Source organism: Vibrio sp. 1874, from assembly GCF_033344395.1.
GTDB lineage: Bacteria > Pseudomonadota > Gammaproteobacteria > Enterobacterales > Vibrionaceae > Vibrio > Vibrio alginolyticus.
On record NZ_JAWPOR010000025.1, the window covers coordinates 1 to 47,562 of the forward strand.

Below are 47,562 nucleotides of genomic sequence, written 5' to 3' on the forward strand. Positions count from 1 at the left end.
CGGTAAAGGCTCAGAAGCCGTCGTCGCCCAACTTCAACAGATGCAGACGGAAATCGCATTCGGTGGACCACTGAAGAGGCTGTACTTGGAGAACCACCGACTTTTCCAGTTTCATCCTTGGTATAAAGGTTTTCCAATAAATAGTCTCGATATCTCACGATTGGACTTTCCTCTACCTTCTCGGTGCAGTCATATATTGTTAACGGAGGTTTTTCATCAACCAGAAGGCCAGTCCTTGGGTGTGTATGTTCGGGGATTTCCGTGCTCAACCACCGATAGAAGCTCAATAACGCAACTGCATGGGATTGAATCGTCTTATCGGAGGATATATCTGGATCTGCCAACAAAGAGTGAAGATATAGATTCACTGGCACCACATTGATACCATCGGGGTCTATTAAAATTGGAAGTTTATGAGCAAATGGTTTTGAGTTGTCCCTAACGTCATGGATGATCTCGCCACTGTCAGGGTGTGGCCTACTTATAAATGAGGGATATTTCTCCGTACTAATCCACATAAGACAATAGTCAAAGCCGAAGTCATCTGGAAACGACCTATTTTGTTCAATCACATTAACACCTAAATCATCCGTTATTCACACTGCTAAGCCTTCCCCCAGGGGGTTACGCGTTCATACATCTACTTTTTCAAGATATTTCTTAACCAATAGTAAAAATTGTAACCACCCCTCATCTCGACGTCTAATTTATACAACCTGAAACATTACAACATGTGATGTCTAAAGTATTTCCCAACTGTAAGCGCATAGTTAGAGGAGAATGCCAAAATGCCATGGCGCTGCATTTCGGCTTTGATCTGAAAGACGGGTACGCCCATTTTAATACCGAGTAACTTAGCTTCACGCGAGCGTGCAACCACGCAGCCGTCATTGTTGGACAGCACCACAACCGGCGTATCTTTTAAATCAGGACGAAACAGCTTCTCACAACTGGCGTAAAAGTTGTTGCAGTCCACCAAGGCAAATACAGGCATGGGACAGTCACGACTTACGGCGCATGTTTCGCACCACATTGGTGACCACACCAAATATCTCTAACTCTGCCCCTTCAGGAATATGAATGGGCTCATACGCCTGGTTTCTTGGGATCAGCTTGACGCACGGCCTTAGTTGAAGCTCCTTTACCGTGAGTTCTCCATGGATGCCAGCGATGACAATGTCACCGTGTTCTGCTTGAACAGAACGATCAACCACCAAAATATCATCTGGGTGAATCCCAGCATCAATCATTGAATCACCTTCAACACGCACAAAGAACGTTGCAGCCGGTCGCTTGATGCACAGCTCGTTGAGGTCGAGCGTTTGCTCAACATAATCCTGCGCTGGTGAGGGAAAACCAGCAGAAACACGTTCCATGAACAATGGAATACGAAGGCGCTTGGCTTTGATGAAGGCAAGTGCGCCGCTACGGCCTATCAGCGAGACACTCATGACGAACCTCGAAAAAATAGAATTAATACTGTTTGTTTATACAGTATCTGATGCTATGCTGATTTCTACAAGTAAAATTGTAGGTAAAACTGTAGTTGTTCGAGTAAGACGTTGTGTCGTGGGTGATTTCTTTTTTGTGTTGAAAAGCTTGATGTGGGGATTGCTCGCCCTCGTCAAAGCCTGCAAGGCTTGGACAATACTGCTTCTGCCTACTGCTCTTGTTTCTGTTACTGATCCTGTTACTGCTACTGGTTAACGCATGGGTCAAGTAACCGTCAGACAAGGCTTGTTGAACCCTTTGCAAAGGGTTTAAAAACAGTTAGTAAAATTCTGCTTCGTATTGAATTTACTGGCTTAAAGCGAAGTTAGGAGCACCATTAAAGTGCTCAGTCGAACTCAGTTCAAGCCTTTTGCAACCGTTTGAAAAGGGGTTGGCTAAGCCATACGTAAAGGGTATCGGTAAGGGTTACCTAAAGGGTTTAGCTAAGGCTTTCTGAAAGGCTTAGCCAAAGCCTTCATACATGGGTTCACCCAGTAGAAAGATTAAAAAAACGCTGAGGTATCCAAGGTGCATTTAGAAAAACCTGTGGCACAGTGAAATCACCTAAAGCGAACAATAGAATTGAAGAGGAACCATCAATGACAAGAGCCCCTGCGCCATTTCCGCTAGAGCGCCTCGCGGATATCCCAGAAAGACCAGAAGATTTTAGATTGCTGGAGCGTATTCCATTAACGCGTGAGCCGCAGTCCTGGCCACTTGAACTTTCTCCTATGGTCGGTGATGAACAGCCAATGGTGCTGCTCGATACAGAGACAACCGGACTGTCTGCCGATGATGAGTCCATTATTGAGCTTGGTATGGTTAAGGTGCTTTACAGCCCCTCTGCTCAGCGAATTGTGTCGATTGTTGATGTGATCAGCTTGTATGAAGATCCCGGCAAGCCAATCCCCGAGCTGATTACCGAGTTAACCGGTATCACCGATGAGATGGTGCAAGGCCAGCACATTGATGATTCACTGGTAACGAGTTGGTTATCCGATGATCCGCTGGTGGTTGCACACAATTCGCAGTTTGATCGTCCTTTCTTTGAAAAGCGGTTTGCTGCATTAGGCCATCTATCTTGGGCCTGTTCAGCCAGTGGCATAGATTGGAAGGCGCTGGGTTTTGAAAGTCGAAAGCTTGAGTACCTGCTGCTTCGCTTAGGTTGGTTCTATGAAGGACACCGAGCTGCAACCGATTGTTTGGCGATGGCCTGGTTGTTTCATTTGTTGCCCGAGTCCGTTGCAAACTTGTTGTCTGAAGCAGACAGGCGAACTGTGTTAGTTCGTGCGTTTGGTGCGCCGTTTGACGTAAAGGACTATTTAAAAGAGCGTGGTTACCGCTGGCATGACGGTGTTAAAGGTGCCAACAAACATTGGTGGCGCGAAATCAGCGAAGACGAGTTGCCGCTGGAGCAAACTTACCTAGATGATTTGTACCATCGTGGCTCAGAACATGCCCACTATGACTACAAAGATGCCCGCAATCGATTTAAAGCTTTGTAGCTATAAGGTAAGCCTTGCATATTTTAAAACCTCTGGAAAATGGAAAGTGAACTCATGGTTTAACCAATAAGAGGAATCTTTCCATGTACCAAGACACCTACATTGAATACTGGGGCGAAATCTTCGTCTCTGCCCGCATCATTGAATTTGGCATCACGTTCGAGCGCTTTCTTAAAGATCCATGGAAGCATTTGATGTCCTGTGGCCAAGAGTCTGCCCCAGACGCGATTGCTGAAGGGATGCTGCCATTGCTACCAGCCCAGGCAGAAGTTGCCAGGCGCATTCGGGAGAGTGAGCAACGAGCCCTGATGTCTACAGAGTCGGATAAAGGGGTATCTCATCGCGGTAACATCGTGGTGCCACTGGTTCGGGTAGCGCATTGATAGCGGCTATCAGCATTGGCACAAAACAAGGTCTTCACGCTCATGACTCAGCGGCAATTGTAATCCAGATCAAAAAGTTGCCGCTTAGTCTTCCCTACAAAACAATTTGTGATAGGATGATACCTAATAAAATTAATTAGGTTGAAGCCTATTCAGTGTTTTATGGCCATCTGTTCAGCTTCAACCGGTAGAGATTGATTAGCCATTGCGGATGAATAGCAGCTTTATGCCATGCCGTTCAATGTGATTACGCGATGTTTGACCGTACTTTATAAACAGAGTTTTAAGAATCTGGTTGAATTGGATAAACAAGACGCATGACAAATGATGGTCTGAAACAAACAGTAGTGGCGAAGTCAGATCGGCTTTCGCAGATAGCGCAGTTGCCACAAGCAACAAGGGATCGCATTGCCCATATCGATTTCACCTTATTGTTTAAGGGCGAAGCGGTACGGGCGGATTTAGTCGATCGCTTCAGCATAGCCGCTGCACAAGCAACGAAAGACTTCACAATGTACCGAGAGCTTGCACCAAGCAACATTGAGTATGACCAAAAGCTCAAGTTGCATAAGCGTGGTGAAGCATTCGAATCCTTGTTCGACTACGACGTTGTGAGAACACTGGCAACCATTAGCCAAGGGTACGGTGATGGCTTTACTGGAAAGGTAAAACCACCCCTTGCTTGTGAAGCGCCTTATCACCTCAACAAGCCGAGTTTATCGATAGTGGCGAAAGTCACCGAGGCCATTCACAAAGGCAAAGCCTTGAGTATCACCTATGTGTCGTTATCGAGTGGTGAATCCAAGCGTGAAATAGTTCCGCATACGCTGGTGGACAATGGCCTGCGTTGGCACGTTCGTGGTTTTGACCGCAAGCATGGTGAGTTCCGTGACTTTGTGCTGACCCGCATTAAAGCAGCGGTTGTGCTTGAAGATTCAAGGTTATCTGAAGCTGAACTAGAAACCCAGGACCGGCAATGGAACCGATTTGTAGAGCTAGAGTTAGTGCCACACCCACGTATTGAGCATAGCGAAGCGATTGAGCTGGATTATGGTATGACGGGTGGTGTTCTAAAGGTTGAGATTAGGGCTGCAACCGCTGGGTATTTGCTTCGCCAATGGCATGTGGATTGTTCTACGGAACACTCATTAATGGGCTTTGAGTATCAGCTTTGGTTGCGTAACAGCCAAGCACTTTATGGTGTCACAAACTTAAGAATTGCGCCGGGCAGAACAAGTTAATCGAACGATGTAGCGGCCATTGAGGCGTTACAGAAAGAACAGAATTTTAAATTTATAGTGAAGCCGTTGCAGCAACCTAGTGGGATGCAACCAACACTGAACAGGAAAAGAAAATGGATCATAGTGTACATAACAAGCTCATCTCATTTATTTGGAACATTGCCGACGACTGTTTACGTGATGTGTACGTTCGCGGTAAGTACCGCGATGTGATTTTACCTATGGTGGTATTACGACGTTTAGATACGTTACTAGAACCTACCAAAGAAGCCGTGCTTGAAGAGGTAAAGTTCCAAAAAGAAGAGATGCAAGCCACAGAGCTTGATGATGAACCGTTGAAGGCGGCCAGTGGTTATGTTTTTTACAATACATCTAAATGGACGCTGAAATCCCTGTTCAACACCGCGACTAATAACCAACAGATATTACTCGCCAACTTTGAAGAGTACCTGCTTGGCTTTAGCGATAATGTCAAAGAGATCATTGAGTGCTTTAACCTCAAATCGCAAATTCGTCATATGGCCTCCAAGCAAGTCCTTCTTGATGTCGTCGAGAAGTTTGTTTCCCCCTATATCAACCTAACTCATGAAACGGTCGAAGACCCAGATGGCAACAAGATGCCAGCCCTTACCAACCTGGGTATGGGTTACGTGTTCGAAGAGTTGATCCGCAAGTTCAACGAAGAAAACAACGAAGAAGCAGGCGAACACTTTACGCCACGTGAAGTGATTGAACTGATGACGCACCTGGTGTTTGACCCAGTGAAAGACCAGTTGCCGCTTACCATGACAGTGTATGACCCTGCGTGTGGTAGCGGTGGTATGTTGACTGAATCTCAAAACTTCATTGAAGAGAAATATCCAAACGATAGCCGAGATGTTTATCTTTACGGCAAAGAGATCAACGACGAGACCTACGCGATTTGTAAATCGGACATGATGATCAAAGGCAACAACCCTGAGAACATCAAAGTAGGCTCAACCTTGTCTACCGACGAGTTTGCGGCTTCTCGCTTTGACTTTATGTTGTCTAACCCGCCATATGGTAAGAGTTGGGCGTCTGAACAGAAGCACATTAAAGACGGCAGTGATGTGATTGACCCACGTTTTAAGGTTACCCTGAAAGACTATTGGGGGAATCTCGAAGTGGTAGATGCCACGCCACGTTCAAGTGATGGCCAGCTACTCTTCTTAATGGAAATGGTCAACAAGATGAAAGATCCGAGTGTAAGCCCATTAGGCAGCCGGATTGCTTCTGTTCATAACGGCTCATCGCTCTTTACCGGTGATGCGGGCGGTGGCGAAAGTAACATTCGTCGCTTCATCATTGAAAACGACATGCTAGATGCCATCGTTCAGTTACCAAATAACCTGTTCTACAACACCGGTATTACCACTTACATTTGGGTGTTGAACAACAATAAACCTGAGGCACGCAAAGGTAAGGTGCAGCTGATTGATGCCAGCTTGCTATACCGTAAGTTGCGTAAGAACTTGGGTAACAAAAACTGCGAATTTGCGCCTGAGCACATCACGGAAATTACCGATACTTACCTCGCGTGTGTGGACGTTGAAAGAGCACTTGATGCAAACAATGATCCTATCGGTATCGCCAGTAAGGTGTTCAGCAATGACGATTTTGGCTACTACAAAGTCACTATCGAGCGCCCAGATCGCCGCAGAGCCAAGTTCACTCAAGACGCAATAGCTCCACTGCGCTTTGATAAGCAGCTTAGTGAAGTGATGGAGTACGTGTACGCAGAGCAAGGCGAACGTGTTTACGAAAAAACTGGCTATGGTACTGAAAAGAAAAAGAGCTTCTTGAAATCCATTGAGAAAGACATTCTTTCTTGGTGTGAAGAGAACGAAATCAGTCTCAATGCCAAAGCTAAGGCAAAACTGCTCGATGTGAAACATTGGCTGGCGCTTAAAGCATTGCTTGAAACGGCAGAAACGCTGATGGCTGACATAGGTAGTATTGAATTTGATGACTTCAATAGTTTTAAAACCCAAGTTGATAAATCGCTAAAAGCCCATGCTATTAAGCTTTCAGCACCTGAGAAAAATGCCATCCTGAACGCGGTGAGCTGGTATGACGAAACCGCCAAGAAAGTGGTGAAAAAGATCGTTAAATTAACGGGCGACAAATTAAACGACCTGCTGGAGCGCTATGAGTGTGAAGTCGCTGACCTGCCAGATTTTGGTTATTACCCCGTTCCTACAAAAGAAGGCGGCAAAAAAGGCGAGTTCATTACTTACGAGACCAACACAGACCTGCGTGACACAGAATCTGTCCCACTGAAGCAAAGCATTTATCAGTACTTCCTAGACGAAGTAAAGCCTCATGTTGATGAAGCATGGATAAACCTAGATACGGTGAAAATTGGTTATGAAATCAGCTTCAATAAGTATTTCTACCGTCATAAACCGCTGCGTAGTTTAGAAGAGGTCGCAACCGACATCATCAACCTAGAACAAAAAGCCGAAGGTCTTATTGCGCAGATATTGGGTGTGAACGTGGCGGAAGTTCAGGGAGAAGCGTAATGGAACGTTTAGCATTGATGCCGAAATATGACGATTATGTAGATTCTGGGGTTGAATGGTTGGGACGAGTACCTGCCTCTTGGGAATTAACACGATTAGGCACTCGCTTTAATGAGCGTAGATCTAAAGTTTCAGACATTGACTACCCCGCACTCTCCGTAACAAAAAAAGGCGTTCTACCTCAATTGGATAATGCGGCCAAAACAAAAGATGGCGATAACAGAAAGCTAGTAAAAGAGGGTGACTTTGTTATAAATAGCCGCTCTGATCGTAAGGGTTCTAGTGGAGTATCAGACAGAGATGGATCAGTATCGCTTATAAATATAGTGCTTAAACCAAAAGGGATTCATCCAAAGTTTTCTGAGCACCTTTTGAAAAGTCATGCATTTATTGAGGAATACTATCGTGTTGGACGTGGAATTGTCGCAGATTTGTGGACTACTCGATACGATGAAATGCGGACGATTGCTATATCTGTTCCTTCACTAGAAGAACAAACCCGTATCGCCAACTTTCTAGACAAGAAAACCGCGCAAATCGACGAAGCGATTGCTATCAAAGAGCAGCAAATTAGCCTGCTGAAAGAGCGTAAGCAGATCATCATACAACAGGCGGTGACCCAAGGGCTTGATTCTAATGTGCCAATGAAAGACTCCGGTGTGGATTGGATTGGTAAGATTCCAGCGCATTGGGAAGTCCGTCGTAGCAAGTTTGTATTTACTCAAAGAAAAGAGCGGGCTTGGAAAGATGACGTACAGCTTTCTGCAACTCAAGCTTATGGTGTTATTCCGCAAGACCAGTATGAGGAGTTAACAGGTAAACGCGTTGTCAAAATTCAGCTTCATTTAGATAAAAGGAAGCACGTCGAAAGGGACGACTTTGTAATCAGTATGAGAAGTTTCCAAGGCGGCTTAGAGCGTGCCTGGTCGCAAGGATGTATCCGGTCCTCCTATGTAGTCCTGAGAGCATTAGATGAAATTGATCCTTCATTCTATGGGTATTTATTAAAACTACCCTCTTACATCGCAGCTTTGCAGCAGACAGCAAGTTTCATTAGAGATGGTCAAGACCTAAATTTTGACAACTTTTCAAAGGTTGACTTGTTTATTCCGCCCATTGAAGAGCAAAAAGAAATAGCTAACTACGTCAGCGCTTTCATGAAGTCTTCTGATGAAGGCATTGAGTTGCTATTAGCACAAATCGAAAAGCTCAAAGAATACAAAACTTCCCTGATCAACAGCGCCGTGACTGGAAAAATAAAAATCACCCCAGAAATGGTTGAGCAATAGGACGCGAATATGTTCACGGTAAATCATCAGACCAACAGGATTAGTCCTGTTAGGACAAAGAAGTTCAGTGAGTTGGGCTTTACTGAGCGCAAGCATCTTCAGGAATGGTTGGCACACGAGCCTTCCGCATTGGGTGAAGAGCTACTGATTATTCAAAAGGAGTTTGATGGCTTTGATGATACCCGTGAACGTTTAGATTTACTGGCACTGGATAAAGATGGCAACTTGGTCATTATTGAAAACAAGCTGGACGACAGTGGCCGAGATGTGGTGTGGCAGGCGCTTAAATATGCCTCTTACTGTGCCAGTTTAACCAAAGCGCAAATCGTTGAAATTTACCAGCAGTACTTAGACCGCTATGAGCCTGTAACAGGAGAGGTTGACCTGTTAAATGCCCCTGCAAGTGCCTCTGCTAGAATATGTGAGTTTTTGGATGCGCCCGATCTGGATGAGTTAAAGCTCAACCTGGGTAACAGCCAGCGCATTATGTTAGTTGCGGCAAACTTTCGCAAAGAAGTGACCAGCACCGCGCTGTGGTTATTGGGTCAAGGCATTAGCATTGCCTGCTTCAAAATCACGCCTTATTCACTGGGTGAACAGCTACTGATTAATATTGACCAGATCATTCCAACGCCAGAAGCGAAAGAGTTGATGATCGGCATTAATGCCAAGGAAGCGGAAGAAAAAACCACCGAAGTGGTACTAAAAAACCGCCATACGGTGCGGCGCGAGTACTGGGAGCGTGCCTTAGAGGCTTTTCAGAAAAGCGCTTGCCAACTCTATAACAACATTAGCCCAAGTAAAGATCATTGGTTATCAGCAGGCTCAGGGCTAAGTGGATGTCCGTATAACCTGATATTTCTGCAAAAAGAGCTTCGAGTAGAGCTTTGGATCAGCCGTGGGGTTACCGAAGAGAATAAATACCTTTTTGACTTGTTGAGTCAGTCCAAACAGGACATTGAACATACTTTTGGTGCAGAACTTGAGTGGATGAGGCTGGATGAAAAGAAATCTTGCCGTATTCAGTTTTCGACCAAAGCTGATGGGTTTAATAAAGAGACTTGGCCCCAAGCGGTTGCGTGGCACTTAGAGCAGATGACAAAGTTAGAAAAAGCCTTGAAAGGACCGCTGCAAAAAGCGGCTGAGGCAATGAAACAGAAGAATTTTGATTAAGGGAACTTACAATTATGGTCAGTCAAACCAATGAACAAGCATTAGAGTCGGCCATTGAGAAATGTCTGGCTGGGATCAGTACTGAAGAGCTCAAAGAGGGGCTGAGTCAGCAGTCACTGGGTGCTGGATACTTCATTGGTGCTGCTAGTGACTTTAATATGCAATATGCCATTGATGAACGTTTTTTCTGGCAATTTCTACAAAAGACACAAGAAGTAGAGTTGGCCAAGCTGCAAAAGAACAACCCCTCAGATTGGCAGCGTAAGTTACTTGAACGATTTGACCGACTGATTAAGAAGCATGGCATTCTTCATTTACTTAAGAAAGGGCTAAGCGTAGACGATGCTCACTTCAATTTGCTCTATCCAGCCCCTTTGGCGAGCAGTAGTGAGAAGGTAAAGCAAAACTTTGCAGATAACGTGTTTAGTTGTACTCGCCAAGTGCGCTATTCCATGGCAAATCCCCTACAAGAAATCGACATGGTATTGTTTATCAACGGAATACCATTGATAACGCTGGAGTTGAAGAACGCATGGACCGGGCAAACAGCACGTTACCACGGCCAAAAGCAGTATCGAGATGATCGAGATGCAACTCAGCCATTGCTGACCTTTGGCCGCTGCCTAGTGCATATGGCGGTCGATACCGACGAAGTGTATATGACCACCAAGTTATCAGGTGGCAGTACCTTCTTCTTGCCGTTCAATAAAGGACACAATCTTGGACAGGGTAATCCACCGAACCCAACTGGCCATAAAACGGCATACCTATGGCAAGAAGTATTCACCAAAGAAAGCTTGGCGAATATTATTCAGCATTTTGTGCGTCTGGATGGGTCAAGCAAAGATCCATTACCAAAGCGAACTCTGTTCTTTCCTCGATACCATCAATTGGATGTGGTGAGAAAATTAGTAGACCATGCTGCCCAGCACGGTGTCGGTCAGACTTATTTAATTCAACACTCGGCCGGTTCAGGTAAGTCTAATTCGATTACCTGGGCTGCTTATCAGTTAATTGAAACCTATCCTGCATCGTCTGATGTGGCAGGCGGAAAAAGCTTGGAGCAGCCATTGTTTGACTCTGTGATTGTGGTCACCGATAGACGCCTATTGGACAAGCAGCTGCGGGATAACATTAAAGAGTTTTCTGAAGTAAAGAACATTATTGCCCCGGCGAACAAGTCATCTGAGCTTAAGCAGGCGCTCGAAAATGGCAAAAAGATCATCATAACGACGATTCAGAAATTTCCGTTCATTATTGATGGTATCGCCGATCTTAGTGACAAGCGCTTTGCGGTGATCATCGATGAAGCACACAGCTCACAGTCTGGTTCGGCGCATGACAATATGAACCGAGCGATGGGCAAGTCTGAAGTCGAAGAGGCAGAAGATGCTCAGGATAAAATCCTTCAGGCGATGAAATCGCGCAAGATGCGCGGGAATGCGTCGTACCTGGCATTTACAGCGACACCAAAAAACAGCACTTTGGAGAAATTTGGTCAACGCCAAGAAGATGGCTCTTTCAAGCCGTTTCACTTGTATTCGATGAAACAAGCCATTGAAGAAGGCTTCATCTTGGATGTCCTGGCAAATTATACGACGTACAAAAGTTATTATGAGATTGAGAAATCAATCGCTGATAACCCTGAGTTTGATACCAAAAAGGCACAGAAAAAACTCAGAGCTTATGTAGAGCGAAGCCAGCAAACAATTGATACCAAGGCAGAGATTATGCTGGAGCATTTTGTTCCACATGTCGTGAATGCGAAAAAGCTCAAAGGTAAAGGTAAGGGAATGGTGGTCACTCAAAATATTGAGACGGCCATTCGATACTACAAAGCGATTAAGCGGATACTTGAGGAGCAAGGAAACCCGTTTAAAGTTGCCATTGCTTTTTCAGGAACCAAAGAAGTTGACGGTATTGAATATACCGAAGCAGATATTAATGGTTTTGCCGAGTCAGATACCAAAGATATGTTTGATACCGATGAGTATCGACTTTTAGTGGTTGCTAACAAGTATCTGACTGGGTTTGACCAGCCTAAGCTTTGCGCCATGTATGTGGACAAGAAGCTCGCCAGTGTCTTGTGTGTACAGACATTGTCTCGTCTCAATCGAAGTGCGCCTAAATGGGGTAAAAAAACAGAAGACCTGTTTGTTTTAGACTTTTTCAACTCGGTTGAAGATATTCAGTCAGCATTCGATCCTTTCTACACAGCAACGTCGTTGTCCCAGGCTACAGATATAAACGTGCTGCACGAGTTGAAAGATGAAATGGACGATGTCGGTGTGTACGAGTGGTATGAGGTTGAAGACTTTGTTGAGCGTTATTTCAAGAATGAAGACGCCCAGACACTCAGCCCAATCATTGATGTTGCAGCAGCCCGGTTTGACCATGAGCTGGAGCTTGAAGCTGAAGCTAAAGTGGACTTTAAGATTAAAGCCAAGCAGTTCGTGAAAATCTATGGGCAGATGGCGTCTATCATGCCTTATGAAATGGTCAGCTGGGAAAAACTGTTTTGGTTCCTGAAGTTTTTAATACCGAAATTGAAAGTTGAAGATCCCGATGCAGATGCTATTGATGAGCTTCTCGATTCTGTCGATCTGAGTTCATACGGTTTGCAACGTGTGAAGCTTAACCACAGTATTAAGCTTAGTGACCAAGAAGCGGAGCTTGATCCTCAAAATCCGAACCCACGTGGGGCGCATGGCGGTGAAAAAGAAACTGACCCGCTGGATGAAATCATTCGCACATTTAATGAACGATGGTTCCAAGGCTGGAGTGCCACACCTGAAGAGCAAAAGGTTAAGTTCGTGAACATCGCTGAGAGTATCCGCAATCACCCAGATTTTGAATCTAAATACAAAAACAACCCAGATCCTCATAATCGAGATTTGGCCTTCGAAAAAATGCTCAAGGAAATTATGCTGCAACGCCGTAAAGATGAACTTGAGCTCTACAAGTTGTTCGCAGGAGATTCAGCATTTAAAGCGTCGTGGACGCAAAGTATGCAACGAATGGTAGGTATGTAGGTAGGTAGAAAGGAGTGATGGTTTGCTGAAGGCAGTCTCAGAATTGTTAGATGGGTCACCAGGCCTGAAAGGACGTCAAATTGCCAGGGAGCTGGGACTTGATAAGTCCCAAGTGAACTCGTTTCTTCACAAAAACCAGGATACGTTTGTGAAAAACTCAAATCATGAATGGAGCATGATACGGGCTCATCATGTGGAAATTGATTTCGCTACAGGTTGGATTGATGAGAAAGCCTTTGAGAGTGCTATCGGTAAGCTTGCGTACCAAAAAGATGCCACAAAGGTAACATTTAAATTCGGCATCGATTGTAAGTTTTTGCTGATAGCATTGGCCCGTTTTCTTGCTCTGGCGAATCAGCTTACTGCTAATGGGAAGGATGTGGTGATGGATACTACAGCATGTCCTAATACTCACAGTTTTTTCAGCAGAAATGGCTTCTTTGATTATCTTAATCAAAGTGTCACTTGTCTTCCTGAAAGGCCCGTTTTGTCAGCTGCTAAAACTTATCGGGATAATAGCGATACCTTGGTCGAACTAGGAGAAATTGCACAGCCAACCCAAAACAAGGAGCTTGTAATTCGTTTGGGCGACAGGTTTGTAGAGCATTCTTCAGCTAGCTATTTCTTAGCGGCTAAGACTGTTTTTTCAGAGCTTGTAGGCAACGTTACTGATCACAGTGAATCCAAAATACCTGGACTAGCAGGTCTGCAAGTGTATCGACCGTATAATAAACCAAAGCATATTCAAACAGTCATATCCGACTCTGGTTTAGGTATTGCCGCTACCTTGAGAACAACGTTACAAAGTGAACATCCGAAGTTGTACGCACAGTTTTCAGCGGAAACTGTTGAGAATGACATTGCGCTCGTTCAAAAAGCATTTACATCTGGTGAGGTTAGTCGCTTTGGTAAAGGCCGGGGGCTAGGCTTTAAGAGTAGTCGAGAGCACGCTAGCAAAGAGAAAGTTATCATTGTTATTAGGCAGCTAACTTTCTCATTGGCTTTGGAATATGCGAAGGGTCAACTCATCAATGTTTCTGAAGATAGAGGGTTGGTCCCTATCACAGGAACCCATATCTGTTTTGACTTCTATGTTGACAATTTCTGATAAATAGTGTCAACTTAAGCAGATGAAACAGTTAACTCATAAAATTCTTCTTTCAGAAGTCGTAGGTTCTGACCATGCCTTTGGTAACGATGAAGGTAGTGAAGCCTATGTGAAGATTAAAAAGATCGTTGATGGTCACCCATCATGCGATATTTTTGCTATTAGCTTGGAAGGGATTCGATTCACTGATGCTTCATTTCCTCGTGAAAGTGTAATCTCGTTGGCTAAAGCATTAAAAGGTGAAAAAGGTTTCTACCTTTCTAATGTTCCGAGTCGGGACCTTCTGGACAATTGGTCTTATGGCGCTACAGCCAAGGATCAACCTCTTCTAGTCAAGAACGATAGCGGTTACGAAGTGCTTGGTGTAAAACTCAGTGCGACTGTCAAAGAGCTTCTAGATTTTGTTATTGCAAAAAAGACAGTGACTTCGTCACATGTATCTAAGCACTTTGACATTTCAGCACAGAATGCCAGTGGTCGATTGAAGAAGCTTCATGCGACAGGTCTTGTGTTAGGTCAAAAAGAAGTGGCAGAGTCAGGTGGACTGGAATTTGTCTACCGATCAATTTTGTAGTTTTTTTTTTGATTTTCTGGTTAATCTGCTTGTGTTAATCAGAGTGAGGGTTTATTATTTGATCAGATCCTTTGGATCTTTTTTATTAATATCTGATAAATGTGATTAAGTTAAGCAGAATAGGAGGCTTTATGGCTACAAATCCCCCATCAGGTGACGGACACAGAAACGGTGCCGTTAAAGGTAGATCTCAGACTCAGACGCCAAGCGGACATTGGGTAAAGCGAGATGCTGATACTGGTCGATTCATGGATGTAAAGACATCCGACAAAACACCTTTTAAAGGTGTCAGGAAGGAGAAATAGTTTGGCTAATGGTAAAACCCATTTGGTCGTCGGGGCTGCGGTTGGTTTAACCGTTGCCCTGGCGGACAACAAAAAACAAGCTGTCAGTCACCATCCTGTAACTGCCATTACGATTGGCTCTCTATTTGGCAAGCTTCCAGATATTTTGGAACCCTCTTTGGGTAACCCTCACCATCGCCAGTTTTGCCACAGTCTATTGGTGTTAACTGCACTAGGTGTTGGTCTCAAACATTTGTATGAGTGGCAACCGGAGGAGGCAATTGATAAGTGTCTTCGCGGGCTGGGACTAATTGCCGGATGTGCTTATGTAAGCCATTTGCTCTGTGATGCGACAACACCGCGCTCACTTCCGTTAATTGGCAAACTATAGGAGTTTTGAATGGTCGCTAAAGTCACAAGACCCATAGACCGTAAAGTTGAGCGAGAACTTTGGGCTCGTGCCGCTGCTCGTTGTCAGTTTAGCGGGTGTAATAAGTTGCTATACAAATCAGCGGTGACCCAGGAATCGGTCAATGTCTCTCAAAATGCTCATATTTACGCATTTTCTGAGAATGGGCCTCGTGGTTGGGGACTCTTTAAAACTAAGCCAACCAGCTTGAATGACGTCAGCAACCTCATGTTGATGTGCTATGACTGTCACAAAAAAATTGATCAGAAAGGCAGCGAGGATAGGTATCCAGCCGATCTCTTGATTAGTTGGAAAATGCAGCATGAGCAACGTATAGAAATACTCACAGGCATTGATCCTGATCGCAAATCAAATGTTGTTTTATATGGTGCCAATATTGGAACTGAAAGATCACCGATTAATTATCACGGTTGTGTTGAGGCAATGTTTCCGAATTGGTATCCGGCAACTGAAAAGCCAGTGACCCTATCCATGGTATCAGAGCTGAAGGATCACTCTGAACAATATTGGCAAGCAGAGTCGCAACACCTAACGAAGCGTTTTCAAAGTAAAATTTCATCGATTATCGAAGAGGATTCTTGTAAGCATTTTTCATTGTTCGCGTTAGCTCCTCAACCATTGTTAATAAAACTTGGCGCTTTGCTCACCGACAAAATTGACGTCGAGACTTATCAGCTGCATCGAGAGCCTAAAGGCTGGTTTTGGCAAGACTGTTCAGATGATTTTGAGTACATCATCAACAGACCTCAAAATATGGAGGGAAAGCCAGCCCTGGTACTTTCTTTGAGTGACCATGTGTCGCATGAGCGAATTACTCGGGTTATAGGGCCAGATACATCGATTTGGGAAGTGACTATCAAGCAGCCTCATAATGATTTCATGCAGTCAAAGCAGCAGCTCTCCTTGTTCAGAAAGTGCATAAGAAAGCTGATTGTTGAAATAAAAAATACACACGGGGATGCGACGCCACTGCAAATTTTTCCTGTGATGCCAGTATCGTGTGCCGTCGAATTAGGACGGGCCAGAATGCCTAAGGCTGATATGCCATGGCTTATTTATGACCACGACATAAAAACACAACAATTTGTAATGGCAATCGAGCTTCGAGGAGATCTATATGAGTAATAGCAAAAGTAACGATGTTCTAAACACAATTCTCGAAAAAATTGAGCTACCTGACAGTGCTTATGAAAAGGCTGAAAAACGCTATAAGGATCTAGGCGATTGGTTACATCGCCCAGAGTCAACATGCGTGAATTTTGATCCCCACGTGTTTTCTCAAGGTTCCTTTCGTCTAGGTACTGCGATTAGGCCCGATTCAGAAGAACAGTATGACCTAGACATGGGGTGCAATCTTCGGCGTGGCCTGGATAAAACGTCTATCACTCAAAAGCAACTAAAGCACCTAGTCGGTCATGAATTAGAGCTTTATCGAAACGCCAGAGGCATTAAGGAAGGGCTAGCCGAGAAGAAACGCTGTTGGCGCTTAGAGTATGCCGATGGGCTTAGCTTTCACATGGACATAGTTCCGTGTGTGCCAGAGAGTGATACAGGAAGAGGCCTGTTGAAAAAGCGGATGGTCGAAAACTCTAAGTTTGATGAAAACTTGGCTCAAAACGTGTCTCAGCTTGCAGTTTCGATTACCGACAACACAGATTTCACTTATGCAGTTGTGAATGAAAACTGGCGTATCAGCAATCCTGAAGGATATGCTCGATGGTTTGAAACGCGCATGAAGACGGCACGGTTAGTAATAAACGAACGTGAAATGCGATTTAAAGCCAGTATAGATAGTCTGCCATATTATCAATGGAAGACACCCTTACAGCAGGTTATCCAATTATTGAAGCGTCATCGTGACACTATGTTTAAAAACAATGAGGATAGTAAGCCAATATCGGTAATCATCACTACATTGGCTGCTAAATCATATAAAGGTGAAAGTGATTTGGCTTCAGCGTTGAATACGGTGCTCTCCGAGATGGATGACCATATTTCTGCACAAGCGCCAATGATTCCGAACCCAGTCAACCCGGCCGAAGACTTTGCAGACAAGTGGTATGACGAAAAATCTGCTCAATACCGATTACAAGAAAACTTTTATAAATGGCTGTATCAAGCTAGAGCTGATTTTAGTGCTCTTTGCTCAAGTGATGATACGCAACGAATAGTAAATGCGGCGCAAAATGGTTTGGATTTGAAGCTTGATTCAAGTTCGGTAGCACGTCTCTTGGGTATTCCGGCGGTGACAGCAAAACCAACTTTCGCAATTCAATCATCTGATCCAAAGCCATGGTTTAAGCAATAGATGAAGCATTGGAAGGCTGTAGGCCTAGAGGCTTTTCTCTCGGCCTATCCGAACATTAGATTAGTAGACGTCCATGCAGATAAGGTTGAGTTGCAGGGAGAGTATCAGCTAAAAGCACAGCTAGCAGGAAGTCGGTTTATAGAGCGAACATTTTCTCTAAGGATTGTATGCCCAAGTGATTATCCTAGGGCTTTACCAGTGGTGTTTGATACCGCTGGTTACTTTCCTCGTAATCAGGACTTCCATACTTACTCTGATGGATCATTTTGTCTTGGCTCAGACCTGAAAATTAAGTCAATTTTGAAAGCCGACTCGTCATTGACAACCTTTTTCGAAAAGATTGTTGTCAGGTTTCTTTATTCGGTGTCCCATAGGGTTGAATTTGGCAACTTTCCCTATGGCGAACTGGACCATGGTGAGAAAGGCCTGATTGATGATTATTCTCAGTTGTTCAATATTAATGGTAAAGCATCAGTTCTACGGGCACTGAAAGCGTTAGGTTTGCGCAAGCGTGAGGCAAATAAATTACCTTGTCCATGTGGTTGTGGTGATCGTCTTGGCTCGTGTGACTATCGGTTTGTCTTGAACGAGTTTCGTCAAGTTGAGCGCCGCCGATGGTTTCGCCATCACCTACAAGAAGCTTTTACACCGATTGAAAAACCCAAAAGGAGAGTTGGGAAAAAAACTAAAAGTCCAAGTAGAAATACGCCTTAGCTTAATAAGCTCCCTCGGGAATTTATGGCATATGTGTTAATACATATCGGATTTTTGAGTCTAATCAACCGGCAACGCCAGATTGAACCTTCACACTATCGTGTCGGAGGTTCACTATGTTCAAAAACCTATTTTTTCAAACAAAAGCACTACCAGAGCTGTCATCGCAACTGGATGCAGAAATCCCACGCTATCCGCCATTCCTGAAGGGGTTGCCAGCAGCGTCACCCGAGGATTTGCAGTCCACACAAGACGAGCTAATTGCCAAACTGCGCCAGATACTTGGCTTTAACCTGCGTGATTTTCAAAGGCTAATTCAGCCCTGCATTGATCATCTGGCTGCTTATGTTCATTTGTTGCCAGCTTCTGAGCATCATCATCACAGTGGCGCTGGTGGTTTATTACGTCATTCGTTGGAAGTTGCTTTCTGGGCTGCACAAGCTGCTGAAGGGATCATCTTTGTTGCCAGTGGCACACCGGTTGAGAAAAAAGAGCTAGAGCCAAGGTGGCGTGTTGCAGCGGCTCTTGGCGGTTTGTTCCATGATATTGGTAAGCCCGTTTCAGACTTGTCCATCACGGATGAAGATGGACGCTATCAATGGAACCCTTTTTTAGAAACCTTATCTCAGTGGACCACTAATAACAGCATTGAACGCTATTTCATTCGCTGGCGCGACGGGCGGTGTAAGCGGCACGAGCAATTTTCAATTCTGGTGTTAAACCGGGTGATGACACCTGAGTTGCTCGCCTGGTTAACTCAACCTGGCCCTGAGATTTTGCAAGCCATGCTGGAAGCGATTGGCAATACCGATCCCGAGCATGTCCTGTCTAAATTGGTTATTGAAGCTGACCAAACCAGTGTCCAGCGAGACCTGAAAGCGCAACGAATTTCCGTTGACGACAATGCCCTTGGTGTCCCAGTTGAACGCTATCTACTTGATGCCATGAGGCGATTACTTGCCAGTTCCCAGTGGCTGGTCAATCAGCGAGACGCCAGAGTCTGGGTACGAAAATCGAATCAATCAATCCATCTTTGCCTGGTTTGGAAAAGCGCGGCTAAGGACATCATTGAGCTATTGGCCAAAGACAAGATACCTGGCATTCCAAGAGATCCCGATACCCTTGCGGACATCCTCATTGAGCGAGGATTGGCCACTAAATCCGCCTCAAATGAGCGATATGAAAGCCTTGCCCCTGAAGTGCTGATCAAAGACGACAAGCCAATCTGGTTAGCCATGCTGCATATAGTTGAGGCCGATTTATTGTTCAGCTCGAATGTACCAAGTAGCGTTAGACTGTTTAGCAAATCTGAGTGGGAAGCAACACATCAAACACAAACAGAGCCACAGAGTCGCTCCAGTGAGCATTCAGACTTGCCTGAAGCGTCATCATCAATCGAACTCAGTAATTCGGCTGAGTCGCCATCGACAAAACCGTCCGAACAAGATGATGAACTTTGTCATGCCAGTGATGTTAATCACCTTCAGGCAAATGAAAATGTTCCGGGTGATGGATGTGAAAAGCCTAACAATTTTCATGATGGCGCTATCTCAAATAACGTAAACCAGCACGATACAGAAGCATTGAATCTCCCTGAATCTTTGGCATGGCTCCCAGAGGCCAGTAGTGCGTTGGTTATGGTTGGTGAACAGATACTGATCCGCTATCCCGATGCCATAAGACCTTGGTGTGCCCCCCGAAAACTGCTTGCTGAACTCAGTCAATTAGATTGGCTTGAACTAGATTCCGCAAACCCGACACGTAAAGCCAGAACTGTTACTACGAAAGATGGCGTTCAGGAGCAAGGGTTGCTGCTGAAAGTATCGATTTCTAAAGGGCTTACTGCACTGATAGACATCTCTAAACAAGACGAAGAATCAGTGACAGCAATTCAGAGCGAAGAGGCTTTACAGCGTCCGAGTCGAACCGAGACAACCAATGCCCAAGCAAAAGAGCCCGCCACAAGAGCGGAGCGTAAGCAAAAGCCGATTGCGCCCAATGCGAACTCAAGTACAGACCCCAAACACGCGCAGCGCCAACAGATGGTTAATTTTGTGAAAGATTTGCCCATCTTACTGACCGATGGCGATTACCCAGACGTGGATCATAGTGCCGATGGTATTCGCGTCACGATTAAAACCTTACGCCAAGTCGCCAATGAGCATGGTATTCCAGCCGGACAGCTGCTTCGGGGGATCTCGGCCAGTGACGAATGCCAGTTTTATGAGGGGGAAACGGTTCTGTTTACCGCTCACGCTAAACGTTAATCCATTTGAAATTAAGCGATTGCAAACGGTTATTTTGCGGAGAATGAATGAAAGAAAACGCATACGAGATGCCCTGGCGCACGAACTATGAAGCCATGGCAGCAGCAGGTTGGCTGGTTGGTGCAACTGGGGCAATTGCCGCAGAAATGCTGACTGAGCTACCACCTGAGCCATTTTGGTGGATGACAGGGATTTCCTCGGGCATGGCGTTGTATCGCCTGCCTGAGGCTTACCGTCTTTATAAGTTGCAGAAGGGACTAAAAGGAAAACCATTGGCTTTTATGGAGCTGTCGCATTTGCAAAAGGTGATGGCAAAACATCCTGATGAATTGTGGTTAGGTTATGGCTTTGAGTGGGACCAACGCCATGCCCAACGCGCTTATGAAATCCTAAAGCGGGATAAGCAAACCTTGCTTAACCAAGGTCACGGCAAACAAATGGGTTCGACCTGGATTCATGGTGTCGAGCCCAAAGAAGAAGATGTGTACCAACCAGTTGGACACACTGAGGGGCATACATTAATTGTCGGTACGACCGGTGCCGGAAAAACCCGATGCTTTGATGCGATGATCACTCAGGCCATTTTGCGTAATGAAGCCGTGATTATTATTGACCCTAAGGGAGACAAGGAACTTAAGGATAATGCGCAGCGAGCCTGTATTGCCGCCGGTAGTCCAGAGCGCTTTGTGTATTTTCATCCGGGTTTTCCTGAGCATTCAGTACGGCTTAATCCCCTGAGAAACTTTAACCGGGGCACTGAAATTGCCAGCCGAATTGCGGCATTAATCCCATCCGAAACCGGTGCTGATCCATTTAAAGCCTTTGGCCAAATGGCACTGAATAACATCGTGCAAGGTCTGTTGCTTACGTCACAACGTCCTGATCTGAAAACACTGAGACGATTCTTGGAAGGTGGCCCAGAAGGCTTGGTAGTAAAAGCCGTCACGGCCTGGGGGGAGCAGGTGTATCCGAACTTTAGTGTGGAGATCAAGCGCTTTACCGAAAAGGCCAATACCTTGGCTAAACAAGCTATGGCGATGCTGCTTTTTTACTACGAACGCATTCAGCCCGTTGCCGCTAATACCGATTTGGAAGGCCTTTTGAGCATGTTTGAGCATGATAGAACCCACTATTCTAAGATGGTGGCCTCACTGATGCCGGTGCTCAATATGCTCACTTCAAGTGAACTAGGTCCATTGCTATCACCGATTGCAAACGATGTGGATGACAGCCGGTTAATTACGGATTCTGGCCGTATTATCAACAATGCCCAAGTGGCCTATATCGGCTTGGATTCATTGACCGACGCCATGGTTGGTAGCGCCATTGGTTCGTTGCTTTTATCCGATCTCACCGCCGTGGCCGGTGACCGCTATAACTATGGTGTTGAAAATCGTCCCGTAAATATCTTCATCGATGAGGCGGCTGAAGTCGTCAACGATCCCTTCATTCAACTGCTCAACAAAGGCCGTGGCGCAAAAATGCGTTGTGTGATTGCTACTCAGACCTTTGCTGATTTTTCAGCTCGTACAGGCAGTGAAGCTAAAGCTCGCCAGGTGTTAGGTAACATCAACAATTTGATAGCTCTTCGGGTGATGGATGCCGAAACACAGCAGTACATTACCGACAATCTGCCTAAGACTCGGTTGCAGTACATCATGCAAACTCAAGGTATGTCGTCCAACTCGGACAGCCCCGCGTTGTTTACCGGCAATCATGGCGAGCGCTTGATGGAAGAAGAAGGCGATATGTTTCCACCGCAGTTATTGGGCCAGCTCCCCAACCTGGAGTACATCGCCAAGCTTTCAGGTGGCCGCGTGATCAAAGGCCGTATTCCTATTTTAACCAGCTCTACACAGGCAGTATAAGGAGTCTGTATGCATCATTCTGTCTGTCTGAAAATGACAACACTTACCAGTAAAGAAATGCTCGCTCAGTGGCAGCAACATAACCCCCAGTTCAAGGAAACCTTAAGACTGCTTGAAACTGACTGGCCTCATGCTTTGGCCTCGGTGTATTGCTTGGCGGACTACTTGACGGATGCGTTCACGTTAGATGGCCATTCCATCTTTGATTTGTGTCTGTGTAATGGCTTGGGCAGTTATGAAGAAGTCACTTGTGATGATGACAGTGTACGCCTTTGGCATTTCATTGAGGCACTGACCTGGACTGCCGCCAGTGCTTTAACGGGGATTCGCCTGCGTGATCCTGACCATTTCGAGTGGGCCGCCGTGGATGGTGTGTATTTCTACTCCTGGATTCGTAATCGTCCAAATCGGATGGCGTATTTGGCTGAAGGACGCATCGACGTGCGTTATGTCAGTGGCCATACGACGACAAAGCGGCTTCAACAAGTGATTAAAGCCCGGATTATGACGCCAACCGTTGCAGCCATGCTGGCCCGAGTCGAAGAGGATGTTTGGCATGAGCAAGCATAAGTCGGTTTGGCTACTGTGTCTGGCACTGATGCTAGAGATTATTGCCATTGGCGTGTTAGTGCCCGGTGATTGGACTGGCCGGGTCATTAGTAAAGAGAAGCAGATGATCCAAAATCAATTGGGCGCACAAACAAGCTATTGGATTGGTCAAACTAGCCATCGCTGGTATCAGTCATGGATTGTGGATACGCAGATGGAGCAATCTGTGCGAGATTTTCTAATCCCCACTGAAGAACAGCGACTACGCTCTAAAGGGATGGAGAACATGGGTGGCTTTTGGTTTATGTGGGTAGAAGACCGTATTCAGGCATTTTTTGATGTGCTGTACCAAGTGTTCATTCGATTTGCTTTGCTGATGGTCTGGTTGCCCTTTGCGCTTATTCTCATGTTACCGGCGCTGTGGGACGGCTTGATGACCTGGAAGATTAAGAAGACAACCTTTGATTTTTCGAGCCCTATCATTCACCGCTACAGCATGATTATCCTGGGCTCAGGCGTCATCTTGCTATTTATGGGATTGTTCGCCCCACTGGCTATTCCACCGGTGGTACTGCCGTCGATGATCATCGGCTTGGCGTTGATGGCGGGGTTGGCGTTAAGTCACTTGCAGAAGAAGATATGAGGCCAGTTAGGCCTCATCTTGTAGAGCTAAAACCTGACGCCTACGGTATTGCCGTTCTCGTCTTCAGCTGGCAAATGATAAGTATCAATAAGGTGACCTTGAAGCCAAATATATTGCGGCATCCAAAAAGAGTACTGTCGTATAAGAGCCAATACTTCTTTTAACGGTTTGTTTGCATGAGGCTCGGCAAGACGGAAGTACATGAATGAGCAATAATCTCGAAAGTACTCATGAAGCTCTGAATCCGATAGCGTTTCTTTTAGCGGCCTGTTTTGTTCATCGTCCTCATCAGGGGAATTGGCATAAATTTCAAATAGCTGCTTTTCAGTGAGCATCTCCAAGAAGTGGTCTGCAATTAAAACCCCATCACTGGTATCGACATCCATACCATCTTTGACATCAAAAGCCATGACACATCCAGAAGATAAGGCCACTTCTGATGGTTTCAGTAAGTCATTAGCTTGCACAACATGATGCCAATGATTAAAACCAGCAGATATTGCAATTTCATCGAGTGCTTCAGTGTGTGTAATGGATTTTTCACGTTTAAGCTTTCGTGCTTTTTGCTTTAAACGTTCAACCGTAGCAGAGGAAATGATTTTAGTAATTTGCATTGAGTTTCTCCTATTAGCGAATACGGTGCCCACTGCCGAGGTCGCAGAAAAAACCTAAGCAAAAAATAAATTTGATATGCATGTCGTCCCGTCCGGGTTTGCTAATGTGGGCAGCTGGTCTCGACACGACCAATATCCCCATCATATCAACCGCATCAAAAAGATCAATTGTTAGTATTGTCTGAGTAGAACCCTCAAAACCTTCAAGAATTCGGCATCTAGCTGACCACTGAACCTGCCAATCCCAAGGCATTCTTCACTTCTCAATTCAAACAACGAGGAGTGACTATGGAACCTGTAAATATTCCATCCTATATCGATGACCCGCCGCACTTCCTGCTTTGGAGTGCCGATGAGATGGCTCCCATTCTGTTGGGGCTAGTGATCGGCATTTTTACCGGTAATGCCTTGGTTTTATGCCTGTTGGGGTTGGTGACAACCAAACTCTATCGGCGTTTTCGTGATGGTCGCCCAGATGGTTTTATTCTTCACGCCATCTACTGGGCCGGACTGTTGCCAACCAAAGCCAAGACGATCCCTAACCCATTTATCAGGAGCTATCTGCCGTGAAGTTCGACGTGTTTTTAAAATCATGGCAAGGCACGCAATTAGAAAACCGATGGCAACGGTTCCTGATTGCAGTGCTGGTGCTATCTAATTTGCTGCTTGCGGTAGCAGCATTTTCTCGCAATACCGTGGTAGCCATTCAACCGCCAACCTTGTCTGAAACGGCTGAAGTGTCACGAAACCAAGCCACTCAACCTTACCTTGAATCCTGGGGACTCTACCTGGCTGAGCTTATGGGCAACGTGACGCCGGGTAATGTGTCTTTCATCCGGGTTGCTATTGAGCCGCTACTTTCTCCAGCGGTGTACCAGCAAGTGGTCGATGCACTGGAGATTCAGGCAAGACAAATCCGCGAAGACCGAGTCACGCTCAAATTCCAACCCAGACAAGTGGAGTATGAGTATGAAACCGGTCATGTCTTTGTGACCGGTTATTCCTTGGTCTCTGGACCATCTGGAGATGAACAGCGCCAAACTCGCACCTATGAGTTTGACATCGATATTGAGCAATACCGTCCAAAGCTCAGTTGGATGGATACGTATGAAGGGCAAGCTAGAACGAAGCGCGTTCGTGAAAAGTTGACCCAAGAGCAAAACCGGAGGGTGAATGATGCGAACCAAAATTAGTCGATGGATAACACCAAGCTTAATCGCAATGAGCTTGAGTGGCGTCCTGTTATCTCAAGCGTCGTATGCAGACGTGGAATTGCCAATTGTGCCAGCCAGTGTGATGAAGCAGTCCGCTACTGCAAATCCACCGACTCAAACCAATTCGGTTGCAACGGATGTGCCAACAACGCTACTAATGACACCGGGAGTCAATGAACTGATCCCTGTGGCACTTGGCCATCTGAACCGGATTGTGACACCGTTTGAATCGCCTCAGGTGAGAACAACCAGTGATGCTCAGACGCAAATCAAGGCGAATGTTGTATATGTGGCCACGGACAAAGAATCACCGGTTTCACTTTACATCACTCCGCCTGGTCAGGAAGCGCCAGCATTATCTGTCACCTTAGTACCTCGTCGTATTCCACCGCGTGAAATTACCTTAGCTATTGATGGTCAGCAGTGGCCTATTAAGGGCGTCGTGAACCGCAAAGCCGCCACTTGGGAAACGGCTCAGCCATACGTCGATAGCTTACGTGATTTACTCAGACGCCTTGCACTAAATGAGTTACCACAAGGCTATGACATCCGTTTAGCTGGCCAAACTGACACAAGCCCGAAATGTTTTCAGCCGGGCTTAAAGTTTGGTTTTAAGCAGGGGCAAATTGTGACGGGACATTACTTCACAGTCTATGTAGGACTGGTTGAAAGCTTTGCCGATGAGCCGATAGAAGCCAGTGAAATAGCCTGTCATGCACCAGATATAGTGGCAAGCGCTTACTGGCCTCGCAATATCTTGTTGCCGGGTGAAAAGACTGAGTTGTATGTGGTTGTTCGCAATCATCGTGAAGAACCAGTGGAAAGTCAGCGACCTTCGCTTCTTGTGGGAGGTAAGTAACGATGAAAGCACAATGGGAACAAATGAGCCCGAACATGAAGCGGGGTCTATCGGTTGCTGGTATTGCTGGTGGTCTGATCCTTATGGTGATGGTGTTTTCACCTAATCCTGATGATGGCGCGAACAGTCGGAACCGGCAGGAAACGATCCGGCACATTCTTACGGATACCAATACTCGTGATGTTGGGGTCGATAGTTTGGCTGCGAACGTGAAACTACTCAGTGAGCGCAACGAGCAGTTACGCCGAGAAGTTGAACGCTTGCGTCGTGACGTTGACTCAGGACGGTTAAGCCCCGGTTCGCCTTCTATACCAAGTGAGGTCAATGCGGAGTTGGCTCGTCTTCGAGCGGAACTTGATGATGTTCGCGCTGGAGGTGATGCAGCAGTTGAAGGCACAAATAGCCGTTTCGAAGTGCCTTTATCTGCCATGGAATTGCCTAAAGAAGAAAAGCCACTGCCGTCTAACCCAGACGACTATTTTGCCAATGCGCCGCTGCCTGATCCGCTCTATCAGCAGCCAGTCAATGGCCAAGGCACACGAGCACGGGATGTTCCATTGCCGCCAATCACGATTCGTATGATTGAGCCTGAAGTGGTTGCTGAACCAGAGGTTGTTGTGCAAGAAGCGCCGCCTTTGTATTTACCGGCGGGCAGCATCATCTCAGGTACTTTGATCACAGGTTTGGATGCCCCTACTCACGAGTCCGCAAGACGCGAACCTTTTCCTGCATTACTGAGGATTCAAAAGGAAGCCATTTTACCCAACCGATTCAGAGCGGATATCAAAGAGTGTTTCTTGATCGCCGCAGGTTACGGTGATTTGAGCTCTGAGCGTGCCTATTTGCGAGGCGAGACCATTTCATGTGTGAGAGAAGATGGTGGCGTCATTGAAACGCGACTGGATTCTTATGCCGTGGGTGAAGACGGTAAAGCCGGTATTCGTGGCCGATTAGTGTCGAAACAAGGCCAGCTGGTGGCCAAATCGATGATGGCCGGATTCCTTCAGGGCTTGGCAGGCGCATTTGATGTGAATCCTGTACCAACGATTCAGACGGGTAATGCCGGTGATACTCAGTTGTACCAGCAAGTCATGAGCCAAGAAGCATTACAAGGCGCTGCGATTAAAGGCACTGGTAAAGCATTGGATCGAGTGGCCAAGTTCTATTTGGACATGGCAGAAAATATGTTCCCAGTCATAGAGGTAGACGCTGCAAGGAAAATAGAAGTCATAGTCACTCGTGGGGCCTCGTTGTCGTTGGCCACTTCGCAAGGGGGAGGTGCAAGAAGATGAAAAAATCCTGCATGTTGCTAACCGATCGAAGTCCGTTTCAGACAATAAGATGTGTATCCAGAGGAGAGTTAACCATGACGACATCAATGCAGAACAACCCAAAGCACCAGTCAAAACAGTGGTCTAAAGCTGGATTACTTTTATTGGCAGTCGGCTCAACCTTATTGTCTGGCTGTAGTTCATTGGGTCTTGGGAGTAGTGAATATGGATGCCCAGGTATGCCTGACGGTGTGCGCTGTTTATCCGCTCGTGAAGTCTATGAGCTTACCAGTAATGGCGCTGCACCCAAGACGATTGATGCTGTGGCGACTCGAATTGGTTCTCCCTCTGGGTATTCACAATCTGATTTAGAGACAGGACTGCTGAGCCATCCAGCATTACCTGAGACGCAGCAATCTGCACCTATTCGCATTCCTTCAAGGGTGATGCGAATTTGGATTGCGCCTTGGGAGGATGACCGTGGAGATCTGAATTTATCCAGCTACGTGTTTACCGAAATTGAACCGCGCCGGTGGGATATTGGGGTGTCAGCACCTCGAATGGTTTCGCCTGTGCTACGTCCACTTCAGACTCAGAGCGATTCAACCTCAGCGGGAGCTGATGGTAAGCGCGATAACTTGAGTATCTACGGAGAAACTAACGAATGACAAATGCAGTTCGCACCATTCAAACTCAGCGCCTAATGACCATTAGTGCGCTTGGTTTGATGGCGTTAATGATTTCGGAGCCCTCATTTGCGGGCACCGGTGGTGATGCTTTCACTGATGTGTGGGATACCCTAAAAGACTGGACCCAAGGTACATTGGGACGGATCGTAGCGGGAGCCATGGTTCTGGTGGGTATTGTGGGCGGTATCGCTCGCCAAAGCTTGATGGCTTTCGCTCTGGGCATTGGTGGCGGTATGGGTCTCTACAACACACCAACAGTCGTTGAAAGTGTTATGTCTGCAACCTTACCTGTCGTTGCCAGCACTCAAGAAGTCATTGGCACAACCGTTCCAGCAATCAGCGCCGTTTTACTGGGCACCTGAATGTGAGCCATAGTAGTCAGTTCACTTAAGGCAATCAAACTTAGGTCTACACAACATCGGGTTATTGGTGATGTTGTGTAGACTTTTTCATTTCAACAACGCCGCATTAGCGGGCTTTGTTTACAGTATTTGGTATATTAACACCTAAAGTGTTAAAATCCCTATCGTAATAAACTAAATGGTTTATACTGTTCGTGATATTCACACTTGGGGTGTTAAAATGTCATCTAAGATAAACTGGCTTGTTGCTCATACTTCTCCTGGTGCGCTAGTACTTCAGCAATGGCTGACTGAAAACGGTGTGAGCTACTCCCTGGCTCAAAAGTACGCGCAGAACGGTTGGCTGAAGAAGCTTAGTTCTGGCGTGTACTATCGTCCAGATGCGCAGGGCGATATAAAGCCAACTTGGGTTGATGCCATTCAAGCATTAGATGTGCAATTGGGCGTTTCAGTTCATTTGGCTGGATTGAGCAGCTTAACTCACCAAGGACTGAGTCACTATTTACAGCTGAACAAAGAGCAAGTTTGGATTTGCGTTAAAAATAAGTCGTCCTTACCAAAATGGTTTCGTGAATTCCCTTATCAGAATTGGTTTTACTGTGGAAACCATAAGCTTGAAGTGAATCCCGAGAAAGATTTGAAAAGGATCACGGTTAAAGAGAAAGAACTCACTGTCAGCTGTGCAGAACTTGCTGCCTATGAAGTGGTAGACGCGATTGGGAAGCTGATTTCATTTGAGCATGTCGCAGAATTATTTCAGGGTTTAGTCAATCTTAGCCCTAGAAAAGTACAAGATATTCTTGAGCGAAGCAGCTCTGTTCAGGCAAACCGAATATTTCTATTTCTGGGTCGATACTACGATCACCAGTGGGTCAATCGCATAGATGAAACAAGAATTAAATTGGGGGCAGGAAAGCGGCAGGTTGTCGAAAAAGGACGTTTTGATGAGCGATATCAAATCACAGTGCCAGAGATATTAAGCGTCAAAAAAGGTGAACAACATAATGGATAAAGATAGCCCATATTACAAACAGGTTTCCTTGCTCATAAGAATGCTTCCTGTGGTAGCAACAGAGACGGTTTTTGCACTTAAAGGTGGCACCGCCATTAATTTATTTGTGAGAGATTTTCCTCGGTTATCTGTAGATATTGATCTTGCTTATCTTCCACTTGAACCAAGAGATGAGGCTTTGATTAATGTCAGGGCTGCATTGCAGCGCATTACAGACAGAATCAATACTCAACCAGATATCAGAGCGGCATTTCAGGATAATAAAGCTGATGAACTGAGAATAGTTGTATCAAGTCCGGTTGCGACGATCAAAATTGAAGTGTCGCCCGTCGCCAGAGGTACATTGCATAGTGCAGAAATAATGCCAGTTCAAGAGTCTGTTGAAGACGAGTTTGGTTATGCTGAGATTCAGGTAGTCAGTCTTCCCGATCTGTATGGTGGGAAATTGTGTGCTGCAATGGATCGCCAACATCCTCGCGACTTATTTGATGTGCGTATGTTACTTGGCAGTGAAGGGATTTCGAGAGAGATTTTGGTGGGTTTTTTAACCTATACATTAAGTCACCCTCGGCCTATTAATGAAGTCATGTCGCCAAACTGGCAGCCTCTGAATGAGAAATTTCAGGCAGAATTTGACGGAATGACTTTTGAAAAAGTTGAATGCGAAGACTTAGCCTCTGTTAGGCCCATGATGTTAATTGAGCTGCAAAAACATTTCACAGAAAGGGATCATGCTTTCCTTATGTCATTCAAAAGAGGGCAACCTGACTGGGCATTGTTTGACTATCCTAATGCAGCAGACTTGCCAGCGATTCGTTGGAAATTGCAGAACATTAACAAATTGGCAAAGAATCAAGCAAAACACCAAGAGCAATTAGATAAATTGAAGCAAGTGCTTGATGATTGGCTTGTTAACGCAAACGCCGAGTAATTCGTTTATAACAAACCTCAACGAGCTATAAGCCCACTAGTTAGATTGCGATTTCTTCAATCTATCTAACCGAGTCCACATAGGACAACTGCATAGACTGGAGCCTCGATTTACATTAACGAGGACTCCTCATGCGAAAACTATCTCCAATCATTCTGGCGCTTGCGCTGTCTCCTTTGGTTCAAGCTGAACCTGTGTCTGAAGTGTCGCCCGTTGGCAAAATTGACGGCATGGTTTCTTTACCTGTCACGGGTATGAAAGCGGTCGAAAGCAATGGCCGTATTGTTTTCATGTCAGACAGTGGCCGGTTCGTCATTGATGGCACGCTCTATGATGCCTGGTCGAAAAAGCCGCTTACCAGCCTTGAAGAGATTCGTGAAGCGGGAAACACGCTGGACTTAAGTCGTCTTGGCTTAAAAATGGATGATTTGAACCCACTGACGCTGGGCGAAGGCAAAAAGAAAGTGGTGGTCTTTGTTGATCCACGATGCCCGCACTGCCATGAGCTTTTGAAGCAAGCCTTACCGTTAACCAAAGAATACACCTTCCAAATACTCCCTGTGCCAGTGCTTGGTCCAGATTCAGAGCGTCAGGTTCGCCAACTTGGCTGTGCGCGTGATAAGAAAGCGGCCACCGATGCATTGCTCAATGGCCGGATTGGTAACCTAGAACAGGATGATGCCTGCAACTTGGAGCCAATGCAGCGTACCTTGGTGACGGCTCAAATTCTGGGCATTCAAGGTGTACCTTTCATCGTCGCCAATGATGGTCGCATCAGCCGAGGCCGTCCTTATGATCTTTCTGCTTGGTTGGAGGGGCGTTAATGAAAGCCTCTCTGTATTCAGGGCAACGCGCTTCAGAGCTGTTGCCAGTATTGGCCTATTCCGACGATGAGCAACTGTTTTTCATGGAAGACCAGAGTGTTGGCTTTGGTTTTCTATGTGACCCATTGCCGGGTGGTGATGAGTCTGTTGCAGACAGGGTTAATGTTCTACTTAACAACGACTGGCCAAAAGACACTTTGCTGCAATTTGGCCTGTACGCCTCGCCTGATATTCAAACCGACCTTCAGCTCATGATGGGCTTGCGGCATCGTCAATCCGATCCATTGCTCAGGGCGTCGATACGCAAACGTGCGGATTTCCTCGATGGCGGCACGGTTCAACCGATAGAAGAATCGACCCAGACTCAGGTACGCAACTTTCAACTGATCGTCACCTGCAAATTGCCTCTGGAAAGTCCTATACCGACGGAGCGTGAGTTGAGTCGAACATCCGCGCTTCGGGCTTCTTTCTCGCAGGCGCTGACAACGGTTGGTTTTCGCGTTACTGAGATGACTGACCGGAACTGGCTCGCGGCATTAAGTGCGCAGCTTAACTGGGGGAAAGATGCTTCTTGGCGTAATCCATCTCCAATTCGAAGTGAGGCAGATAAACCACTTCGAGAGCAAGTGTTGGATTATGACCGGGCTATCAAGGTGGATAGCCAAGGTCTGATGCTGGGTGATTACCGAGTTAAAACCTTATCGTTTAAGCGCTTGCCTGAGCGGATCTGGTTTGGTCATGCCGCAAGTTTTGCGGGCGATATGATGACGGGCAGTCGCGGTTTACGCGGAAGCTTTTTGCTGAATGTCACCATTCACTTTCCTTCAGCTGAGGCGATGCGATCTCGTTTAGAGACGAAGCGTCAATGGGCGGTCAATCAGGCCTATGGCCCGATGCTCAAGTTTGTGCCGGTGCTTGCAGCCAAGAAAAAGGGATTTGATGTTCTTTTTGAAGCCTTGCAAGAAGGTGATCGTCCTATTCGGGCAAACATGACCTTAACGCTGTTTTCACCAACTGAAGAAGCGTCCATCAGCTCTGTTTCAAATGCTCGAACTTATTTCAAAGAACTCGGATTTGAGCTGATGGAAGACAAGTACTTCTGTTTGCCCATTTTTCTGAATGCCTTGCCATTTGGTGCTGACCGCCAGGCGATGAACGACTTGTTTCGATTCAAGACCATGGCGACACGGCATGTGATCCCTCTGTTGCCTTTGTTTGCGGATTGGAAAGGTACAGGCACGCCAGTGATTAACTTTGTTTCCCGTAATGGCCAGATCATGAGTGTGTCTCTTTATGACTCGGGCAGTAATTACAACTGTTGCATCGCGGCGCAATCTGGGTCGGGCAAGTCATTCCTGGTGAACGAAATCATCTCCTCCTACTTATCTGAAGGTGGGCAATGCTGGGTGATTGATGTTGGCCGCTCCTATGAAAAGCTGTGTGAAGTCTATGACGGTGAGTTCTTACAGTTCGGGCGGGACAGTGGCATTTGCTTAAATCCGTTTGAAATCGTTGAGGACTATGACGAAGAAGCGGATGTACTAGTTGGGTTATTGGCCGCAATGGCCGCACCTACGCAGTCATTAACCGATTTTCAGATGGCCAACCTAAAGCGTCAGACCCGTGAACTGTGGGAGAAAAAAGGTCGTGCCATGTTGGTTGATGATGTGGCAGAGGCTTTGAAAAATCACGATGACCGTCGTGTGCAAGACGTGGGTGAACAGCTCTATCCGTTTACGACACAAGGCGAATATGGCCGCTTCTTTAATGGCCACAACAATATTCGCTTCAAAAACCGTTTCACCGTTCTGGAGTTAGAAGAGCTAAAGGGGCGTAAGCATCTACAACAAGTGGTGTTGCTTCAGCTTATCTACCAAATCCAACAAGAGATGTATTTAGGTGAGCGGGATCGTCGCAAGATTGTGTTCATCGACGAAGCCTGGGATCTGCTGACTCAAGGTGATGTCGGTAAGTTCATCGAGACCGGTTACCGTCGATTTCGAAAATATGGCGGCAGTGCTGTAACGGTAACGCAGTCGGTCAACGATTTGTATGACAGCCCTACAGGTAAAGCCATCGCTGAAAACTCGGCCAATATGTACCTGCTTGGCCAAAAAGCTGAAACCATCAACGCGCTCAAAAAAGAAGGCCGCTTGCCACTCGGTGAAGGCGGTTATGAGTACCTGAAAACCGTTCATACCGTCACGGGTGTCTATTCCGAAATTTTCTTTATTACCGAGATGGGCACCGGGATTGGCCGCCTCATCGTCGATCCGTTTCACAAGCTGTTGTACTCTTCCCGTGCAGAAGATGTAAACGCGATTAAGCAGTTAACGCGCAAAGGCCTTTCTGTTGCTGATGCCATCTCCCAGTTGTTAAAGGAGCGAGGCTATGAATAAGACCACGCTTTGGCCATTTATGGCTTCTATTACTTTGTCTATTGCTGGTAGCGGTTTAATGACCAGCTGGCTCTTAATGAAAACACTCGACCCCATCCACAGCCAGTTGGCGTTAAGTACGCCCATTGCTGTCGTGGATTTTGGGGAGGCGGTGTTGTCACTTGGCCCCAATGCCAGCGAACAAGACATCGAATCCAGGTTGCTTCAGACCAATCAGCAAATTGAAAAGCTAAAAGCAGCCGGTTTTATCGTGCTGGATGCCCAAGCGGTGGTGGGTGCAGATGATTCTGTATTCGTGCCAGTAGGATCAAAGGAGGTGTCTCATGCAGATACTCCGTAAAAGAATGCCTTGGCGGCCATATCTCATCCGTTTGACCATTCTTGCGTTAATCATGGCCTTGGTAGGCACCTACGCCATGATGCGCTACCGAATAGGGATTGATACCCAGCAAGAGCGCTGCCTGCCTGATACCACGGTGTATCTGATTGACCTATGGAATAAAGAGCCCGTTAAGGATGGTTTGTATGCCTTCCACTCAAAAGGACTCGCTCCGTTATATAACGACGGTACTCGTATGTTGAAACGCCTAACAGGGATGCCTGGGGATGAAGTCAATGTGACGCCTGAGCATGTGCTGGTGAACGGTGCTGAAGTCTCAACCGGCATGGCATTAGCCCAGCGTCTTGGTGTGGCTGAAACAGAATTTAGCCGCTCATTGACGCTGCAAGAAAACGAATATTGGTTTTCCGGCGAGGCTGCTACGAGTTTCGACTCCCGCTATTGGAATGCCGTTAAGCGCGAGCAGATTGTTGGTCGCGCTTGGCCGCTTTGGTAGGAGGTGGAAGATGAGAAGACTATGCCTCTTATTTTTGTTGGTTGCGCCATTGGCTTTTAGTCAAGTGTCCTGGGCACAAGAGCCTTATCCGTTGTCTGACGAGGACAAAAAGATCGTCGAAATGAGCCGCAGCATTTTACAAAGTGCTGTGGATGGTTCATCTGAATTTATCGAGCCTTTTTCACCGATTGAACAACCTAAGTCGCTCAAACACAACGATGAATGGTTGATATTTGCGTCGTCCTCACTGGGGGATTCCTCACTGATGCAGCTATTTAAAGAGGCCAGTGCTACCGGCGCTATTGTGTTGTTTCGGGGAATTCCTGAAGGAAAGACCTTGGGGGCGGCTATCCGTGATTGGCATACCCTGATGGCGGGACTTGATCCTGTTCCTCAGGTTCGAATCGATCCGAAAGCCTTTGTGCACTGGCGGGTGACTAGCGTGCCTGCCATTTTCCGCATAGAAGATAACAAGGTGACTGCAAGTGCACTAGGGGTTTACAGCAAGGACTGGTTGCAACGTCAAATTGAAACAGGCAATACCGGATCTTTGGGTCAACGCGGTCCGATTCATTCCATTTTAGAACCGGATTTGATGCAAGTGGCGATGCAGCGTTTACAGTCGCTTGACCTGGGCGCGTTAAAGAAAAAAGCCATTGAGCGTTTCTGGTCTCGCCAAACTTTCACTGACTTACCCAAAGCCACGCAGTATCGGATAAGAATGGTTGATCCAACCATCGTCATGAAGCGGCCACTATTGGATGCCAATGGCCGAACATTGATCCCAGCAGGAACGCGTATTAACCCGCTCAAAGCCTTGCCATTTACTCAGCAGCTTGTGGTGTTTAATGCGTCGGACGCTGAAGAAGTGGACGCAGTTTCGCATTGGCTTGAGGGCCAAGATAGGACACTGCGCCGCATTACGCTTATCACCACGCAGCTCGACCGTGCTCAAGGTTGGAATAGCCTCAATGCGCTCGAAAAGACATTGGACAGTCCGGTTTACCTTCTCAATGCCTCGCTAAAGCAGCGCTTTGATTTGCAAGTCACCCCGTCGTTTGTTCAAGCAAAGGGGCTCGCGTTTGAAATAGAAGAAATTCCAGCAAAGGAGCTTGTTCATGCAAAAGCTCAATAATACGTATCGTCTGATGCGGACTCTCGTTGTCATGCTTGTCCTGGGCGCATCTATTCCTGCAAAAGCCGAACTGACCTGCCCAGACGCGGGTTTATTGTCTGGCAAGTTGCTGACGGATGTTTGCTGGTCATGCATTTTTCCTATCCGGGTTGCCGGTCTTCCTCTTGGCTCTGGCAATGTCCCAAGCGGCGCATCAAACAAGTCATTTTGCTTGTGTGAAGACAACTTAGGCGTGCCAAGGCCAGGTATTGTTACCAGCATGTGGGAGCCAGCGCGTCTGATTGAATTGGTCAGAACGCCGGGTTGTTCGCCTTCCATGGGAGGGATCCGTTTACCGTTAGGTGATAGACGACTGCAAGGTGGTCATGGTGAAGGTGAATACGATACCGGCGATCTTGCGTTCTACCATTACCATTATTACGCCTTTCCGCTTTTGGTCATGCTTGATTTGTTCATGGATGGCAATTGCAATGCCGATGGTTACATGGACTTTGACTTGATGTATTTGTCGGAATTGGACCCAACATGGCTTAACGATGAACTGGCCTTTTTTACTCAGCCTGAAGCGGCTGCTGTTGCTAATCCATTGGCTATTTCGGCTTGTACCGCTGACGCTGCTTCATCAACGCTTGGTAAACCCATCGATCAGTTGTTTTGGTGTGCTGGCAGTTGGGGCCATCTCTACCCGTTATCTGGCCACACCTTAGCCTTTGGCTCATTAGCAGAAAACACCAGCCATTTAGCGGCGCGTGCAATCGCGGCTCAACACAGGCGTGGTCTTGCTAGGCGAACAATGGGGAACAGTGCGCTATGCCGACCTGTTATCGAACCCATGCTGCCGAAATCCCAATACAAGATGAGTATGTTCTTCCCTGTACCGGAAACTGAAAGTGCGCATGTCATCGGTGAAAGCACCATGAAATGGGGAGAGTGGCGAACGATCCCCGGTGCCGGTGAAGATGCGCTCTACATTTTGTGGCGCTGGCAAGACTGCTGTAACTCGGGAGGTTAACCATGAAACCAACACTTTTTACCCGAGTGTTAGCGGGTATTTTATCAATCACTATGGCGTGCCTGCCCTTACATGGTGTGGCCGCTGATGTGCAGCGCCAATCCGGCCTAAGCGGACAACAAGAAGGTAAGCAATTGCTGCAAAACTGGACGATGCCCGCACTCAATGGCAATACATTGTCGGTGCCGAATGGCAGTGGTAATGAGTCCATTAACTTGCAAGAGCTTTTCCCTGGTATGGATCAGGGCTCATTGGATGTCTTAACGGGCGTTTATGGCTCTGATGCCAGCATGAATCAATTGGGGACACAGCGCCAAGAGAGCATGGCATCCGAAAGTGGCGCTACGGGTCAAGCATTTCGTTCGCTACAGCAAATCAAAGACAGGTCTCGGCCAGATATGGTCAATGATCCGCTTTGGGCATTAACTGATGCGGTTCAAACTGACCCCAATCTATTAACCCAAAGCTTCCCCGGCTGTGAGTCTCAAGGTGAAGGCAGCCCAAATTACCAGCAATGTGACAGGCTCAATACAGCGGTTAACAGCTGCACGATTACTCACGATTACACGGCAGGCATTATTGAGCATGTTTCTGGACCGATGAACCTTCGCTCTTGTGGTGAGGGGTGTCTTGAAGTTTGGATTGGACGAATTGGCGACAACTACTGGAGTGGCCGTTGTAAAGTGTTTGAACAGGCCATCACACTCAAAGTCGTGAACCCCGATGCGATTACCTCAGCCGTTCTTGAGTACGCTAAATGGGATGACTACATGCAAGTTTGGCTTGGCGATCAGAAAGTCTGGTCTGGGCCGAACAATAACTTTCCACCAGAAACGTCAGGTCGCTGCGAGCTCAGTACCAGTTGGGAGCGCAATCCAAATACCGATCTCACTGCCAGGCTAAAAGCGGTAGAACCCGGTTTAGAAGTGCCGGTAAAAATTCGCGTATCGGTTACGGGTAGTGGTGAGGGGTATGCACGCATCAAGGTGCGCTTTGATCCAACCAAGGTGGTGATGAATGATAGTTGGTCGCCACAATCCTGTATCGAACAAGCAGCGGATATCCCGACGAAGTTTTCAGACTACAGCATTCAATGCACGGATCAGCCTTCTTCAACCAACGGATGTACGGTGGTCAATGGTGTTTCAGTTTGTGAGTCCTATTTTGCCCCAAGCCCAGTGGCTGGCATATCGCCTTTGTGTCGTCGTGTGCAAGTGAGTGTGGATGATGAAAGCTATAAAGGGATTGAAAATCAGGCCTGCCAAGTGCTTGAAGCGAATCCTTCCTGTGGATTCATGTCGTCAGAATGTGCCGAGACCAATGATAAAGGTGAATGCACTCGTTTTACCGATACCTATGACTGTGGATTGCAAACCAGCGATCCAAAGTGTGTGGTATCCAATCTTATGCCGAGTAGTTTTGAAGCCTGTGAGCCTACTCAGACGATCACGCCATTTACTGAAACCAAGCATGTACCCGATTACCAGGTGTGCGAGAAGATCAGCACGCTTACTCAGTGTCAGTTAGAGCGACGTGTATCCGCCGAAACACATCAACAAAGCTGGTCCATTGAGCGCGGTTGCTTTAGCTCTGAAACGCTCAGCTTTGTTCCACAGCACAGCAGTACAATGCAAACTGGAAACGCGACACTGAGGATTTTTGATAATCAAAATACTGAGATAAAAATCACCGAGTCGCCATCCAAGGCAAATGGTTGGAAAACGACACTCTCACTGACGGGCAATAAGGAAACGGTGACTGAGACGAAACCGTCCATTAAGTACCCTGAAATGACCTGTCCAAAAGGAACCTTGGTTGGCTCATTGTGCAGCAAGGTCGTTAATGGGTCGATTATTTCGTGGCATGAACCCCAGGAAGTCACGCGTTCCAGATGTGAGTCCGGCTGGAACAAAGTCGATTTCGATACTTGCAGCCGAGAAGTTCAGAAGTGTTTGGCTCCTGCGAAACTGAGTGCTTCCTTGACCTTCTCTGGCAAATACTTAGAGCAAAACGTTGTTCATCAATCAAGTGATCCGGGCATAGACCAATGCTTGATGCAAACGGATCAGTTTACTGCGGTGCAGTGGCAGTGTTTGGATACGAGCACAAAACGAATCGACGGGTTAACGGTTGGTAGTGGCGAGTTGGCCAATCTTGGAAGCCTTTATCCAGCGGTTGTTTCGTCTCCTGCTCATTTAACCAGTCGTGGCAGCTCTGATGGACTGGGGCTCTCATGCTGGAGGGCAAAAGCGACCTATAATGCCTCGACTGCTCACCCAGAGTTCAACATGGGCAGCTCAGATAGCTGGGTAGATGCCAATGGTAATACACAAACCATCGTCAATAACGGACAAAACACGACCACCAATACGTGTGCCGCGCTAGAGCAAAATCCGGCCTGCCAGTACGTCAGAACCGAATGTACTGAGGGCGGGGCTGGTCATGAAGGCTTCTGTTATATCCAAAGTTTGGTGTATGACTGCGGACAAAGCGTTGAAGTGCAAAACGCTCGAATGGAAACTCAATACAACTGTGAGGGGCCAGTTCGCTGTATGGGCACAGATTGTTTAGAGCCAGAGTCAATCAAGCAGGCTAACTTTGCAGAGGCCGCTGCGATGCTTAATGCGGCGCAGTTTATGACCAATGATATGTCATGCACAGGAGCTGATGGCCAAGATAACGTCGAGTGTACGGTCTTTAAAGGTAATGCTGGCCAGTGCAAAAAAGCCGTTGGCGGCATAGTGGATTGCTGTGAAAAGCCAAGTGGCGTGTCGCTATCGGATTACATCACGATGATAGTTGCGGTCAACAAGCTTGATACGGCAGTCATGGCCATGAATCCGTCTTCGGCAATCTATGGTTCGTGGAATACGCTCAGGGAACCAATCACCAGTACCTGGAGTGCGGTTAAAGAGCCTTTTGTGTCTGCATGGGACTCTCTCATGGGGGCTGGGCCATCAACGGCTGCTGGCGCGGGAGCGGAGCAAGCTGCGACTGGCTTTATGCAGGTGTTGACCAACAAAACGGCTGAGTGGGTAGGCTCTACGTTTGGTTCGGGGGCGCAATCGGCACTGTTTAGTAACGTTGGTGGTGCGGTTGGAGCCGATGGTGTCGTTTCGGGTGGTAACTTTGCCCTGGGGGGCGCTGCGGGCGCGGTTCTGAGTACGGTTATGACGGCCTACATGATTTATTCAGTCACTATGATCCTCATTCAGCTTATCTGGAAATGTGAGCAGAGCGAGTTTGAAATGAACGCCAAGCGGGTATTGAAGAGTTGCCACTATGTAGGCTCTTACTGCAAGTCTAAGTTCTTAGGTGCCTGTGTTGAAAAACGGCAGTCATATTGCTGTTTTACTTCGCCACTTTCACGGATCATTCAAGAACAAGTACGCCCTCAATTGGGCCTTGGTTGGGGCAGTGCCAAGTCACCAAACTGTGAAGGTTTGACCGCGAGTCAGTTAAACCAGGTAGATTGGAGCCAAGTCAATCTCGATGAATGGATAGGTATCTTGTCGATAACAGGCAACCTACCCGAAGTACCGTCACTGGATCTGGAACGACTCACAGGCTCAGGAAGTACGCTAAACGTTGATGGAAATCGTCAGAGTGCCGCAGATAGAGCCATTGAACGGCTAAACGGAATGGATGCCCAGAAACTTCGCCAGGAGGCAACGGAAGAAGTCTCGGGGAACAATTAGAATAAATTGCTCCGTTAGCCCCGTTTTGCAGGACTAATGGAGCAGAAAAAATAATCAATATGCATTTATGTAACTGCGACAAATTTGCAAAAATGTGTTTGTAGTAGTTTCGATAAATAGAGTTGGACATCGGACAGATAGCTATGAGCGAGGAACTGACGTGGCCAACCAAAATCGACCAACCCAGCTAAGCCACTTTTCTCAATATCTTCATTTTTAATTCATACATATTTGGGCTTGGATACCTCAAATATGTATGCAAACGTTCTGTATTGTAAAATGTCATGCTAAGCTCGAAAGCACGATTGAACACCTTGGTGTCGAGATTGAAGATGTACTAAGGATTTCAGATAGTTGTGACGGATGATTCAATGCCAACGGCTTAAGTTGTAAATATTCATGGCAGACGTTTGTGTCCCCAACGCTATATCTTTCACACAAATATGAGAAGTGTATTTATGACTATTCAGCAAATTAAAGTTGGCAGTGTTCCTGATATTATTGAGCTAACACCAAACTCCAATGAGCAAAGTGATTCTTATCCTTTTATCCTATCAACGAATACTTCATGGGGAGAACAGGGTTCTAAAATATCAATAGAGAAATTACGCCAAAATATTGAGCCTTGGTTAACAGCACTTTTTCAATCCGAACATTTAAATCTATTGATCGGTGCGGGTTTAAGTACGTCTATTCAAATGTCGGCTACAGGCGTGCCACCCGTTGGAATGGGGTGGATCAGTGATCTAGCGGTCTGTCAAAGCGAAATAAATGAATTCGCTACAAAAGCTGCCAAATCGGCTGGTCGCGCACAAGGAAATATAGAAGATCAAATTAGAGCTATTAATGAACTTATCAAAGGTCTTGAAATTTTAACAGTGTTGGATAGCCCGCAACCTGAAAACCCCCCGGCTCCATATGCAGCCTATAGAGACCTAAAAGCTGATTTAGCTGCAATTAAGGGGGAATTGTCTCGATGTCTAGGTGAGTTTTCAAAATCTGTCAGTACAGGAGAACACTTAATTAAAAGTGCTGAAAAAAAACGAAAAGAGGAAACTTTCAATTATCTTGTGAGTTTCTTAATGAGCTTTGCAAGTAGAACCGCTACACGCGACAGATTGCATATTTTTACAACGAACTATGACCGAATTATCGAGGTTGGTGCTGAACTTGCTGGTTTAAGACTCATAGACCGTTTTGTTGGAAGTATTGCTCCCGTTTTTAGATCCTCAAGATTAGAAGTTGATTATCACTATAACCCTCCGGGAATACGTGGTGAACCAAGATATTTGGAAGGAGTGGCACGTTTTACCAAACTTCACGGTTCTCTAGATTGGCACGAACAAGATGGTGCGATTAGGCGCTTTGGCCTACCTTTTGGAGCTCGCTCTGTTGAACCGTTTCTAGAAGCAGAGGGGCACGAAAGCGATAGTTATGAACAACTTATGATTTACCCTAATTCAGTCAAAGATAGAGAAACCGCTGAGTACCCCTATGTAGAGTTATTTAGAGACTTAGCAGCAGCGACTAGCCGTCCAAACAGTACATTAGTCACGTATGGCTATAGCTTTGGTGATGAGCATATAAACAGAGTAATTGAAGATATGCTTACCGTTCCATCTACCCATCTAGTCATCATTGCTTTCGGAGATCCGCTAGAAAGAATTATGAACTTCATTGGTAAAAGTGGAAGAAAAGCTCAAATCACTTTACTAATGGGTGACCATTTGGGGGATCTAAAAACTTTGGTTGATAACTATCTACCTAAACCAGCCATAGATAAAGCATCAATAAAGATGGCCGAATTACTAAAACAGCGAGGCTTTATCCAGTCAGAACACTCAGGTAATGCAACTACCACCGAGGTAACATCATGAGTTACTTGCCTATAGAAAGACTGGAACAGTTACGAATCGGAACCGTTGGTTTTGTATCGCCTAGTGAAATTAGAGTTTCCTTAGAAATTGATTCCCCAGACTCAGTCTCTCTTCAAGGAGGCTCACCTCGCAACTTTCCTCGAATCAACAGTTATGTGCTTATAAACAGTGATGATGGATTTCTAGTTGGTCAAGTTGAGTGGATCGCAGTAGAACACTCGCCATACCCCAAAAGAAGAGGCTTGCAAGATTTTGGCTTGATAGACTTACCTTTTCCTCTAAAAAAGCTCAGTATCAACCCCGTTGGTACATTGAGAAGCGATAGAAAAAACGATGGTTTCAAATTCACCAGAGGAACAGATGCATTTCCTTCAGTTGGTGATTCAGTGCTTTTACCTACTGACCAACAATTAAACTCAATAATCGAATCAGGTGAAAACAGAAGGGTTAAAATAGGAGATAGTCCTCTAGCTAACAATGCAGAAATAAAAATCGACCCCGATAAGCTTTTTGGGCGACATATAGCTGTTTTAGGCAACACAGGTAGTGGTAAATCTTGCTCTGTGGCGGGACTAATTCAATGGTCACTGGACGCAGTTTTACAACAGGGCCAAACTCCGAACGCTCGATTTATAATACTTGATCCTAACGGGGAGTACAGCCGAGCATTTGGTCCAAAGTCAAAATATAAGGGGAATTTATTGCGCGTAGAGGCTAACTCTGATTATGGTGAGTTAGAACTTAAAGTACCATCATGGCTATGGAACAGTTCAGAATGGGGGGCGTTCACTCAGGCAAGTTCAAAAGTTCAACTCCCATTACTACGACGAGCTTTGAGGGCGATGAGAAATGATGTGTTGTCAGAAGATGATGTGACAATTCAAGCAAAACATTTTTGCGGAATACTTTTAGTTTCAATAAGGCAACTAGCAAGTCAAGGGCAGATATATGTGAATGGTGGTCATGCCAAAGGCTTAGTTGAAAGTTTAACGTCATGGGAAACTAGCCTCATAACATTAAACGAAAAAATCCACAACCAACCTTTCAATAGTGTAATAAGCACGATAAATACTTACCTATCTTCCAGAAGAGGAGCACAGTGGCCTGCTAAGCCTGAAGTCAGTGATACTGATAAGTTGATTTCTGAGTTAAAAGAAGCTCATGTTGCACTTGGTGGTGATGAACAAGAACTTCTCCCGAAAAGTGAAGATACGCCTATTCGCTTTGAAGGTGATGACTTCGTCGCCTATCTCGAAGCTTTAGCACAAGAAACGGGAACTGAGCAGTTCATGGAATTTCTTTTGACTCGAATTCGCACAATGCTAGGTGACACCCGAATTAGTGCAGTTACTAAAGATTCTGAGGAACCAATAAGTTTAACTGATTGGCTAGATACTTTTCTTGGGAAGGATACTCATGGTGCTATCACTGTTATCGACCTATCACTAGTTCCCAATGAAATTATCCATCTTGTAACAGCAGTAATCTCTAGAGTGACTTTTGAAGCTCTTCAACGATATCGGAAGATGAATGGAAAACCATTACCAACAGTAATGGTTGCAGAGGAAGCTCATACATTTATCAAACGATACAAAGAAGAAAGTGAGAGTCAATCAGTTTCTGATGTGTGCTGCAAAGTATTTGAAAAAATCGCTCGCGAAGGGCGTAAATTTGGTTTGGGACTAGTAGTATCATCCCAACGACCTTCTGAGTTATCTCCTACTGTTCTTTCTCAATGTAATACTTTTTTACTGCACAGAATTAGCAATGATAGAGACCAAGAACAAGTTCATAGGCTTGTTCCCGATAACATGAGGGGGCTATTAAGAGAGCTACCATCGCTACCATCTCGACATGCAATTTTACTCGGATGGGCTTCAGAACTACCGGTGTTAGTTCGAATGAAAGAACTTAGTGAAGAGCAAAGGCCTCAGTCTGATGATCCTGACTTTTGGGACGTATGGTCTAACTCCACAGGTGAGCCTCGTGAAGTAAACTGGCAGCCAATCGTTGAAGAATGGCAAAACAGAGATTAATTTACCAGCCAAATTAGCGCCAAATAGATGCTTAACAATACGAATAAGATTAACTTTCTATGGCGCATTTGTTCCAAAGCGATGAGTGGCGTGAACTATTAGTGGTGTGCGAATCAATAGGCTATTACGCTAATTTCGATAAACGGGTACTTTCCAAAGTGACTTAGGGTTCCTTTCTGACAATTTATTAAATGCATAGATATTAACGACGCTATACGAGAGAAATTTGGGGGAATTACGATTGATTGAAAATTCGACTTAATTCGACAAAGCTGATGATGGTTCAAAAGCGAGTCAGATCCGAACGTCCACTTTGGCAGTTGCCGACTATCAGATTAATTTTAGTAATGTTAATCTGATTTTCGCTAAAAGAACCTTGTCCAACAAGTTTGTCTCAGCTAGTTTCAATTAACAGCTATTTGACACATGGCAGTTAGAGTTACCTTGAATAGTTTTAATCTTAAAATCACGCACTTTTTCCCATTCGTCAACAGGGTCCATTCTTGACCAAGCTTCAAATAGCTGAGTTTGTTGCCTACTGAGTCTTAGGCCGTATTGATCTCGCATGTAGAAATAAATTCTAGCAATATCACCCTGACGGTTAGCTGGTGGTTCTGCTCGACGGTCTTTGAAATCAACTTCGAAATCACATTGACCATAGGATCTTGGTTCATTCGGAATCATGCCAAATCGAAAATTTGACCTATCCCCATTGAGCTCTCCTACAGATGGTACGAGGTTATGGAGATCCGAAACCATTTTAGAAAACTCAGGATCATTCTTTTCGCAGTTCCGACGACCACCATTTTGCCAGCATTGGCGTTGATGGCCAATTTCCCAAGCTGAGACTACATGTTCCCACTCTAAGCGTTCACCTCGTTTCGGTTGCTTTCTTGGTTCATATCCGCAAGATGCAGCATCAATCGCACCATCATTGCTATAGCTACATCCACAGTAAAACGTACTCTGGTTGTCTTGGTAAATTTCTCGGGCAAATCGTTTTGCCTGACTGAACGATGTGGGGTGTTCTGCAATTGCAGGTATAGCGAATAACGCTATAAAGAAAGGGTATACGGATTTAATGGTTGATGGGGCACCTTCACCCCACCAACCTGATACCACCCTCAGATGGTTGATAGATCGACCCCGTAGTTGAGTTCCTCTGCGAAGTCCGGCAGTCCGTAACCGATGGTTTTCTTGTAGAACGGAGAGACCTTCGCAGTCGGAGCCTTCTTCTTGTGCTTCGTAGTGTAGAGCATTCGTGCCCGCATCACCTCGAAGGAGTAACCTCGCCCTTCACGGTTCTTGTCCTTGGCCAGTCGGTTGATGGACTCCGTGTAAGCATTGGTGACGGGCATGTCCGTCTCGAAGTAGGTCATGATCTCTTCGCGCCAGTTACCCACAGCCCTGACCAGATCGCTCCAGACTTCCTTCTGGCCCTTCGGAATGGTGGCTATCCAGTCGTCCAGGGCGGTTTCTGCCTGGGGTCGTGTGGTGGCGTCCCAGATGCCGTAAAAGCGTTCCTTGTGCTCGTAGGCGGCCAGCAGTTGCGGGAATGCGCCTGTCCAGGTCTCCATGATGAAGCGTTCCCGGTCTGAGACTTCGTGAGCGCGTTTCAGCAGGATTTTCCGGTCTCCCTTGAGGGTTCGGCTCTGGGAAGGTTTCAGCTCCTTCCTGAGGCCCTTGCGTACCTTCTCCAGCGCATCGTTGGCCATACGCACCACATGGAACTTATCGACGACGATACGGGCCTGTGGCAGCACCGCCTTGACAGCTGCCCGGTAGGGGTTCCACATGTCCATGCTGACGATCTCGACCTTCTGCCGGTCTTTCAGCTTCATCAGGTAGTTGGTCACCACGTCCTGACGGCGGGTGGCCAGCAGGTCAAGCAGGGGTCGCTCCTCGATGTTGGTCAGGATGCAGCGGTAGCGCTTGTTCAGGTACAGCTCGTCGATGCCCAGAATGCGGGGCGTCTCGAAGCGGTGCCAACGCCCCAGGAACTCGGCACGGGCGTTGAAGATGTCGCGTACCGTCTTCTCGTCCAGGCCGGTCTGTGACGCCACGAAGGTGTAGGGGTGGTTGAAGGATTCCTTCTCCACGTATTCATGCAACCGCAGCGTCATGCGGAAGCCGTCCACCATCTCCGGTAGCTGGGGCCTGAAGGTGATCTTGCAGGCCCGGCAGTTGTACCGGCGGCGGACCACCCAGAGGGTGACCCGCTTACCGTGGATGGGCAGATCACGATAGGGAACATCACGCTTGCCGAACCGCACGAACTCACCCTGGACGCCGCATTCCTCGCAGGCGATGGGATCGGGCGCGTCCACCTGGAAGTGCATATCGTCGTCGGTGGATTTGCAGCCCAGGACCTGGTACTCAGGCAGGTGCAAGATGTTGTTAGGCATTTCCGTCATGGCAGTTTATAGATGCAGACCTCAGTCAGACCAATCTGTTTCGACATTGGTGTTTGTTCTTTCACGCAACAAGCTTGAGGAAACGAAAAGTAAGACACCGAGGACAATTGCAATATCTGCGACATTGAAAGCCGGCCAGTGCCAGGCTCGCCAATAGACATCAAAGGAATCCACAACATAGCCACGAAATATCCGATCAATCAGGTTACCCATCGCGCCACCAAGGATAAGACTGTAGGCGATGGCCTCTCCTTTGTGACGGTTCTCAAGGACCAGCTTGATCAGCAAAATTGAGACCACCACCGCGATTCCGATCAAAAAGTAGCGCTGCCAGCCTCCACCATTGGCAAAAAGACTGAATGCGGCACCGGTGTTCCATACGTGCACCCAGCTAAAGAATGGCGTCACCGAAACCGACTCGCCATATGCCATTGATTGCTGGACCAGCCATTTTACAATCTGGTCAGACGCGGCTATCAGGCCGGAGATGGACAACAGGGCATACGGCGAGAGGTATTTGCCAATCATGGATGTTGCCTAACCCTTGAGGGCCAGAATGCGTCTGGCTCCGTTAAGCACGACAACCCCCGCGATGGTACCGATAATCAGATCCGGATAATTGGATCCGGTCCACGCGACCAGGGCGCCGGCGGTGATGACGCCCAGGTTGATCACCACGTCATTGGCCGAGAATATCCAGCTTGCCTTCATGTGCGCCCCGCCCTCTCGATGTTTGGATATCAGCAGCAAACAAGTGGTATTGGCAATCAGTGCGACGAATGCGATAAGCATCATCACCATCGATTCCGGCTCGCTACCGAAGACAAAGCGCCTCACGACCTCTACGAGTACGCCAACAGCCAAAACCAGTTGGACCACACCAGCAACGTGCGCAACACTGACCTGCCTTTTCACGCTATGCCCAACCGCATAAAGAGCGAGTCCGTACACTGCCGCATCAGCAAAATTGTCCAGGG

At 46.5% G+C, this 47,562-nt stretch carries 43 protein-coding genes and 3 pseudogenes; 37 read left to right on the forward strand and 9 right to left on the reverse strand.

Going from position 1 to position 47,562, the window contains the following annotated elements; all coding sequences use genetic code 11:
• Nucleotides 1-65: 65 nt before the first annotated feature.
• From R8N46_RS22840 to umuD, 3 genes and pseudogenes are all read right to left on the reverse strand, one after another.
• Nucleotides 66-572 (reverse strand): annotated as a pseudogene (locus R8N46_RS22840) (site-specific integrase); the annotation flags it as partial.
• 188 nt (nt 573-760) lie between these two features.
• Nucleotides 761-994, reverse strand: a pseudogene (locus tag R8N46_RS22845) (DNA polymerase V subunit UmuC); the annotation flags it as partial.
• A gap of 7 nt (nt 995-1,001) precedes the next feature.
• Nucleotides 1,002-1,451, reverse strand: a complete 450-nt coding sequence (gene umuD / locus R8N46_RS22850; protein ID WP_000116661.1) for a translesion error-prone DNA polymerase V autoproteolytic subunit — start codon at nt 1,449-1,451, stop codon at nt 1,002-1,004.
• On the opposite strand from umuD, the gene R8N46_RS22855 reads away from it, so the two are divergent.
• Both R8N46_RS22855 and R8N46_RS22860 read left to right on the forward strand, forming a co-directional pair.
• Nucleotides 1,450-1,707, forward strand: a complete 258-nt coding sequence (locus R8N46_RS22855) for a hypothetical protein (protein WP_000182836.1) — start codon at nt 1,450-1,452, stop codon at nt 1,705-1,707. The two genes, umuD and R8N46_RS22855, sit on opposite strands and share 2 nt — an antisense overlap.
• Nucleotides 1,708-2,090: 383 nt before the next feature.
• A complete protein-coding gene (locus R8N46_RS22860; RefSeq protein WP_095498764.1) occupies nt 2,091-2,996 on the forward strand; it encodes a 3'-5' exonuclease in 906 nt (301 codons plus the stop codon).
• Between the two features lie 59 nt (nt 2,997-3,055).
• On the opposite strand, the gene R8N46_RS22865 is transcribed toward R8N46_RS22860, so the two are convergent.
• On the reverse strand, nt 3,056-3,187 hold the full coding sequence (locus R8N46_RS22865; protein ID WP_269123869.1) for a hypothetical protein: 132 nt from the start codon (nt 3,185-3,187) through the stop codon (nt 3,056-3,058).
• Between R8N46_RS22865 and R8N46_RS22870 the strand changes: the two genes are divergently transcribed.
• From R8N46_RS22870 to R8N46_RS22950, 17 genes are all read left to right on the forward strand, one after another.
• Nucleotides 3,137-3,379: a hypothetical protein gene (locus R8N46_RS22870; RefSeq protein WP_269123859.1), complete on the forward strand. Its 243-nt coding sequence runs from the start codon at nt 3,137-3,139 to the stop codon at nt 3,377-3,379. The genes R8N46_RS22865 and R8N46_RS22870 overlap by 51 nt on opposite strands.
• A 317-nt stretch (nt 3,380-3,696) precedes the next feature.
• Entirely contained in the window at nt 3,697-4,620 is a 924-nt protein-coding gene (locus R8N46_RS22875; RefSeq protein WP_276434621.1) for a WYL domain-containing protein, read from the forward strand.
• 113 nt (nt 4,621-4,733) lie between these two features.
• A complete protein-coding gene (locus tag R8N46_RS22880; RefSeq protein WP_276434620.1) occupies nt 4,734-7,163 on the forward strand; it encodes a type I restriction-modification system subunit M in 2,430 nt (809 codons plus the stop codon).
• Complete coding sequence (locus R8N46_RS22885) at nt 7,163-8,452, forward strand: restriction endonuclease subunit S (protein WP_276434619.1); 1,290 nt, start codon at nt 7,163-7,165, stop codon at nt 8,450-8,452. Before R8N46_RS22880 ends, R8N46_RS22885 begins: the two co-directional genes overlap by 1 nt.
• 9 nt (nt 8,453-8,461) lie before the next feature.
• Nucleotides 8,462-9,625: a DUF4268 domain-containing protein gene (locus R8N46_RS22890; RefSeq protein WP_276434618.1), complete on the forward strand. Its 1,164-nt coding sequence runs from the start codon at nt 8,462-8,464 to the stop codon at nt 9,623-9,625.
• A 14-nt stretch (nt 9,626-9,639) separates the two neighbouring features.
• Entirely contained in the window at nt 9,640-12,657 is a 3,018-nt protein-coding gene (locus tag R8N46_RS22895; RefSeq protein ID WP_276434617.1) for a type I restriction endonuclease subunit R, read from the forward strand.
• 22 nt (nt 12,658-12,679) lie between these two features.
• Nucleotides 12,680-13,765 carry an ATP-binding protein gene (locus tag R8N46_RS22900; RefSeq protein ID WP_276434616.1) on the forward strand — a complete coding sequence of 362 codons (1,086 nt, stop codon included), beginning with the start codon at nt 12,680-12,682 and terminating at the stop codon, nt 13,763-13,765.
• A gap of 22 nt (nt 13,766-13,787) precedes the next feature.
• The gene (locus tag R8N46_RS22905) at nt 13,788-14,339 is read left to right on the forward strand and encodes a MarR family transcriptional regulator (protein ID WP_276434615.1); all 552 of its coding nucleotides are present in this window, start codon (nt 13,788-13,790) and stop codon (nt 14,337-14,339) included.
• Between the two features lie 131 nt (nt 14,340-14,470).
• On the forward strand, nt 14,471-14,644 hold the full coding sequence (locus R8N46_RS22910) for a hypothetical protein (protein WP_000224748.1): 174 nt from the start codon (nt 14,471-14,473) through the stop codon (nt 14,642-14,644).
• 1 nt (nt 14,645) lies between these two features.
• On the forward strand, nt 14,646-15,014 hold the full coding sequence (locus R8N46_RS22915) for a metal-dependent hydrolase (protein ID WP_086714952.1): 369 nt from the start codon (nt 14,646-14,648) through the stop codon (nt 15,012-15,014).
• A 9-nt stretch (nt 15,015-15,023) separates the two neighbouring features.
• Nucleotides 15,024-16,178, forward strand: a complete 1,155-nt coding sequence (locus R8N46_RS22920) for an SAVED domain-containing protein (protein WP_086714951.1) — start codon at nt 15,024-15,026, stop codon at nt 16,176-16,178.
• A complete protein-coding gene (locus R8N46_RS22925; RefSeq protein ID WP_276434614.1) occupies nt 16,171-17,361 on the forward strand; it encodes a nucleotidyltransferase in 1,191 nt (396 codons plus the stop codon). Before R8N46_RS22920 ends, R8N46_RS22925 begins: the two co-directional genes overlap by 8 nt.
• Nucleotides 17,362-18,075 (forward strand): hypothetical protein, encoded by a 714-nt coding sequence (locus tag R8N46_RS22930; RefSeq protein WP_276434613.1) that lies wholly within the window; start codon nt 17,362-17,364, stop codon nt 18,073-18,075.
• A gap of 116 nt (nt 18,076-18,191) precedes the next feature.
• Nucleotides 18,192-20,342, forward strand: a complete 2,151-nt coding sequence (mobH, locus tag R8N46_RS22935) for a MobH family relaxase (protein WP_276434612.1) — start codon at nt 18,192-18,194, stop codon at nt 20,340-20,342.
• Between the two features lie 47 nt (nt 20,343-20,389).
• Complete coding sequence (gene traD, locus R8N46_RS22940) at nt 20,390-22,210, forward strand: conjugative transfer system coupling protein TraD (RefSeq protein ID WP_276434611.1); 1,821 nt, start codon at nt 20,390-20,392, stop codon at nt 22,208-22,210.
• 9 nt (nt 22,211-22,219) lie between these two features.
• The gene (locus R8N46_RS22945; RefSeq protein WP_276434610.1) at nt 22,220-22,780 is read left to right on the forward strand and encodes a conjugative transfer protein; all 561 of its coding nucleotides are present in this window, start codon (nt 22,220-22,222) and stop codon (nt 22,778-22,780) included.
• Nucleotides 22,767-23,402: a DUF4400 domain-containing protein gene (locus tag R8N46_RS22950; RefSeq protein WP_276434609.1), complete on the forward strand. Its 636-nt coding sequence runs from the start codon at nt 22,767-22,769 to the stop codon at nt 23,400-23,402. The genes R8N46_RS22945 and R8N46_RS22950 overlap by 14 nt, the downstream gene beginning before the upstream one ends.
• A 26-nt stretch (nt 23,403-23,428) precedes the next feature.
• Here the strand turns inward: R8N46_RS22950 and R8N46_RS22955 are convergent, their stop codons facing one another.
• Complete coding sequence (locus tag R8N46_RS22955) at nt 23,429-24,016, reverse strand: plasmid-related protein (protein ID WP_276434608.1); 588 nt, start codon at nt 24,014-24,016, stop codon at nt 23,429-23,431.
• A gap of 288 nt (nt 24,017-24,304) precedes the next feature.
• Here R8N46_RS22955 and traL point away from each other — a divergent pair, with 288 nt between their 5' ends.
• The 18 genes and pseudogenes from traL to R8N46_RS23040 all read left to right on the forward strand — a co-directional run bounded on the left by traL (nt 24,305) and on the right by R8N46_RS23040 (nt 44,171).
• The gene (gene traL / locus R8N46_RS22960; RefSeq protein WP_000433889.1) at nt 24,305-24,586 is read left to right on the forward strand and encodes a type IV conjugative transfer system protein TraL; all 282 of its coding nucleotides are present in this window, start codon (nt 24,305-24,307) and stop codon (nt 24,584-24,586) included.
• Nucleotides 24,583-25,209, forward strand: a complete 627-nt coding sequence (locus R8N46_RS22965; RefSeq protein WP_000667170.1) for a TraE/TraK family type IV conjugative transfer system protein — start codon at nt 24,583-24,585, stop codon at nt 25,207-25,209. The genes traL and R8N46_RS22965 overlap by 4 nt, the downstream gene beginning before the upstream one ends.
• Nucleotides 25,193-26,089, forward strand: a complete 897-nt coding sequence (locus R8N46_RS22970) for a type-F conjugative transfer system secretin TraK (RefSeq protein ID WP_276434622.1) — start codon at nt 25,193-25,195, stop codon at nt 26,087-26,089. Before R8N46_RS22965 ends, R8N46_RS22970 begins: the two co-directional genes overlap by 17 nt.
• 2 nt (nt 26,090-26,091) lie before the next feature.
• The gene (locus R8N46_RS22975; RefSeq protein WP_085285719.1) at nt 26,092-27,381 is read left to right on the forward strand and encodes a TraB/VirB10 family protein; all 1,290 of its coding nucleotides are present in this window, start codon (nt 26,092-26,094) and stop codon (nt 27,379-27,381) included.
• A gap of 74 nt (nt 27,382-27,455) precedes the next feature.
• Nucleotides 27,456-28,028, forward strand: a complete 573-nt coding sequence (gene traV / locus R8N46_RS22980; RefSeq protein WP_139175592.1) for a type IV conjugative transfer system lipoprotein TraV — start codon at nt 27,456-27,458, stop codon at nt 28,026-28,028.
• Nucleotides 28,025-28,411 (forward strand): TraA family conjugative transfer protein, encoded by a 387-nt coding sequence (traA, locus tag R8N46_RS22985; RefSeq protein WP_048608546.1) that lies wholly within the window; start codon nt 28,025-28,027, stop codon nt 28,409-28,411. The genes traV and traA overlap by 4 nt, the downstream gene beginning before the upstream one ends.
• 220 nt (nt 28,412-28,631) lie before the next feature.
• A complete protein-coding gene (locus R8N46_RS22990) occupies nt 28,632-29,423 on the forward strand; it encodes a type IV toxin-antitoxin system AbiEi family antitoxin (protein ID WP_048608544.1) in 792 nt (263 codons plus the stop codon).
• On the forward strand, nt 29,416-30,354 hold the full coding sequence (locus tag R8N46_RS22995) for a nucleotidyl transferase AbiEii/AbiGii toxin family protein (RefSeq protein WP_000356587.1): 939 nt from the start codon (nt 29,416-29,418) through the stop codon (nt 30,352-30,354). The genes R8N46_RS22990 and R8N46_RS22995 overlap by 8 nt, the downstream gene beginning before the upstream one ends.
• Before the next feature lie 131 nt (nt 30,355-30,485).
• On the forward strand, nt 30,486-31,178 hold the full coding sequence (locus R8N46_RS23000; protein ID WP_001228924.1) for a DsbC family protein: 693 nt from the start codon (nt 30,486-30,488) through the stop codon (nt 31,176-31,178).
• Nucleotides 31,178-33,577, forward strand: coding sequence for a type IV secretion system protein TraC (traC, locus tag R8N46_RS23005; RefSeq protein ID WP_048608542.1), 2,400 nt, complete (start codon nt 31,178-31,180; stop codon nt 33,575-33,577). The genes R8N46_RS23000 and traC overlap by 1 nt, the downstream gene beginning before the upstream one ends.
• The gene (locus tag R8N46_RS23010; RefSeq protein WP_048608540.1) at nt 33,570-33,917 is read left to right on the forward strand and encodes a hypothetical protein; all 348 of its coding nucleotides are present in this window, start codon (nt 33,570-33,572) and stop codon (nt 33,915-33,917) included. The genes traC and R8N46_RS23010 overlap by 8 nt, the downstream gene beginning before the upstream one ends.
• Nucleotides 33,901-34,413, forward strand: coding sequence for a S26 family signal peptidase (locus R8N46_RS23015; protein ID WP_172689549.1), 513 nt, complete (start codon nt 33,901-33,903; stop codon nt 34,411-34,413). Before R8N46_RS23010 ends, R8N46_RS23015 begins: the two co-directional genes overlap by 17 nt.
• A gap of 10 nt (nt 34,414-34,423) precedes the next feature.
• A complete protein-coding gene (locus tag R8N46_RS23020; protein ID WP_276434607.1) occupies nt 34,424-35,548 on the forward strand; it encodes a TrbC family F-type conjugative pilus assembly protein in 1,125 nt (374 codons plus the stop codon).
• On the forward strand, nt 35,532-36,560 hold the full coding sequence (locus tag R8N46_RS23025) for a TraU family protein (RefSeq protein WP_048608535.1): 1,029 nt from the start codon (nt 35,532-35,534) through the stop codon (nt 36,558-36,560). The genes R8N46_RS23020 and R8N46_RS23025 overlap by 17 nt, the downstream gene beginning before the upstream one ends.
• Nucleotides 36,561-36,562: 2 nt before the next feature.
• Complete coding sequence (gene traN, locus R8N46_RS23030) at nt 36,563-40,258, forward strand: conjugal transfer protein TraN (protein WP_276434606.1); 3,696 nt, start codon at nt 36,563-36,565, stop codon at nt 40,256-40,258.
• A gap of 283 nt (nt 40,259-40,541) precedes the next feature.
• A pseudogene (locus R8N46_RS25770) lies at nt 40,542-40,625 on the forward strand (integrase); the annotation flags it as partial.
• A 91-nt stretch (nt 40,626-40,716) separates the two neighbouring features.
• Nucleotides 40,717-42,135, forward strand: a complete 1,419-nt coding sequence (locus R8N46_RS23035; RefSeq protein ID WP_004249371.1) for an SIR2 family protein — start codon at nt 40,717-40,719, stop codon at nt 42,133-42,135.
• A complete protein-coding gene (locus R8N46_RS23040; protein WP_004249372.1) occupies nt 42,132-44,171 on the forward strand; it encodes an ATP-binding protein in 2,040 nt (679 codons plus the stop codon). The genes R8N46_RS23035 and R8N46_RS23040 overlap by 4 nt, the downstream gene beginning before the upstream one ends.
• A gap of 408 nt (nt 44,172-44,579) precedes the next feature.
• Here R8N46_RS23040 and R8N46_RS23045 read toward each other — a convergent pair whose 3' ends face one another.
• The 4 genes from R8N46_RS23045 to R8N46_RS23060 form a co-directional block, all read right to left on the reverse strand.
• The gene (locus R8N46_RS23045) at nt 44,580-45,254 is read right to left on the reverse strand and encodes an endonuclease (RefSeq protein ID WP_048608563.1); all 675 of its coding nucleotides are present in this window, start codon (nt 45,252-45,254) and stop codon (nt 44,580-44,582) included.
• Between the two features lie 41 nt (nt 45,255-45,295).
• Nucleotides 45,296-46,585 carry an ISL3 family transposase gene (locus tag R8N46_RS23050; protein WP_048608532.1) on the reverse strand — a complete coding sequence of 430 codons (1,290 nt, stop codon included), beginning with the start codon at nt 46,583-46,585 and terminating at the stop codon, nt 45,296-45,298.
• A gap of 21 nt (nt 46,586-46,606) precedes the next feature.
• Complete coding sequence (gene lspA, locus R8N46_RS23055; protein ID WP_007146113.1) at nt 46,607-47,113, reverse strand: signal peptidase II; 507 nt, start codon at nt 47,111-47,113, stop codon at nt 46,607-46,609.
• A 9-nt stretch (nt 47,114-47,122) separates the two neighbouring features.
• A partial coding sequence (locus R8N46_RS23060) for a cation transporter (RefSeq protein WP_276434605.1) occupies nt 47,123-47,562 on the reverse strand: 440 nt, incomplete at its 5' end.

What these genes read in the sequence shown, in the direction of transcription:
- umuD (WP_000116661.1), bottom strand. Translation starts at nt 1,451, where the DNA reads ATGAGTGTCTCGCTGATAGGCCGTAGCGGCGCACTTGCCTTCATCAAA.
- R8N46_RS22875 (WP_276434621.1), top strand. Translation starts at nt 3,697, where the DNA reads ATGACAAATGATGGTCTGAAACAAACAGTAGTGGCGAAGTCAGATCGG.
- R8N46_RS22855 (WP_000182836.1), top strand. Translation starts at nt 1,450, where the DNA reads ATGACGAACCTCGAAAAAATAGAATTAATACTGTTTGTTTATACAGTA.
- traL (WP_000433889.1), top strand. Translation starts at nt 24,305, where the DNA reads ATGGAACCTGTAAATATTCCATCCTATATCGATGACCCGCCGCACTTC.
- R8N46_RS23040 (WP_004249372.1), top strand. Translation starts at nt 42,132, where the DNA reads ATGAGTTACTTGCCTATAGAAAGACTGGAACAGTTACGAATCGGAACC.
- R8N46_RS22950 (WP_276434609.1), top strand. Translation starts at nt 22,767, where the DNA reads ATGAGCAAGCATAAGTCGGTTTGGCTACTGTGTCTGGCACTGATGCTA.
- traD (WP_276434611.1), top strand. Translation starts at nt 20,390, where the DNA reads ATGAAAGAAAACGCATACGAGATGCCCTGGCGCACGAACTATGAAGCC.
- R8N46_RS22925 (WP_276434614.1), top strand. Translation starts at nt 16,171, where the DNA reads ATGAGTAATAGCAAAAGTAACGATGTTCTAAACACAATTCTCGAAAAA.
- R8N46_RS23020 (WP_276434607.1), top strand. Translation starts at nt 34,424, where the DNA reads ATGAGAAGACTATGCCTCTTATTTTTGTTGGTTGCGCCATTGGCTTTT.
- R8N46_RS22945 (WP_276434610.1), top strand. Translation starts at nt 22,220, where the DNA reads ATGCATCATTCTGTCTGTCTGAAAATGACAACACTTACCAGTAAAGAA.
- R8N46_RS22970 (WP_276434622.1), top strand. Translation starts at nt 25,193, where the DNA reads ATGCGAACCAAAATTAGTCGATGGATAACACCAAGCTTAATCGCAATG.
- R8N46_RS22905 (WP_276434615.1), top strand. Translation starts at nt 13,788, where the DNA reads ATGAAACAGTTAACTCATAAAATTCTTCTTTCAGAAGTCGTAGGTTCT.
- R8N46_RS22895 (WP_276434617.1), top strand. Translation starts at nt 9,640, where the DNA reads ATGGTCAGTCAAACCAATGAACAAGCATTAGAGTCGGCCATTGAGAAA.
- mobH (WP_276434612.1), top strand. Translation starts at nt 18,192, where the DNA reads ATGTTCAAAAACCTATTTTTTCAAACAAAAGCACTACCAGAGCTGTCA.
- R8N46_RS23010 (WP_048608540.1), top strand. Translation starts at nt 33,570, where the DNA reads ATGAATAAGACCACGCTTTGGCCATTTATGGCTTCTATTACTTTGTCT.
- R8N46_RS22955 (WP_276434608.1), bottom strand. Translation starts at nt 24,016, where the DNA reads ATGCAAATTACTAAAATCATTTCCTCTGCTACGGTTGAACGTTTAAAG.
- traV (WP_139175592.1), top strand. Translation starts at nt 27,456, where the DNA reads ATGACGACATCAATGCAGAACAACCCAAAGCACCAGTCAAAACAGTGG.
- R8N46_RS23015 (WP_172689549.1), top strand. Translation starts at nt 33,901, where the DNA reads ATGCAGATACTCCGTAAAAGAATGCCTTGGCGGCCATATCTCATCCGT.
- traC (WP_048608542.1), top strand. Translation starts at nt 31,178, where the DNA reads ATGAAAGCCTCTCTGTATTCAGGGCAACGCGCTTCAGAGCTGTTGCCA.
- R8N46_RS22885 (WP_276434619.1), top strand. Translation starts at nt 7,163, where the DNA reads ATGGAACGTTTAGCATTGATGCCGAAATATGACGATTATGTAGATTCT.
- traN (WP_276434606.1), top strand. Translation starts at nt 36,563, where the DNA reads ATGAAACCAACACTTTTTACCCGAGTGTTAGCGGGTATTTTATCAATC.
- R8N46_RS23000 (WP_001228924.1), top strand. Translation starts at nt 30,486, where the DNA reads ATGCGAAAACTATCTCCAATCATTCTGGCGCTTGCGCTGTCTCCTTTG.
- R8N46_RS22930 (WP_276434613.1), top strand. Translation starts at nt 17,362, where the DNA reads ATGAAGCATTGGAAGGCTGTAGGCCTAGAGGCTTTTCTCTCGGCCTAT.
- traA (WP_048608546.1), top strand. Translation starts at nt 28,025, where the DNA reads ATGACAAATGCAGTTCGCACCATTCAAACTCAGCGCCTAATGACCATT.
- R8N46_RS22995 (WP_000356587.1), top strand. Translation starts at nt 29,416, where the DNA reads ATGGATAAAGATAGCCCATATTACAAACAGGTTTCCTTGCTCATAAGA.
- R8N46_RS23050 (WP_048608532.1), bottom strand. Translation starts at nt 46,585, where the DNA reads ATGACGGAAATGCCTAACAACATCTTGCACCTGCCTGAGTACCAGGTC.
- R8N46_RS22990 (WP_048608544.1), top strand. Translation starts at nt 28,632, where the DNA reads ATGTCATCTAAGATAAACTGGCTTGTTGCTCATACTTCTCCTGGTGCG.
- lspA (WP_007146113.1), bottom strand. Translation starts at nt 47,113, where the DNA reads ATGATTGGCAAATACCTCTCGCCGTATGCCCTGTTGTCCATCTCCGGC.
- R8N46_RS22890 (WP_276434618.1), top strand. Translation starts at nt 8,462, where the DNA reads ATGTTCACGGTAAATCATCAGACCAACAGGATTAGTCCTGTTAGGACA.
- R8N46_RS23035 (WP_004249371.1), top strand. Translation starts at nt 40,717, where the DNA reads ATGACTATTCAGCAAATTAAAGTTGGCAGTGTTCCTGATATTATTGAG.
- R8N46_RS22975 (WP_085285719.1), top strand. Translation starts at nt 26,092, where the DNA reads ATGAAAGCACAATGGGAACAAATGAGCCCGAACATGAAGCGGGGTCTA.
- R8N46_RS22910 (WP_000224748.1), top strand. Translation starts at nt 14,471, where the DNA reads ATGGCTACAAATCCCCCATCAGGTGACGGACACAGAAACGGTGCCGTT.
- R8N46_RS22860 (WP_095498764.1), top strand. Translation starts at nt 2,091, where the DNA reads ATGACAAGAGCCCCTGCGCCATTTCCGCTAGAGCGCCTCGCGGATATC.
- R8N46_RS23025 (WP_048608535.1), top strand. Translation starts at nt 35,532, where the DNA reads ATGCAAAAGCTCAATAATACGTATCGTCTGATGCGGACTCTCGTTGTC.
- R8N46_RS22880 (WP_276434620.1), top strand. Translation starts at nt 4,734, where the DNA reads ATGGATCATAGTGTACATAACAAGCTCATCTCATTTATTTGGAACATT.
- R8N46_RS22865 (WP_269123869.1), bottom strand. Translation starts at nt 3,187, where the DNA reads ATGCTTCCATGGATCTTTAAGAAAGCGCTCGAACGTGATGCCAAATTC.
- R8N46_RS22920 (WP_086714951.1), top strand. Translation starts at nt 15,024, where the DNA reads ATGGTCGCTAAAGTCACAAGACCCATAGACCGTAAAGTTGAGCGAGAA.